49 protein-coding genes (1 of these 49 cut by a window edge) are annotated in these 47639 nt (G+C 52.4%); 15 read left to right on the top strand and 34 right to left on the bottom strand.

What is annotated here, in order from left to right:
• The coding region (locus BQ7364_RS12620; protein ID WP_139248638.1) for a transposase at positions 1 to 220 on the top strand (220 nt) is incomplete at its 5' end.
• A 102-nt stretch (positions 221 to 322) separates the two neighbouring features.
• Here BQ7364_RS12620 and BQ7364_RS12615 read toward each other — a convergent pair.
• Positions 323 to 1291 carry a hypothetical protein gene (locus BQ7364_RS12615; protein WP_072685043.1) on the bottom strand — a complete coding sequence of 323 codons (969 nt, stop codon included), beginning with the start codon at positions 1289 to 1291 and terminating at the stop codon, positions 323 to 325.
• 40 nt (positions 1292 to 1331) lie between these two features.
• A complete protein-coding gene (locus tag BQ7364_RS12610) occupies positions 1332 to 1838 on the bottom strand; it encodes a hypothetical protein (protein WP_072685042.1) in 507 nt (168 codons plus the stop codon).
• A 920-nt stretch (positions 1839 to 2758) separates the two neighbouring features.
• Between BQ7364_RS12610 and BQ7364_RS12605 the strand changes: the two genes are divergently transcribed.
• Entirely contained in the window at positions 2759 to 3238 is a 480-nt protein-coding gene (locus tag BQ7364_RS12605) for a hypothetical protein (protein ID WP_072685041.1), read from the top strand.
• Positions 3239 to 3327: 89 nt separating this feature from the next.
• On the opposite strand, the gene BQ7364_RS12600 is transcribed toward BQ7364_RS12605, so the two are convergent.
• Positions 3328 to 4089: an HAD hydrolase family protein gene (locus BQ7364_RS12600; RefSeq protein WP_072685040.1), complete on the bottom strand. Its 762-nt coding sequence runs from the start codon at positions 4087 to 4089 to the stop codon at positions 3328 to 3330.
• A gap of 206 nt (positions 4090 to 4295) precedes the next feature.
• The gene (locus BQ7364_RS12595) at positions 4296 to 4778 is read right to left on the bottom strand and encodes a PTS sugar transporter subunit IIB (RefSeq protein WP_072685039.1); all 483 of its coding nucleotides are present in this window, start codon (positions 4776 to 4778) and stop codon (positions 4296 to 4298) included.
• Between the two features lie 312 nt (positions 4779 to 5090).
• Between BQ7364_RS12595 and BQ7364_RS12590 the strand changes: the two genes are divergently transcribed.
• The 3 genes from BQ7364_RS12590 to BQ7364_RS12580 are packed head-to-tail and all read left to right on the top strand — an operon-like array spanning position 5091 to position 7023.
• A complete protein-coding gene (locus BQ7364_RS12590) occupies positions 5091 to 5921 on the top strand; it encodes an endonuclease/exonuclease/phosphatase family protein (protein ID WP_083538585.1) in 831 nt (276 codons plus the stop codon).
• On the top strand, positions 5918 to 6460 hold the full coding sequence (locus BQ7364_RS12585; protein ID WP_072685038.1) for a chromate transporter: 543 nt from the start codon (positions 5918 to 5920) through the stop codon (positions 6458 to 6460). The genes BQ7364_RS12590 and BQ7364_RS12585 overlap by 4 nt, the downstream gene beginning before the upstream one ends.
• Positions 6457 to 7023, top strand: coding sequence for a chromate transporter (locus BQ7364_RS12580; RefSeq protein WP_072685037.1), 567 nt, complete (start codon positions 6457 to 6459; stop codon positions 7021 to 7023). The genes BQ7364_RS12585 and BQ7364_RS12580 overlap by 4 nt, the downstream gene beginning before the upstream one ends.
• 135 nt (positions 7024 to 7158) lie before the next feature.
• Here BQ7364_RS12580 and BQ7364_RS12575 read toward each other — a convergent pair whose 3' ends face one another.
• From BQ7364_RS12575 to BQ7364_RS12555, 5 genes are all read right to left on the bottom strand, one after another.
• Positions 7159 to 8781: a flavodoxin family protein gene (locus BQ7364_RS12575; protein WP_072685036.1), complete on the bottom strand. Its 1623-nt coding sequence runs from the start codon at positions 8779 to 8781 to the stop codon at positions 7159 to 7161.
• Positions 8762 to 9331 carry a PadR family transcriptional regulator gene (locus BQ7364_RS12570; protein WP_072685035.1) on the bottom strand — a complete coding sequence of 190 codons (570 nt, stop codon included), beginning with the start codon at positions 9329 to 9331 and terminating at the stop codon, positions 8762 to 8764. The genes BQ7364_RS12575 and BQ7364_RS12570 overlap by 20 nt, the downstream gene beginning before the upstream one ends.
• 464 nt (positions 9332 to 9795) lie before the next feature.
• On the bottom strand, positions 9796 to 11538 hold the full coding sequence (gene aspS / locus BQ7364_RS12565) for an aspartate--tRNA ligase (protein WP_072685034.1): 1743 nt from the start codon (positions 11536 to 11538) through the stop codon (positions 9796 to 9798).
• Entirely contained in the window at positions 11535 to 12827 is a 1293-nt protein-coding gene (gene hisS, locus BQ7364_RS12560) for a histidine--tRNA ligase (protein ID WP_072685033.1), read from the bottom strand. Before hisS ends, aspS begins: the two co-directional genes overlap by 4 nt.
• Before the next feature lie 384 nt (positions 12828 to 13211).
• A complete protein-coding gene (locus tag BQ7364_RS12555; RefSeq protein ID WP_139248636.1) occupies positions 13212 to 13637 on the bottom strand; it encodes a hypothetical protein in 426 nt (141 codons plus the stop codon).
• Between the two features lie 245 nt (positions 13638 to 13882).
• Here BQ7364_RS12555 and BQ7364_RS12550 point away from each other — a divergent pair, with 245 nt between their 5' ends.
• Complete coding sequence (locus BQ7364_RS12550) at positions 13883 to 14353, top strand: LURP-one-related/scramblase family protein (RefSeq protein ID WP_072685031.1); 471 nt, start codon at positions 13883 to 13885, stop codon at positions 14351 to 14353.
• A 304-nt stretch (positions 14354 to 14657) separates the two neighbouring features.
• Here BQ7364_RS12550 and BQ7364_RS12545 read toward each other — a convergent pair whose 3' ends face one another.
• The 4 genes from BQ7364_RS12545 to BQ7364_RS12530 form a co-directional block, all read right to left on the bottom strand.
• Positions 14658 to 16856 carry a DUF2207 domain-containing protein gene (locus tag BQ7364_RS12545; RefSeq protein ID WP_072685030.1) on the bottom strand — a complete coding sequence of 733 codons (2199 nt, stop codon included), beginning with the start codon at positions 16854 to 16856 and terminating at the stop codon, positions 14658 to 14660.
• On the bottom strand, positions 16853 to 17545 hold the full coding sequence (locus BQ7364_RS12540; protein ID WP_072685029.1) for an MBL fold metallo-hydrolase: 693 nt from the start codon (positions 17543 to 17545) through the stop codon (positions 16853 to 16855). The genes BQ7364_RS12545 and BQ7364_RS12540 overlap by 4 nt, the downstream gene beginning before the upstream one ends.
• Positions 17546 to 17627: 82 nt before the next feature.
• Positions 17628 to 18140 carry a Gx transporter family protein gene (locus tag BQ7364_RS12535; RefSeq protein WP_072685028.1) on the bottom strand — a complete coding sequence of 171 codons (513 nt, stop codon included), beginning with the start codon at positions 18138 to 18140 and terminating at the stop codon, positions 17628 to 17630.
• A gap of 1 nt (position 18141) precedes the next feature.
• Positions 18142 to 18483 carry a NusG domain II-containing protein gene (locus tag BQ7364_RS12530; RefSeq protein WP_072685027.1) on the bottom strand — a complete coding sequence of 114 codons (342 nt, stop codon included), beginning with the start codon at positions 18481 to 18483 and terminating at the stop codon, positions 18142 to 18144.
• Between the two features lie 173 nt (positions 18484 to 18656).
• On the opposite strand from BQ7364_RS12530, the gene BQ7364_RS12525 reads away from it, so the two are divergent.
• Positions 18657 to 19268, top strand: coding sequence for a nitroreductase family protein (locus BQ7364_RS12525; protein WP_072685026.1), 612 nt, complete (start codon positions 18657 to 18659; stop codon positions 19266 to 19268).
• A gap of 181 nt (positions 19269 to 19449) precedes the next feature.
• Here BQ7364_RS12525 and BQ7364_RS12520 read toward each other — a convergent pair whose 3' ends face one another.
• From BQ7364_RS12520 to BQ7364_RS12460, 12 genes are all read right to left on the bottom strand, one after another.
• Positions 19450 to 20091, bottom strand: a complete 642-nt coding sequence (locus BQ7364_RS12520; RefSeq protein ID WP_072685025.1) for a GyrI-like domain-containing protein — start codon at positions 20089 to 20091, stop codon at positions 19450 to 19452.
• A gap of 284 nt (positions 20092 to 20375) precedes the next feature.
• A complete protein-coding gene (locus BQ7364_RS12515) occupies positions 20376 to 20834 on the bottom strand; it encodes a VOC family protein (RefSeq protein ID WP_072685024.1) in 459 nt (152 codons plus the stop codon).
• Between the two features lie 20 nt (positions 20835 to 20854).
• The gene (locus tag BQ7364_RS12510) at positions 20855 to 21286 is read right to left on the bottom strand and encodes a VOC family protein (RefSeq protein ID WP_072685023.1); all 432 of its coding nucleotides are present in this window, start codon (positions 21284 to 21286) and stop codon (positions 20855 to 20857) included.
• Complete coding sequence (locus BQ7364_RS12505) at positions 21283 to 22242, bottom strand: hypothetical protein (protein ID WP_072685022.1); 960 nt, start codon at positions 22240 to 22242, stop codon at positions 21283 to 21285. The genes BQ7364_RS12510 and BQ7364_RS12505 overlap by 4 nt, the downstream gene beginning before the upstream one ends.
• A gap of 31 nt (positions 22243 to 22273) precedes the next feature.
• Positions 22274 to 23077, bottom strand: a complete 804-nt coding sequence (locus tag BQ7364_RS12500; protein ID WP_072685021.1) for a helix-turn-helix domain-containing protein — start codon at positions 23075 to 23077, stop codon at positions 22274 to 22276.
• Positions 23078 to 23480: 403 nt separating this feature from the next.
• On the bottom strand, positions 23481 to 24320 hold the full coding sequence (locus tag BQ7364_RS12490) for a PRD domain-containing protein (RefSeq protein WP_072685019.1): 840 nt from the start codon (positions 24318 to 24320) through the stop codon (positions 23481 to 23483).
• Between the two features lie 39 nt (positions 24321 to 24359).
• Positions 24360 to 25832, bottom strand: a complete 1473-nt coding sequence (locus BQ7364_RS12485) for a glycoside hydrolase family 1 protein (protein ID WP_072685018.1) — start codon at positions 25830 to 25832, stop codon at positions 24360 to 24362.
• Position 25833: 1 nt separating this feature from the next.
• Positions 25834 to 27687 carry a beta-glucoside-specific PTS transporter subunit IIABC gene (locus BQ7364_RS12480; protein ID WP_072685017.1) on the bottom strand — a complete coding sequence of 618 codons (1854 nt, stop codon included), beginning with the start codon at positions 27685 to 27687 and terminating at the stop codon, positions 25834 to 25836.
• A 222-nt stretch (positions 27688 to 27909) separates the two neighbouring features.
• A complete protein-coding gene (locus BQ7364_RS18410) occupies positions 27910 to 30159 on the bottom strand; it encodes a sensor histidine kinase (protein ID WP_072685016.1) in 2250 nt (749 codons plus the stop codon).
• A 4-nt stretch (positions 30160 to 30163) separates the two neighbouring features.
• Positions 30164 to 30868, bottom strand: coding sequence for a response regulator transcription factor (locus BQ7364_RS12470; protein WP_072685015.1), 705 nt, complete (start codon positions 30866 to 30868; stop codon positions 30164 to 30166).
• Between the two features lie 76 nt (positions 30869 to 30944).
• Positions 30945 to 31823: a glycosyltransferase family 2 protein gene (locus tag BQ7364_RS12465; RefSeq protein ID WP_072685014.1), complete on the bottom strand. Its 879-nt coding sequence runs from the start codon at positions 31821 to 31823 to the stop codon at positions 30945 to 30947.
• 3 nt (positions 31824 to 31826) lie between these two features.
• The gene (locus BQ7364_RS12460) at positions 31827 to 32585 is read right to left on the bottom strand and encodes a TVP38/TMEM64 family protein (protein WP_072685013.1); all 759 of its coding nucleotides are present in this window, start codon (positions 32583 to 32585) and stop codon (positions 31827 to 31829) included.
• 220 nt (positions 32586 to 32805) lie between these two features.
• Between BQ7364_RS12460 and BQ7364_RS12455 the strand changes: the two genes are divergently transcribed.
• Complete coding sequence (locus BQ7364_RS12455) at positions 32806 to 33411, top strand: histidine phosphatase family protein (RefSeq protein WP_072685012.1); 606 nt, start codon at positions 32806 to 32808, stop codon at positions 33409 to 33411.
• 100 nt (positions 33412 to 33511) lie between these two features.
• Here the strand turns inward: BQ7364_RS12455 and BQ7364_RS12450 are convergent, their stop codons facing one another.
• From BQ7364_RS12450 to BQ7364_RS12440, 3 genes are all read right to left on the bottom strand, one after another.
• Complete coding sequence (locus BQ7364_RS12450) at positions 33512 to 34153, bottom strand: lactate utilization protein (protein ID WP_006058713.1); 642 nt, start codon at positions 34151 to 34153, stop codon at positions 33512 to 33514.
• 63 nt (positions 34154 to 34216) lie between these two features.
• Positions 34217 to 34513: a hypothetical protein gene (locus tag BQ7364_RS12445; protein ID WP_072685011.1), complete on the bottom strand. Its 297-nt coding sequence runs from the start codon at positions 34511 to 34513 to the stop codon at positions 34217 to 34219.
• 94 nt (positions 34514 to 34607) lie between these two features.
• Positions 34608 to 35741 (bottom strand): M20/M25/M40 family metallo-hydrolase, encoded by a 1134-nt coding sequence (locus BQ7364_RS12440; protein WP_083538584.1) that lies wholly within the window; start codon positions 35739 to 35741, stop codon positions 34608 to 34610.
• An 89-nt stretch (positions 35742 to 35830) separates the two neighbouring features.
• On the opposite strand from BQ7364_RS12440, the gene BQ7364_RS12435 reads away from it, so the two are divergent.
• A complete protein-coding gene (locus BQ7364_RS12435) occupies positions 35831 to 37324 on the top strand; it encodes a bifunctional ADP-dependent NAD(P)H-hydrate dehydratase/NAD(P)H-hydrate epimerase (RefSeq protein WP_072685010.1) in 1494 nt (497 codons plus the stop codon).
• Positions 37315 to 37785 carry a GNAT family N-acetyltransferase gene (locus tag BQ7364_RS12430; protein WP_072685009.1) on the top strand — a complete coding sequence of 157 codons (471 nt, stop codon included), beginning with the start codon at positions 37315 to 37317 and terminating at the stop codon, positions 37783 to 37785. Before BQ7364_RS12435 ends, BQ7364_RS12430 begins: the two co-directional genes overlap by 10 nt.
• 114 nt (positions 37786 to 37899) lie before the next feature.
• Here BQ7364_RS12430 and BQ7364_RS12425 read toward each other — a convergent pair whose 3' ends face one another.
• Together BQ7364_RS12425 and BQ7364_RS12420 are read right to left on the bottom strand one after the other, a co-directional pair.
• On the bottom strand, positions 37900 to 39948 hold the full coding sequence (locus tag BQ7364_RS12425) for an alpha/beta hydrolase family protein (RefSeq protein WP_072685008.1): 2049 nt from the start codon (positions 39946 to 39948) through the stop codon (positions 37900 to 37902).
• A gap of 66 nt (positions 39949 to 40014) precedes the next feature.
• On the bottom strand, positions 40015 to 40914 hold the full coding sequence (locus tag BQ7364_RS12420; protein ID WP_072685007.1) for a mechanosensitive ion channel family protein: 900 nt from the start codon (positions 40912 to 40914) through the stop codon (positions 40015 to 40017).
• A gap of 163 nt (positions 40915 to 41077) precedes the next feature.
• Here BQ7364_RS12420 and BQ7364_RS12415 point away from each other — a divergent pair, with 163 nt between their 5' ends.
• The 3 genes from BQ7364_RS12415 to BQ7364_RS12405 all read left to right on the top strand — a co-directional run bounded on the left by BQ7364_RS12415 (position 41078) and on the right by BQ7364_RS12405 (position 42717).
• Positions 41078 to 41398, top strand: coding sequence for a thioredoxin family protein (locus BQ7364_RS12415; RefSeq protein WP_072685006.1), 321 nt, complete (start codon positions 41078 to 41080; stop codon positions 41396 to 41398).
• Positions 41398 to 42315, top strand: a complete 918-nt coding sequence (gene trxB, locus BQ7364_RS12410) for a thioredoxin-disulfide reductase (protein WP_083538582.1) — start codon at positions 41398 to 41400, stop codon at positions 42313 to 42315. Before BQ7364_RS12415 ends, trxB begins: the two co-directional genes overlap by 1 nt.
• A 168-nt stretch (positions 42316 to 42483) precedes the next feature.
• Entirely contained in the window at positions 42484 to 42717 is a 234-nt protein-coding gene (locus BQ7364_RS12405) for a hypothetical protein (RefSeq protein WP_072685004.1), read from the top strand.
• 14 nt (positions 42718 to 42731) lie between these two features.
• Here BQ7364_RS12405 and dhaS read toward each other — a convergent pair whose 3' ends face one another.
• Entirely contained in the window at positions 42732 to 43289 is a 558-nt protein-coding gene (gene dhaS / locus BQ7364_RS12400) for a dihydroxyacetone kinase transcriptional activator DhaS (RefSeq protein ID WP_072685003.1), read from the bottom strand.
• 286 nt (positions 43290 to 43575) lie between these two features.
• On the opposite strand from dhaS, the gene BQ7364_RS12395 reads away from it, so the two are divergent.
• Positions 43576 to 44082 carry a hypothetical protein gene (locus BQ7364_RS12395; RefSeq protein ID WP_072685002.1) on the top strand — a complete coding sequence of 169 codons (507 nt, stop codon included), beginning with the start codon at positions 43576 to 43578 and terminating at the stop codon, positions 44080 to 44082.
• Between the two features lie 31 nt (positions 44083 to 44113).
• Positions 44114 to 44413 carry a hypothetical protein gene (locus tag BQ7364_RS12390; protein WP_139248635.1) on the top strand — a complete coding sequence of 100 codons (300 nt, stop codon included), beginning with the start codon at positions 44114 to 44116 and terminating at the stop codon, positions 44411 to 44413.
• 345 nt (positions 44414 to 44758) lie between these two features.
• Here the strand turns inward: BQ7364_RS12390 and BQ7364_RS12385 are convergent, their stop codons facing one another.
• The 3 genes from BQ7364_RS12385 to uxuA all read right to left on the bottom strand — a co-directional run.
• Positions 44759 to 45526, bottom strand: coding sequence for an SDR family NAD(P)-dependent oxidoreductase (locus BQ7364_RS12385; protein ID WP_200798802.1), 768 nt, complete (start codon positions 45524 to 45526; stop codon positions 44759 to 44761).
• Between the two features lie 80 nt (positions 45527 to 45606).
• On the bottom strand, positions 45607 to 47214 hold the full coding sequence (locus BQ7364_RS12380; protein WP_072684999.1) for a mannitol dehydrogenase family protein: 1608 nt from the start codon (positions 47212 to 47214) through the stop codon (positions 45607 to 45609).
• A protein-coding gene (gene uxuA, locus BQ7364_RS12375) for a mannonate dehydratase (RefSeq protein ID WP_072684998.1) crosses the window boundary here: on the bottom strand, positions 47205 to 47639 show its 3' portion. 645 nt of this gene lie beyond the right edge of the window; the window shows 435 of its 1080 coding nt (coding positions 646-1080); the start codon falls outside the window, past its right edge — the gene reads right to left on this strand; it ends in the stop codon at positions 47205 to 47207. Before uxuA ends, BQ7364_RS12380 begins: the two co-directional genes overlap by 10 nt.

The raw sequence follows: 47639 nt of genomic DNA, 5'->3' as shown, positions 1-47639 counted from the left end.
CTCCAAGCCCATGAATACCGCCATTCAGTCCTTAGTGGAACGGAAAGAGGCAGTGATCAACGCCTTGACTTACTCATTTTCTAATGGCATGATTGAAGGTACGAATAATCTGATTAAGGTCATCAAGCGCCTGGCTTTCGGTTATCGTTCTTTCATTCAATTTAAGACCCGCATTTTACTTATTTCTAACACCTTAGTTCCCTGCCGTTTTCTCAATTAAAAATGAGTCCCATTTCTGGAACTCATCTGCGTCTTTCTTGTTTCGGTTTTTCTCTCACCAACACTATTTTTGAAAGAGCCAAAAAAAACAGGATTGCTCCTGTTATGAAATCTGTTTGGCCAGCTCCGTCAAATCCGCCGCCAGCGCTTCAATTTTTTCCCGTTCGACCTCGTCGTCATGATTGGTCGCGGTGTTCTCAACGATCAGCGAGCCGTTGAGGTTTTTGCCGCGGCAGACGATCATGCCCTTTTCATAGAAGGACAACGACGTATACTTTACATGATCCTCATCGACCAGGCTCGTGTGCAGCTTCGCTTCCGGATCTTTCGCCTTGACGATCGCTTCCAGCTTTTCAGCGTTGGTCTTGCTGGCTTCAAAATAGCCGATACCCAAGCGCGGGCCTTTGCCGACGCAGTCCAGAATGATCACATTGCGGTCCTTAATCGTATTGGGCAGCGCGTCGCGCAGCATATAATCTCCGACATGCGTGCCGTTGCCGCCGTCGGTCAGCACAAAAGCCACTTTATCCCGCAGCTTTTCCGGCAGCTGCTGAGCGATCAGATACGCGGCAATGACTCCGGAAGTATTCCGATTCAGATTGACTTTATTGCCGATCCGAAACGTCATCATAAACGAAACGACGACCAGCGCGATTAAAACGCCGAGAATTAACACGGACATCGCCAGATTATCCTTAAAATTGATCTTCCGTCCCAATCCCAGAAGCAGGATCAGCCCCAGCACCATGCTTAAGATCGCCGGCGTGTTCATCGGCAGAAACGAGGAAGAAAAGCTGGCGTTGCCATCCAGCGGAAAATAGCGGATCGGATTGCCGAAATCGTGATTGAGCGTGTCGTAATGCGCGACGAAGATCGTCTTCGCCTTGCCGACGTTGCCGATCATCAAATTCATCCCCCTGGTTCTTTTTTTCTTTCCGATCGCCCCGCGCACGGAATAGCCCAGCGCCTGGAAATCCTTGCCGATCTCGTTGCAGAAGAAATTCTTCTCCTTGCGGGTAAACCGGCGGCCGATCGTCAGACCATATTTAATAATCAAATCATCAATATTCATAATAACCTCCAGCGAACGCGCTTGCGCGAGCGTCCGTTTATTACTTTCTGCCCCACTTCTTTGGCCACTTGAATGGCGAGTTCTTCATCTTCGCTTGCTGCTGCCGATGCGCTTCCTTATCCGGAATAAACTTATTAAAGCAATGCACCAGTTTCGTACTGCTGTACGCGTTGATGAATACAAATTCTTCTTCACTGACGCGAATCACCAGCATATCCATGCCGGCCTTGCCCTGGCGGAACACCCATTCCTGTACCTCATCCCAGCGCACCATCTGACAAAACTCCTCGTCGCCCCGGGTATAAACCACAAAATAATCAGGATAGGCTTCCAGCACGGTGTAATCCGGCGTTTTCCATAAAACCAGCAGTGCCACAATGATCAGAATGGCGCCTACAATCCAGACAAACTGCGCGGCGATCATCAAAATTCCGACCAGAATGCAGACGATGATCGAAACATACGGCTTGATATTAATCGAAACGACCGGCTTCCCCGACTGCGGCAAATCGGCGATCCGACACAGTTTCGCTCTCATTTCTTCCATGTTCTTCACCTCTTGCGTTTCATTATAACAAAATTCCCTGTATTCGTCATTCAAAATTCGACCAGAATCCAAAAGCGCTGCTGAAACCGCATGCCCCTTCGTAAAAAAACAATGGGACTGTTCAAGACACTTGAACTTGGAAAAGCCGCTGCGGAATCGGGTTCTAAGCAGCGTCACCGATCAGAAACAGCGAGATCAGGCTCTCTGTCAATTCTGATTCAACGTTGCCATTTGTTTATTTTATACGGTTCAGAAACGGAAAAATTCCGGCTCTAACCACCGCTGAACAAGCCGAACTTAATTCGTCTGTCCTTTCCTTTTCATTTCGCTTTATGGAACCCGGCCATGTCCTTCTCCATTATTGAAATCTGTGATGTCCGACCTTTTTCAACATTCAAAAAGAATACACGCAAAATTGAAGCTTATTTCGAAAGAGAACGTTAAGCATCCCATAAACGTTCTTTTCACTTTGCGGATAATGGTTCATCATTTTCCCATGGGGGAGTTATTTCCCCTTTTATACAATATCAATCATGCAGGATTTTGTTGAGCCGCGGATATCCGCTGGGGTAGAATGACTTTTATTTTTTCCAAGTCAGTTCAAGCGGACAATAGAATCAAAGCGATGCGGGTTTGTGAAGCGGAAACCGAGGGAAAACCTGAGAAACTGTTGCTCAACGTATTTCAAGCGGTGACGACACCCAGAACAGCACGTCTTGAAAACCCTCGAGACTATCTCAGATTCATGACAGCCTTCAAATCAGCGGCCAGCCTTCAACTGATCCGGTTTTCTTTCCCTCCCTCTTCCCACGAATCATAACCGATGCGCGACAATTCTGCATTTTTCCTCGTTTTTTCCTGGATTTTTGTTATAATGGAAAGGAAAAACAGAAAGCAATAAATTGAGGAGTGAGAAAAGCATGTGGATTGTAGCGTTTATAACCGTGGTGGCGGTGTTGATCTTCGCCTCGCGAATGAAAGAATTAAAGGACGCGCGCGAAGCGATCGCCGCGGCGGGGGGAATCAGTTCCAAATATCAGTGCATGGATTTTTCCAAAGGGCCGAAAATCGCCTATATCGTCCTGTCGATTCTGGGCGTACTTTCCGGAATTTACGGGTATACCATTCAGGATTACACGACCGTCGCGCTGGGCGTTCTGATCTTCTTTTTGTTTCTGGCGGAATTCTTCATGGCCAACATCCAGTACAAGTTCTATTACAGCAACAGCGCCTTTATCAACCGCGGCAAAGTCGTGCGATATAAAAGCATCAAGGACTTTGAAAAGAAAAAGATGCCGATGGCCTTCGTTACCGTCATCACCTACAGCGGCGATAAGCATTTAGTTCCGCCCAAGGCTTTGACCATCATCAAAGAACAAATGCAGAAAAAAGAGAAATAAACAGAAAATCCGCAGATCCGCGGATTTTTTTATTTGACAGCCTTTCTCTTCCGACGCTTTCTTCCCGGATGATGCGCTGAAATGAGAATTTATTGGCGCATCAAAATCGCAACCGCCTCAGCCAGCGAATTCACTACGATCTGCGCTTCCTGTTTCACTGCGGCGGGGGAGGAATGAAACGTAAAGCTTGGCGACGTCGTCCGCAATAGCGGAATATCATTATAGGAATCGCCGATGCCGGCTATCGTATCCAACGCCAAATGGGACTTCAGGATTTCAATGCCTTTCCCCTTGGAACAACCGCGCGGGGCGACGTCGATCCATTCCTCATTTTGAAATGCAGCAAGCGAGGGAAACTGCGTATTGATCTTCATCGCGATCTGCCGGGCGTAATCGTCGGTTTTGGCATACAAGGATAATCCGTAAATATCACTGGGCAACTCACTTATGCGGGTAAAGATCCGGTAAGGAATCGCGGTTAAAATCGACGCTGACGCCGGAATCTGACCGTCCGGCAGCCGTTGGCAATACGTGCCTTCGCAGGTCTGATAGTAAAAATCCAGCTTTGAGTCAAACATCCGCCCAACCTGAACAGCGGTATCATGATCAATACAGGCTTTATAAATTGTTCTTCCTTTATCGTCCAGAATCAGCGCTCCGCTGCTCAGAATCATGAAATCACAGCGCAAAACGCCGCGAATCGGCTCGGTTACCCCGGGCAGCGGCCGGCCGGTGCACAAACCAAAGCGGTGTCCCTGCCCTTGGAACGCCCGAATCTGCCGCAGATCCTCAGGCTTGAACGTCCCTTTGAAGAATAATGTCCCGTCAAAATCACTCGCCAAAACTTTCATTTCTTCCCACTCCTCTATCCGCCTGAGCGATGCTCAGACGTCCTCTGTTTACATTATACAGATCCAGCCCTGACTGTCAAAGTCCTGCGTTGTATCCTGGAGCCTTCTGAAAATGTCCGAAAAAACAAAAAAAGAACAGCCGCCCCGGCGATCGCTCGCCCGAAACGCGACTGTTCTTCCTGATTTTAATTTACAGTTTCACCTGATTAAAGGTCTTTGATCAGCGGCATGAAGTCGATTTTTTCTTCTGTCGGAACCATCTGCGCTGTAAATTTGACGCCTCTGTCATTCAGCTCTCTGAATGCAGCGACATCTTCCGGCGTAACGCTGACCGAACGCTTGATCTGCGTCGAACCGTGCTTGTTGGACATGTTGCCGACGTTGACAACCGGGAACATATAACCGGCGTCCGCAACCTGCTTAATCGTTTTCGGGCCTTTCAGAACGATGAAGATCCGATCCGTCGGGTAAGCTTCGCTCTTCAGTCTTTCCGCTGCTTTTTCAGCCGGCAGAATCGACAGTTTAACCGTTGAAGGGCAAGCCATCTTCAGGGCGATTTTCTGAATTTCATCCTTCGCTGCCATATCATCGATAACCATGATACGCGTAGCGTTTAACGTATTCGTCCAGACAGCTGCAACCTGACCGTGGATCAATCTTTCGTCAATACGAACATTTACAATTTCCATAAGTGTAATTCCTCCCTTTGTAAGCGTTTAATTTGACTATTCACATTTTAGCGTAATTCCAGAGTCGTGTCAATATTTCCATTTGGACACTCCCCGCGCTTTGTCTAAATGTTATTTCGGTTAAAACCTGAAAAACGCGCTCAACGGAGGTGATAGAAGACATTTTGCGCAGGATTAAGCGCTTACAATTCGATCAGAAATTTTCTTCAGCTATAAATTTTTTTGGTTAGCGCCTGTGAACTTTTTGTGAAACTCTTTCAGAAACAATCTTTCATCCCTTTTGCTTTGTAAATCACGGCAAACTTGAGTATAATGAAAAACGGCGGTGATGAAATGACCTGTTTAAAGGTAATGACCTTCAATTTAAAAAATGACATGTTCTTTACACGGAAGAATCTGCGCTGGGATACCCGCCGGCAGTATGTCCGCAATCTGATCGCTTCCACCTCGCCGGATATCATCGGCGTCCAGGAATTAAGCGACGTGATGCGCGAACAGCTGCAGGCGCTTTTACCGCAATACCAGTTCGTCGGTCAGGCGCGCAATCGCCGGCGGCAGTTCATGAACGAACATTCCGATATTTTGTTTCTGAAAGATCGCTTTGAACTGCTTGGGGAAAAAACGTTCTGGCTGTCAAAACAGCCGGATCAAGCCGGCAGCCGGACCTGGACGAGCGTTTTTCCGCGGATCTGCACGATGGCGCAGCTGAAAGATTTGGAAACTGAACAAGTCTTCCGCGTTTTCAACACCCATCTGGATCATTTGCTGGCCTACACCCGGACCTTTGAAATCCGCACGATTATTGATGAAATGCAGCGGCTTCAAGAGGAAACAGCCTGTCCGTTAATCCTGATGGGCGATCTGAACACCACGATGTCCAGCCGCTCGCTGCAGCTTCTGATCATGCCGGAAAATCGGCTGCGGCTCAAACCGGTCTATGATTCCTCGGCAGCGTTCAACACACTGCATTATGGCAAGGGCCGGTTAAAGGAAGATCGCCTGCCGATCGACTATATTTATGTCAGCGAGGATTTCGACGTTCGCTCAACACGGATCATTACCACCTGTTTCAACGGATTATATCCATCCGATCACTATCCGGTCATTTGTCACCTGGTTAAGAAAGGAAATGCAGAATCATGAGGGATTATTTGGAATTATTCGCAACCTTCAGCAAGCTGGGGCTGTTCACCTTCGGCGGCGGCTATGCGATGCTTCCGCTTTTGGAATCGGAAATCGTCGAGAAGAAAAAATGGGCGACCTACGATGAAATCACCAATTATTACGCGGTCGGTCAATGCACGCCGGGCATCATTGCGGTCAACGTTTCGACCTTTATCGGCTATTATCAAAAAGGCGTGCTGGGAGCGCTGGTATCGACCTTCGGCTTCGTCTTCCCGTCGCTGGTCATCATTATCATCATCGCGGCGTTCATCCAGAACTTTGCGAGCCTGGCGATTGTCCAGCATGCTTTGGCGGGTTTGCGCGTCGGCGTGTGCGTCCTGGTGCTGACTTCCGTCTACAAGCTGATCAAAAACGGCGTCAAGGACGGCTTCGGCGTCGCGATGTTTATCTTCGCGTTTGTGCTGTCGCTGTTTACCAACATTTCAGTCGTCTTCATCACGCTGGGGGCCGGCTTATTTGGATTCTTAAAATATAAGCTGGGAGGGAAAAAGGCATGAGTTTACTGATTCAGTTATTCCTTGAATTTTTCAAGATCGGTCTGTTCGCTGTCGGCGGCGGTTTAGCCACCATCCCGTTTTTACACCAGCTGGCGGAAAAATACACATGGTTTACCGTAGAGACGTTGGTCGACATGATTGCGATCTCGGAATCAACGCCGGGTGCGATGGGCGTCAACATGGCGACCTACACCGGCTTTACCACCGCCGGCATTCCCGGTTCGCTGGTTGCGACGCTGGGACTGGTGCTGCCGAGCATCGTCATTATCATCATCATCGCGCATTTCTTAAAGCAGTTCAGCGACAGTCCGGTCGTCAAGGCGATCTTCACAGGGCTGAAACCAGCGGTCGCCGCGCTGATCCTGTGCGCCGCGCTGAATCTGGTCAACGTTTCCGTCATCAATCTGAGCGCCTTTCAGGCATCCGGCAGTCTGATCGATCTGTTTCCGTTAAAAAATATTATTCTGTTCGCCGTGCTGTTATTCTTAACGACGAAAATCAAAAAGCATCCGATCGTCTGGATTGCCCTGTCGGCAGCGGTCGGCGTCCTGCTTCAGTTCTGATCTGTACGCTCCCCGCTTTGGGGAGTTTTTTATTGGCCGCAGCCACGCCCGGAAGACAAACTTCATATTCATTTTCCCAGCGCAATTTCAGATACTTTTGCGATGCGCAAAAGCGCCCAATCAAAAACCCGCATTCTAACCGCGGGCAATTTTAGCTGGATAGGCTTTCTCAAACCAGAGCGTAAACAAGCCCAGAAGTAGCGGGCAGAGCGTGTTGATCAGCGCCGCCAGTTCTGGAACCGCACTGCGCATGATCACATATGTTCCTCCCGCGCTCGCCGCGTAAAGCAAGCCCCAGGCCAGCGTCAGGATCAGATTGGTCCGCATGAATACAGGATTCTGATACGCCGCATCGCCATGATATTTTTCCTTGGAATAATGCGCGCTTAACGGTATCGGCGTCAGGCAGGAGAGCAGCCATAACAAACCGAACGCCAGATAAGAAAGCGGGATAAGCCAGCGCAGATCAGCGCCCTGCAGCGCCGCCAGAGCGAAGGCCGCGACCAACAGGCCGGTAAATCCGTCATAGATCGTCAGCGTCCATTTTTTGCCAGCCAGCGCCAGTCCCGCCGCCGTCATAATCGCGGCGCTGGCGCCCAGCGAAGCGGAAAATGGCAGAAACATCCACAAGCAGCACCAAGGCAGGATCAACAGAAGCATGTTGGTCCTTTTCTTCCCTTTTTCCAAATCTGAGGGAATGGAATTCCCCGGGCCGCTAAAATAGCGGTCCCAGTCCATCAACAGAGCCAGCTCGCCCCGCGTTTTGTAACGGCCTTCCATCATCGCCTGCTCGCCCCGCAGTTCGCCGCGAGCAATCGCCTGCCAGACCTCTAACGGCGTTTCCACGCGCGTCGTATAGGGCTTCGTTCCCAATGGACAGAGTTCGCAGGTCTTGCCCAGCGTCAGCTGATAGCCGGTCTGCACGTCCGTATAGAAAATCTCAAATACCCGTTCTTTTCCATCAAACGCCGCCGGATTATACAGCGCCGCCATCTGGCGGGTAAACTGCTCAGCCTGGCGGACTTTTGTCTTCTGCGGATCGTTCTGTTCCTTTGGATTCTGGATATTCCAGCTGGCATTCGCCAGACTGATAAACGTTTCTTCCGGCAGCAGCGGCTCGCTTAAGCGCCGCAGCGTGCTGTCGGACAGCGTTTTGGTCCGGGCGTATTCCCGCCCGGCCTGCGTAACCTGAATCAGATACGCCGAGGTCTGCCGGCGCAGCTCGGGATGAGCGAACAGCTCGCCTTGGGGACATAGTATTTTAAGACTGGTACCGAAGGCCAGATCAAACTGCCGGATCAGCGCTTCGTAATTGTTCTCAATCGTCGTAAAGCCGCAGGTAGAGATCAGGATTGATTTCATCGGGGCATTCTGATCACGCCGGGGATGAACCGGGCGTCCGTCCGCATCCCTTTCCATCCAGGGCAGATTCAGCGGCAGACAGCGGTCAAGCAGCGTTTTCACCGGTCCCGGCATGCCGAAATAGTATAATGGGAAACTCCACAGGATCAGATCGGCTGACCGCATTTCTTCCAGCACCTCCGCCATCGCATCCGGGATAACACATGTGCCCGGCGTCGCAGTCCAGCAGCGGAAGCATCCCCGGCACGGGCTTAAGTTCAGCTCATTGATCATCCTTGTTTTAACGATCAGCGGACTTTCCAGCTCCTGCCGCAGCCCCTCAAGAAACGCCTGTGTCAGCTGAAACGTATTGCTGGCAGCGCCGCGGGGACTGCCGTTAAGCGTCAGAATTTTCATTTTCAATCTCCTTCAGCCGCGCGATGCAGCGGTCAATCCAGTCTTGGCACATCTGCGTATAGGCCCGGCCGAAATCAGCGGTCATTTCCCAAACCACCGCGTCCGAAGGCGACTGGGTCAGCACCTGATACTGTTCGATCAAACCGGCGACAGATTCCATCTCTCTCTGGCGAACTTCGTAGACCTGCGCTAACCGCTCAAGCATTTCCCGGTTTTCGTGGGGCGAACGGCGGCCGGAAAAGAAGATCCGCAGCAGTACCTCGCTGCGTGTCGGCATCATTTCCGTACTCAGATCGCTCGCTAACCAGCGGTCCAGTTCAGCTTTGCCCTGAGCCGTGATCGCATACACCCGTTTGTCCGGTTTGCCCGTCTGGACTTCAATCCGGGAATGAAGCAATCCTTCCGCTTCCAGCTGGTTCAGCTCACGGTAGATCTGACTGGTTTGCGCCTGCCAGAAAAACGACAGGGAATCGTTGAACGCTTTCGCCAGCTCATAGCCGGTCATCTCGCCATAATTCAATAATCCAAGCAAGCCTTGTTTCAGCGCCATCCGGTAACCCTCCTCCGTTCATATTCCACAAGTAGAATATCATCCTTTACCTGAAATGTAAAGGAGGAGAACTCCGATCGGCGCAGGCAGAATTCTCTAGGCTTGGAAAGGACAGGCAGCTCTTGAAATCACCCGGCTTCCAAGCGGATGTCCGCCCTCTGAATCCTTCTTATCAGCCACTCCTGCTCTGGCCGGACTCCCAATCAGCACGCAAAAAAAGCCTTCGTCGGAAGGCTTTCTTTGTGACCTAAAGGGTTGATATGATTCCCGGTTATAAGCCAGGTGGGTACCCTGTTCAGATTTTTAGGATCCCCTGATAAATCAGAGTTTTCGACACCAAACTGAAACGTCCGGATTCCCATATATCAAGTGTTGGAAATATATGTGTTCCCTTTAGGCATTAGTATTATAGCACGCATTTTTTTAATTATGAATGCTTGACATTTGGAAACTTATAGAAAGTTTTATTTTTCGAGCGCGATGTGCAGTTCTTTCAGCTGTTTTTCATCCACGGTGTTCGGCGCCTCGCTCATCAGATCCGACGCGCTGGCTGTTTTCGGGAACGCCACGACGTCGCGGATGTTGTCGGTACCGGCCAGAATCATAACCAGACGTTCCAGACCGATGCCTACGCCGCCGTGCGGCGGCGTGCCGTAACGGAAGGCGTCAATGAAGAAACCGAATTTTTCGCGGGCTTCCTCCATCGACATGCCGATCGCCTCGAAGACCTTCTCCTGGACATGTTGATCATGAATCCGGATCGAGCCGCTCAGCAGCTCGTAGCCGTTGAGCACCAGGTCATACGCCCGGGAATAACAGTTTTCCGGATCGCTCATCAGCTTGTCGACATCTTCCAGATTCGGGCTGGTAAACGGATGATGCGCGGCGACATAGCGCTGTTCTTCCTCGCTGTATTCAAACATCGGGAAGTTGGTGACCCACAGGAAATTGTAACGGCTCTCGTCGATCAGATTCAGCTGCCGTCCCAGTTTCACACGCAGCGCACCCAGCGCCGTCTGAGCCACCTTCGCTTTATCCGCGATCATAAAGATCAGATCGTTGTCCTTTAAGCCCAGCGTTTCGATCAAAGCGTTCTTTTCTTCCGGCTTGAGCACCTTGGCGACGGATCCGCTCAATTCACCTTGGCTCATTTTCAGCCAGGCCAGCGCCTTTGCCCCGTAAATTTTGACAAATTCCTGAAGCTTGTCGATATCCTTGCGGGAGAACTGATCCGCGGCCTGAGCAGCGACGATTGCACCGACCATCCCCTTCGGCTGTTCCAGGACATTTTTAAAGACCGTGAACTCCGTATCCTTAAATACCACGTTTAAGTTCTGAATTTCCATGTCAAAGCGGGTGTCCGGTTTATCCGAGCCATACCGCGCCATGCATTCGTTATACGTTAAGCGCGGGAATGCGTCCAGTTCGACGTTTTTCAGATTGCGGAAGATTTCCTTCATCAAACCTTCGACAACCGTCCAGACCTGTTCCTCGTCGACAAAACTCATCTCGATGTCGATCTGCGTGAATTCCGGCTGGCGGTCGGCGCGCAGATCCTCGTCGCGGAAGCAGCGGGCGATCTGGAAATACTTTTCAATTCCTCCGACCATCAGCAGCTGCTTGTAAATCTGCGGCGATTGGGGCAGGGCGAAAAACTTGCCCTTAAAAATCCGCGACGGCACGAGATAATCGCGGGCGCCTTCCGGCGTCGATTTGCACAGGATCGGCGTTTCAACTTCAATAAAACCCTGATCGGACAAATAATTACGCGTCAGCATCGTGACCTTGTGACGCAGGATCAGATTGTTCTGGATCGGCGCACGGCGCAGATCGAGATAACGGTATTTCAGGCGCGTGTCTTCCAGCGCGTCGGTTTCCTCGGCAATGATCATCGGGGTGGTTTCCGCCGTGTTGACGATATTCACGTTTTCGGCATAGATTTCAATCTCTCCGGTCGCCATCTTCGGATTTTTATCCTGGCGTTCGACAACCTTGCCCTCGACCTGCAGGATATATTCGTTGCGGACGTCCTTAACCTGCTCGGCCAGTTTTTCATCCACGGTAATCTGAACGATACCGCTGCGGTCGCGCAGGTCGATAAAGACCAGCGCGCCCAGATTACGCCGGCGGGCAACCCAGCCGACGACCGTAACGTGTTCTCCGGCGTTGGCTAAGCGCAGTTCGCCGTTATTGTGAGTCCGTTTCATGCTTCTTCTTCTCCTTCTGCCTGAAAATAAGCGTCCAGCGTCGCGATCAGCTCATCCTGATCAATCGTAATCTGACGCTGTTGTTCAATAAATTTAACATTGACCTGATGGTTGGCGGCTTCGCTTTCACCGGCGATGACCGCAACCCGGGCCTTGCGCCGGTCCACCGATTTGAATTGAGCTTTCAGCGACCGGGGCTGGATGTTGAATTCCGTGTGATAGCCCGCGGCGCGACATTCGGTTGCCAGCGCCAGCGGCAGCGTTCCGACGTTGCCCAGCGCCATGACGTAGACGTCCAGACTGGCTTCTTCGCCCAGCTCAACCTGTTCCGCCTCCGCCAGGATCATTAAGCGTTCCAGACCCATCGCAAAGCCGACGCCCGACATTTCCGGACCGCCGAAATACTCGACCAGTCCATCGTAGCGGCCGCCCGCGAAGACGGTTGCCTGCGAGCCGGATTCCGGATGCGTGGAAACGACCTCAAACACCGTGTGGGTGTAGTAGTCCAGGCCGCGCACCAGCTTGTCGTCAATTTCATAAGGGATTTCCAACGCGTCCAGCGCGGCGAGCACCTGATCGAAGTATGCCTTCGACTCCGGCGTCAGATACTGCTGCAGCGACGGCACGTTCTGCATACTTGGATGTTCGTTATCGACCTTGCAGTCCAGAAGCCGCAGCGGATTTTGTTCATAGCGGCGCTGGCAGTCTGCGCACAGCTCACCGACGCTGTCCTTGAAGTGCTCGCGCAGCGCGCCCCGGTAGGCTGCCCGGCTTTCATCGTCGCCCAGCGTGTTGATCAACACCTTGACCTGACTTAAGCCCAGCGCTTTGACGATGCTGTAACCCAACGCGATCACCTCGGCGTCGATCAGCGGGCTTTTCATGCCGATGTTTTCGATGCCGAACTGGTTGAACTGGCGGTAACGGCCCTTCTGCGGCCGTTCATAACGGAACATTTCGCCCATGTAGTAGAGCTTGGCCGGCATTTCCAGCCGCCCGTACATCTTGTGCTGCACGAAGCTGCGGACAACCCCGGCCGTGCCTTCCGGTCTGAGCGTCAGCGAATCCTCGCCATGCACAGAGAACGTATACATTTCCTTATTGACCATGTCGGAGCTGTCGTTTTCCCGTTTGAAAACCCGCGTGTCCTCGAAGACCGGCGTGCGGATTTCCTCATACCCGTAAACGTCGCAGAGGTTGCGGATCAAATCTTCAACCTTCTGCCACTTGCGCGTCGCTTCCGGAAGTAAATCCTGCGTGCCGCGCGGAGTCTGGTAATTCTCCATCATCAATTCCTCCTTTTTCTATTTTCAAGTTCCTTGCCTTGGGATGCCGATCCACAAAAAAAGCGCCCTGTCTAAGGACGCTTTGACTGCGTGGTACCACCTTAGTTCACGGATTGCTCCATGCCCTCTTTCCGATAACGCCGGAAATTCGTCGGCAGCTACTGCTGGTTCCCTGCCGCTTCTTGCAAGTGTCAGTCGCCGGGGGGTGATAAAGGAAGCTTTCAGCCACTGTCTTCCCTCTCTGACTTATCCCGTTCCAGGTTCCTCTTGGTCCTTGAATTTATCCCTAGTTTAGCACGATTTCACGCTTTGCACAAGGGTAAAATCCGCTTTCCCGCGGCTTTGTGGAATCGTATTCTTTTCATTCTGAATGCGGCGTTTTGGCGATCAGTCCTGATGCGTTGATTCGCTGTCCTTCTGGCGGCTATCGTTTGTTTCCTTTTGAATGTAAGTTGTTTTTTCCTTGCCTTCTTTTTTACCAAAATATGCGATAACACAAGCGCCGATCAACATACAAATACCATATTTCGTCAACAGATCAAGCTGAAAAAAATAATGATGCATTAAAACAAGACAACTCAAGCTGAGCAAAGACTCAAAACCGGCAATCCAGCAGCATTCATGGATAACTGCTTCCTCGGAGTATTTAGCACTGAAATATATTTCTTCAACAAAACAAATAACGAACATCGGGACGGAAAACGTCAGCGCGTACAACAGAACGCGGATCGGATCCAAAAGCAGAAACAGCTCCCTTTCATTGATACACAGTTGAAGCAGCCCCGGCAGAAATAAACCCAAAATTAATGCCATCAAACTTAAAATACTTTCAGGATTTTTCAAGACCAAATTTTTAATATCCTGATAAATTCCAAACAACATGATCACCCCTTTGTTTCATTGTATCTTATTCCTTATCTAAAACGCAATCATGAATTCATGATCAACGCTGCGCGCTCTACTTACTTCTTTCCTTTTTCTTACAATTTCTTTTCATCTCTGGCGTTTTATTTCAGCCTTTTGTATTATAGGCTTACGAATTGAAGGAGGATCAGTTCATGCGTTTATTTATTCGCCAGCGGTTCTTTTCCTGGACCGACAGCTTTGATATTACTGATGAAGAAGGCTATGCCGTTTACAGTGTGCGCGCAGATTTATTAGCGTTGTCGCATGTCCTGCGGGTGTTTGACGTTGAAGAACAGGAAATCGGTTTAGTCCGTGAAAAACTATTTCACTTCCTGCCGACCTTTGAAGTCGAGCTGGACGGCGATCAAGTCGCGGTCATCCGCAAGGAATTCTCGTTTCTGCATCCAAGCTACCGCATCGACTGCGAAGGCTGGAGCGTGGAAGGCGACTTGTTCGGCTGGGATTATCAGATCTTCCGCGACGGCGAGCTGTGCGGAACAATCAGTAAGGAGGTCATCTCGCTGACCGACACCTACGTCATTGATTTCGACGATCCGCGGGATGAGCTGATGATCGTCATGCTTGTTCTGGCAATCGACGCCGCAAATTGCAGCGAGCATTAAGGAATCCGGCAATGAAAATTGTACTGGGCGCGGGAACAACGCAGTTTGACGGCTGAATCAGCACCCGGCTGATCCAGCCGAACTTATTGAAACCGGAAACGTTTGAAGCCTTTTTCCAAGGTGAACAGGCGGGTCCAGCCCTAAACGTTATTTCTCGGGAAATACAGTCTGACAATGACTGAATCGACAGTATCAGTTGCGTTTCCATAAACAAAATCCCAGTAAAAAAGGTCTGAACAGAAACAGACCGGCATCAGCTTGTGCGGAGAACATCCGAATCAAGTTTTGTCGGTCCGTTTTTAATTTATTCAGTGAAACTGCTTGTCAGCTGTTCAAACAGCCTGTCGAGCACTTCGATCCGCTGCGGCTGTCCTGTCATATCGGTCACCGTGGATAAAGAAGGCAGAATTCGATTGCCGAAACGTTTTTTCCATAGTCCGCCAACCCCCAGCGTCCGCGCATAGCCATAACATTTCAACGCGTAGTCCGGATCACGGTCCAGCCAGTCGTCCAGTTTTGAATCCGGCATCTGCTTCAGATCACTGCGCCATTGCCTGACCTGCTGGAGCAGCCGCGCTCCTTCCGGATTCAGCGGCTTCATCGGCCACAAGATCAGCTGCCCGAGCAGCAGGCTGCTGAAGCTGATTACCGCCGGAAGATCCTGCGGATCAAAATAAGCCAGGACGCGGATTAAAAGAATCAGCCAGCCGAAGCCCAATCCTGCCAACGCCCAGCGTGTCTTTTTCAATCCCTGCCCCAACGCCGCACTCAAGCAGCCTATCGCGATCGTTACCGCAATCAATCCCAGACTGAACAGATATACGACGCTGTCAGATGCTGCCCATGGAAACAGGATATGCGTGATCATTACCGGCGGCAGGACGCTCAGTCCAATCAACAGCCAGCGCAGACCCGCCAGCCCTTTATGCCGCCATTGCGCCTTTTCCTGCCGGGCCTGCCTGCAGGCTTCCTGAATACAGGCGGATGAGCGCAAACCGTTCTTATCCAACGTCACCGTATTTCCATCTCCCAGATTCAACAGCGAACGCATGAATTGCTTTTCCCAGTCCGGCTGATGGATCAGCGAGCGTTTGCGCGTCAGCTGAATACGATGACCCTGCATTTCCACCTGGATATAATCCCGGGCCGCCCAGTTGATCACCACGGCCGCCAGCGTTTCTGCGCCGATCGGTTTATCCGTTAACAACGCAGCCTGCAGCGGGTTAACGCCGTTAGGCAGCTCGCCGAGGGTCCTCCGCTTTGTACTGCGGCTCAAAAAGCGGAACAACCCCGACGCCAGCACCATCCCGACGCCAAACATCGACCAGAACCCGATCAGATCGCTGCCCAGCATTCGCCGTACATGGCGCGGAATGTCAATTTCAACGCTCACCCGATCATCCCCGCTCAAACCTTCCGTCGAATAGAGATGCAGCAGGCGGCCATCCTCTCTGACGTCCAGCGTCACCTTTTCCAGATCCTCATATGTCCGGGAATTATAGAAATCGGTTCTGAATTTGAGCTCTTGCGGCAGCTGAATCACGACATCCAGCTCGTCGATCTGCGCGTCGTTCATCGCGTCGTCGAAATTCAGGTGCCATTGGTCCTCTGACGAGGCCAATTCAATCCGGTAATCCAGTGTCAAGGCCACCGGCTTATCCTTTGGCAGCCGGATGAAGCCGTATTCCGAGGCTTTTAGCGAGGGATCGCTGATCACGACGTCTTTCAACAGGGCGTCGGGATAGCTCGGCCAGCCTAAAAACAAATCAAGCATCGGATCCAGTTCGGAACTCTGGCTCGTCCATTCCAGCTCCTGATGCACCTGCAGATCCATCTGCGGCAGCACTTCGACCTCCACATGCCAGCGCGAATATCGTGAAGGCCAGCGGTAGGACTGCGCTTTGGCGAAGGTTCCTTCGTCGAAATGAACGATCAGATCCAACGTCGGATAATCCAGGACTTCCGTGGAATCAAAAACAAACGTCCGATCCTGCCACTTGCCTGTTCCATAGCGGCACTGACCGCCGCTTTGGCCGCAGTCGAGAAGCCAGTTGTCGCGGATAAGCCCGGAATCAAATTGGATTTCGGCATGCATCTGCTCGACGGGCAAATCCAGCGGCGAACGGCCTAAATCCAGTGAAAAGGTATCGCGGTCTGCTTCGTCATCCTGAAAACAACGCAGCGTATAATTCAGCTGCAGCTGAACGTCTTGATCCCGATTGACTTTGACCTGATTCCATTGCGGATCCAGCACGGCCTGCCTGCTGAGCAAGCTGACATCCTCAGCCCGAGCTACGGCATCGTCCGGCAGTTCCAGAAAGAGATCATAAGTCTCGTGCTCCGGCAGCCGCAGTCTGATTGTTTCCGACACGGTGATCGTCTTATCCGCATGGACGACTGCTTCCACGAGCCGGGATGTGATCGCGGCGGATTCTTCCGCGTGAATGGGCAGAAACGAAAAGCACAATCCCAGCGCAATCAGTATTCCAAGACCTTTTCTCATCGCTGCGGATCCTCCAGTACCTGCGGTCCCTTCCGCAGATCAAGAATCCGGCTTCTCAATTCGGCACAGGCCGGATCCTGAAGCAGGCGGTCGATCACGTCGTTTTCTCCAAAGGTGTGCATCGGAGCGATCCAGCCTAACTGACAGACTTTCGCCCACCCCAACAGACCACGGTTATAGCCGTCCTTTAACCGCGGATCGGTCGGGATCATCGCCAAGTCGAAGGTTCTTCCGGCAACCCGTTCCAGTTCGCGGTCAAAGCGTCGTTTCAGCACTTCGTTTTCCCGTCGGTCCTGATCGTTTTCTTCCTCCCAATGCCAGTCGTTTAAATCGCCCGCGTGCAGAATCCGCCAGCCGTCGACTTCGATCATAAACGCCACGCCCTCGTCGTTGGATTTGAGCGTTTCAATGATCATCCCGTTCAGCTCATAGCGCTGATGCGGCTTCACCTTGATGTGATGTTCGTCCTGCGGGCCGAAAATATCCCGGCTCAGCACATACCAGATCTGATCCGTGCCGTGTTCCAGAATCGCTTTATCGTAATGATCGGCGTGATGATGGCTGGCCAGAAACGTAACCGGTTTGTTCGCCGGCAGCGGCAGCCGACTTTTCCCGAAATAATCCAGCACGAGCACGCGCTCAGGCAGCTCCAGCAGGAAACTGCTGTGTTCGATCCATGTGATTTTCATTCAAGTACCCCCTTCTGATTTCTATTTTACAGGAAATCACAGAAAAAAAACAGAATCCGCAGGACTCTGTTTCCAAATTTGTCTAACGCACGACTAAATTTTTATCAATCCGTTTTAACGCCTGGGTCGCGACGATCCCGGTAAAGATTCCAGTCGGAATCGAGGTCACCAGAAGCAGCGGCACGATCGTCATCATCGCCGCGGTTTTATACAGCACCATGACGATCACAACCTGCCCAACGCTGTGGCCGATCGCGCACAGCATCGAGGTCGAAATCATCGACATCTTCAACCCTTTTTTAATCACGATCAGCACGATCGAGCTGAGGATAACGCCGCCGGCAGAGATCCAGAACGTCGAGCCGAAGATCGTTCCCCGCAGCAGATTGCCGATCACGACGCGCATCGTATTGACGATGATCATTTCCTTAACGCCCAGAATTTCAATCGTGATCAGGGCGATGATGTTGGCCAGCCCCAGACGCATGCCAAACGGCAGCGATACCGTCAGCATCGTTTCCAGCAGATTGATCGCGATCGCCATCGCCGCCAGCATTGTGACATAAACGAAATGCTTTGTCTTACTCAGCTTCATGTCAGTTATCCTTCAGAGTGACAATCACTTCATTCGGGATACAGACGATTGGGAAATAGTCCTTAACGCTGACCCAGCCGATCGAGGAACAGATGTGATTCGGACATTCTTCTTCCGTAATCCGCCATTTGCCGTCCTTGACTTCCAGCTTCATCTTGCCATAGGATCCGTTAAAATAGTAGTCTTCGTCTTTGTTGACGTTGAACGTATGGATCACCTGATTTTTATACGTGACGATCCCATAGGTTTTGACGTTCAGCCGGTTATAGATCTGAACGCCGACATAAATGCCCAGCGCTACAAATAAAATAGCGACTATCAGTTTGATTTCTTTTTTGCTCATCGTTTCACATCCTAATTCAGCTTTTCTATTATAACATGGTTGTTTGTGATTGCAAGTGAAGGTTAGCTGAACATCGCCTCCCGCAGGCTGGAAACGGATGCCGCTTTCCCCGCGTGCATTTTCTCTGACTTTCGCCTATAATAGAAAACGTAATCTTACCAGGGAGAAAACTGATGACAATTTTGGACAATGCATTAACGCAGGCGCAGAAACGCCGTACGATCCGGCACTTTGACAGCACGCCGGTAAAGATGAATGATATTCGGACAGCCTTGAAAATCGCAGCGACCGCTCCCAGCGGCGCGGACATGCAGCCATGGCATTTCTGCGTCATCACCAACAAAGCAAAAAAACGTGCGCTGCGCGAAGCGTGTGAACAGGTGGAACGGGAATTTTATGAGAACCGGATCAGCGAGGTCTGGCGGCAGGATCTGGAAAAACTGAACCTGCAGGTTGAAAAGCCTTTCCTGAGCGAAGCGCCGTGTTTGATCGTGATCTTTAAGCAGATGAAACATGAGGACAGCGCAGGACACTGGGTTCCCAATTATTACGTGAACGAGTCCGTCGGGATCGCGACGGGGTTCCTGATCCAGGCGCTGCACCAGGCCGGCTATGCGATGCTGACGTACACGCCGGCGCCGATTCATTTTCTCACAGAGCTTTGCGGCCGTCCGGAAAATGAAGTCGCCGAAATGATTCTCGTGGTTGGCCACGCGCAAAAAGACGCGCCGCTGCCGCAGCTGAAAAAGAAGACCCTTGAGGAAATCGCCAGTTTTATCGACTGATCAGACAGCCATGACGCAAACCGCCTTGACCTTTCTTTTTCAGGTGAAATTCGCTTATTTAAATTTGTGATTCATTCATTTTCCAAATTTTATAGAAAAACAGCTAAAAAAAGCTGGAAGTTGCGTTTCCAGCTTCAGTTCCTTGATTTCAAAAATTTGTATTTCGTGTTGATCAGACGGTTTAACGACCGTCTTTTTTGCGGATCGGATGCCGGATTACCGTCTTCTGCTTCGCCGGATCGCATTTCCGCGGATCCGACAAATAGATTTCATGATGCCGGCGGACTTCGTTAATCTCATTTTCATATCCCTGCGCTTCGATGTACGCGTCCATCATCGCGACGCTGGCCGGTTCGTCGTCATAGGCACCGATGTGCATCATCTGCACGCACAGTCCCTCCTCGATCGTCAGAAACGCCGCGGATGAACAGTCGATCTGTTTCTTCCGCTGCGCCTCCTGCACGGCCCAGTCGAAATCTTCCTGCTTGATGAAATCGGGAACCCGGATCACGCTGAGCCAATGAAAACCGCACTTCTGCGAATAGTCCATGCCGGCGAGGCCCGGCTGCCACCAGAAGCCTTCCAGCGGCGGCACGACATATTCGTAAAACCCGGCGATCTGACGTGTCCCTTTATAGCTCATTTTGAGCGTATAAGCGAGCGCATACAAGACGCTGACGGCCCGTTGATAAGCGCCGCCTTCCTCGTTGGGATCGCCCTGACCAGACACTACGAGAAAATTCATGGGCGGAACCGTAACAATTTCCGGTTTGTTTTTCGGCATATAGAACATTTTTTCTTCTTTTTTAAAATCATAGGCCATGGTATAGCACCTTCCTTTTGATTTCATTGTACCGCGCCAAACCTGACATCAGGATGTCAGGTTGAAAACAAATACGATGCGGGGATTGAATTTTTTTCAAATATTCGGTCTTCGTTTCTACTTTGTCGCATCGTTTGCGTACGATGCGGGGATTGAATTTTTATTTAGTGAGTGAAGTTAAAAAGGAACAGTTCAATCATATCGTTTGTGTACTGAAGCGCATGACTTCTTTCCTCAGCTGGAAATGGGGAATACCGGCTTCCTGACGCTGCATCTGGCAGACTTCAGCGAAGGTAGGCGTTCACCGCTTTGACCGGCACATCCATCCTCTGGGCGATCGCTTCGATCGTCAACCCCTGGTCCAGAAACCGCTGGCAAACGGCTTTCATCGTCTCTCCGACTTCAATGACATGACCATCCGGATCCCAAAACCGCACGATCCGCTGACCCCAGCGCTGTTCCTCAGCAGGATTGATGACCCGCACCGAGGTGAGCGCCGCAAGCTTTGCGGCAAACGCGTCGAACTCCGCTTCTTCAAAATAAAGCTCGATCGCATTGGCTTGATAAGCGACGTCAAGACCGGTGAACTGCTTCCAGCTTTCTTCTGTCTGCAAGGCCAGACCGCCGCTGAGCACGGCATGAATCTCAAGATCCACCAACGTCCGCAGGCCCAGCACTTCCTTATAAAAGGCCTCCGATCGTTTCAGATCCCGGACGATGAGCATCGTATTTTTTAATTTCATCGCTGATCCTTCACTTTCACTTAAAATTTCAACAAGCCCTGCTCGTCATATTGGAAATTCGGCCCCCAGGCTACTTCCCAGACATAACCGTCAGGATCGCTGAAATACGCATGATAACCACCCCAGAAAACCGGCTGCGATTCTTTCAGGATCGTGGCTCCGGCTTCACGCGCCAGGGCGATCACCTGATCGACGTCTGCTTTCTTTTCGACATTGTATGCCAGCGTGATGCCGGAAAATCCCGGGCTGATCGCCGGCGGATTGTGCGGATTGACGTCCTGCGCCAACAGCGCCAGCGGATAGAGTTCAAATTTGGTTCCCGGCGTATCAAAGAAACAAACAGCCGGATTGTCTTCCTGGCAATCGGTCTTGTAGCCTAAGCCGTCGCGGTAAAAGCAGAGGGACTTCGCCATATCGCGAACGCCCAGGCAGATACAGGTAATTTTATTCATCTCCGTGGTTTCCTTTCTGAACAAGCCGGTTCAATCCGGTCAAACGCCATCAGAAACGCGATATTCTCAATCGCCTTCCAGCCTTTCCATTGTGTGCGCGCCACGCGGAAAGCCTCGGGATACAGCCCCGCCCAATTCCACGGAATTTCCCACACATCACCCTCAGGACAGGTGTCGATCAAATATTCCAGCTCTGCTTCCACCAGGTCTTTCAGCCGGGGATACGCTGCGTCGTTGCGCGAACGAACGAAGTAGGATGGACGTGGTTTATATTCCTGCCACTGGGCAGGATCGCGTTCCACCCGCTTTTCAATCAACGTCAGAATCCGTTCCCGGATTTGATCCTGCGTGTACGCCGTCGCCGGCAGGAAGTCCAGCTGCGGCAGCCACCCGCAGAAGGCATCCACGCCCATCTCACCGAAATTCTCCTGTGTAAACAACTGCTCCAAGGCTTTTACAACAACCGCTTCCGCCTTCGCTCTCAGCGTCTTGTCGTCGCAATCGTGTGTCAGGATCTGCCGCGCCAGGCCCAGATTCAAACCAAAGCTCTCCGCGTCGTTGAGCTTTGGATCATAGCCCATCCACGGGGCATGCGGAGAAGCATCGTTGGATTGGATCGTAAACGGCCAGCCGTCCTGATACGCCGTGCTTTCCTGGCTCAAATACGCAAACGCCCCTCGATATAGCGGATCGTGCGTGTCCAGCTGCAGCGCTTCGGCCAGCGCCAGCGCGGAACCGGTCTGGTAGGGGGAAGATTGGGGATTCATGGAATCCGGCTCCAGCCCCCAGCCGAAACCACCGTCCGCGTTTTGATAACCGCTTAACACTTCCGCAGCCTGATTCCGGCTGCCGCCTTCAAACATTACTTGCCAGCGCGCCCATTCCAGCGGCCGGCCATTGCGCAGAACCCAGCGGCGGATTTGCTGAAACTGAGCCTGCGTCATTCTCTTTTTCATGGGAAACACCTCCGGGGCTATTGTACCGGAATCAGCGTTTGGCTGTCTTGGAAAAAAACGACAACCGTTGGGAATTATGATATTTTTTAAAGAAATTCAACAGATGCGCCTGATCGTAAAAGCCATAGTCCGCAACCGTGTCCTGAACGTTGAAATCATGATCCTGCAGACAGGCCTGCCAGATCAGCTGATACCGGATCAAAAGCGAAAGACGCTTGCCGCTGACGCCGTAAAAGTCCAGAAATTTCCGTTCCATCCAGCGTTTCTCAAGGCCGAGTTCCGCCGCCAGATCCGCGATCGCCAGCACGCCCTTGCGCTGGATAATCAGCTCCGCCGCCCGCATGATGAGCGGCGGTATCGGATCCGCATGCTGATGCGCAAGCAGAAACGCTTCCCACTTCGGCCACAGCGCTTCCAGACTTTCCGCCGCGTCAAACGCCTGCTTCAACCCTTCCGCCCAGCCGGGAAAATAGAAATCCATCTGATCCTTCGTATTCCGCACGGCCTTTAACGAACCGGTGCAGAAGCTGGCGACCGCCCAGAAATAAAACCGGATGCCGATCAATCGCACGCCGGGCCGGGCGCTGTCGTTGAAAGAGGTAAATGTGAAATCGTTGATCCCGCAGAAAAAAATCTCGCTCTTCCCGGTTTCATCGACGCACAAAATAATATCCATGCACGTATCGGGAATCACGATCTGATCGCACTGATCGGTATATACCCAGAAACAGCGGATCCACGGCTTCAGCGCCGGACACGCTTCAATCTCCCGGTAGCCCGCGCCCTGATTGGCGGTCAGCGGAAAATAAGCTTCCGCTAAAGTTTCGGCTGACATGGATTTCCCCCTCTCTGTTCGCTTGACAAACGTTTCGTCGTTCAATATGCCGTTATTATAGCATAGCCGGACCGGGTAGAAAAACAGCGAAACTTTGGGAATCTTCCAGCTGATGTTCCCTTGTGATGATCTGACAGAGACTTTATAACAAACTGAAACCGGCGAAGATGGAGGGAAGATTTTTATGCCCCTATCCGCCTGTTTTGTTATCCGGCTGTTTTGTTATCCGGCTGTTTTGCTATCCGGCTGTTTTGCTATCCGGCTGTTTTGCTATCCGTTTGTTTAAATACCGCAGGAAATCCGTCTGCGGCAACGAAAAAAACAGAGATTCCCGGTTGAATCTGTCCTGCCGGAATTCTCTGTTTTCTTTTTATTCGATTCAATTCTTAATTTTAACCTATGCTCATTGCTGACTGCAGGCGATCCGCGCGATGTGCACGACAAGAAACGTCACTTCTTCATTCGGCAGGATTCGGCCGTATTTATCATACAGGTAACTCTTGATTTTCAGCGCCACGCCCAGCTCTTTCGGATAGCGCGTCTTGATCTGCTCAAATAACAGATCGTCGTCGTTTTGAAGCAGCTTGTCGGTAAAGAAGCGGTCGACAAAGAATTTGATATGCGTGATAAACCGCGCCGTATGGATGCTTTGGGAATCGAGCTCACGGTTGAGCGAATAGCGGACCAGATTGATGAGCTCGCCGATCAGCTTGGCATTGCGCGCAGCGTCGTAATCCGGATCGCTTCCCGCCTGGGCGTTGGCCAGATGAAATGCGATATTCGCCGCTTCCTGTTCCGGCAGCTCCACGCCTAAGCGCTGGCGCACCTGTTCGACCGCGTGCAGCCCGGCCTCAAATTCCTGGGGATAGAAGCTTTTGATTTCCCAGAAGACGCGGTTGGTAATCACCATCCCGGTGCGGATCCGTTCCAAGGCAAAGTTGAGATGATCCGCCAGCACAAACACCAGATTTTCCCCCAGCGGCGTTTTTAAGCGCTGCTGAGCGTCGATCACGATATCCTGCGCCAGCTCCAGAATCGCTACGGGCAGGCTGTTGACCAGCTCGACAATTTGCCGGGAACGGGCGTTGTCGACAGGCAGAAACACCTGGTTTTCCTGACGCTGGGCAATCACATTGCCTGGCTTCTGTCCGTAACCGATGCCTTTCCCCAGCAGGATCGATTCCTGATGCGCATCGTCTTCGACCAGCACGACACTGGAATTCAATACTTTTTTGATCCGCATCCCCGCTCCCCTGCCTTTCTGCTTCGTCCCTGCCGGACGTTATTGTTCTTCAAAATCCAGACTGTTGTTCTGAATGACTTTCTGATACCAGTAAAACGAATCTTTTCTGATTCTATTATACGTGCCGTTGCCCTGATCATCAAGATCGACATAAATGTAGCCGTAGCGCTTGGAGATCTGCTTGGTCGATTCGCTGATCAAATCAATGCACGCCCATGACGTATAGCCCATCAGCTCGACGCCGTCCTCTTCGATTGCGTCCAGCATACACTTGAAATGCTTGCGCAGATAGTCGATCCGATAGGGATCATGCACCTTCCCATCCCCACTCAGCACGTCTTTCGCGCCCAATCCGTTCTCTACGACGAACAGCGGCTTGCGGTAACGATCATACAGATCGACTAAGGAAATCCGCAGTCCGATCGGGTCGATCTGCCAGCCCCATTCGCTGGTTTCCAGATGCGGATTCTTGACCGCCAGAATCGTGTTGCCCGGGGTGACGTCCAGTCCGGTTTCATCCGCCGCCACGCAGCTGGACATATAATAGCTGAACGAAACGAAGTCGACCGGGTACTGCTTCATCACTTCATCATCGCCCGGCTGCTTCACGATATGGATGTTGTGATTCTTATAATAGGACAGCAGCGTCGAGGGATATTCGCCGAACACCTGCGTGTCGCTGTACGCATAAATGCTGCGCATCCGCTTCTGCGTTTCCAGCACGTCCTCCGGCTTGCAGGAATACGGGTAGTAGGTCAGCTTCGTGATCATGCAGCCAACCTGGGAATCCGGAATGATCTCGTGGCAGATCTTGGTTGCCAGCGCCGAGGCGACAAACTGATGATGCATCGCCTGGTAACAGACCTCTTCAAAGTTCTTCCCCGGGAAACGGTCTTCGATCAGACCGCCGGTTGTGTAGGGATGGCGGATGATGCTGTCAACCTCATTGAAGGTCAGCCAGTATTTTACCTTGTGCTTGTAGCGTTCGCAGATCGTCCGGACATACTTTTCAAAGAAGCCGATGACTTCACGGGAATACCAGCCGTCGTAATTGAGCACCAGATTCAGCGGTGGTTCATAGTGCGACATCGTCACCAGCGGTTCAATGTTGTATTTCTTGAGTTCGTCGAACACCTCGTCGTAGAACTGCAGACCGGCCTCGTTAGGCTGTTCGTCATCGCCGTTAGGATAGATGCGGCTCCAGGCGATCGACATGCGGTAGACCTTGAAGCCCATCTCGGCCATCAACGCGATGTCTTCTTTATAATGATGGTAGAAATCGCTGCCGTGCCGTTTCGGATAGTTAACCTCGTCCTCCGGATGGGCCAGCGCTTCCTCAATGTCCCGGGTTGTGATCTGGTTGTGACGGTTATAATCCTTGACGTCGGCATCGAAGTGCGCGCGGGCCGCGTCGGAAACTGACCAGCCCTTGCCGCCTTCCTGCCATCCGCCTTCGATCTGATTGGCTGCGGTCGCCCCGCCCCATAAAAAGCCTTCAGGAAATTTTCGCATGTCAATCTTCCTTTCTCTGCGTCTGCAGAATAACGTCGGTGTTTTCGGCATGGCCCGTCTTCACGACGCTGACGTTCATATCCTGGGAATTGGTGACGACCACCGGAGTGATCGGATCCAGCCCGGCGTCCTTGATCGCCTGAATATCAAATGTCAGAAGCAGATCGCCGGTTTTAACACTGTCGCCGGCCTTGACTCTCGGCGAAAACGGCTTGCCTTGCAGATTGACGGTATCTAAGCCGACATGGAACAGGATTTCTGTGCCATTGGCGGTTGTCATGCCTAAGGAATGCTTCGTTTCAAAGACCATCTGAATCGTGCCGTCGGCCGGAGCGCGCAGCTCGCCGACTTCCGGAATGATCGCGACGCCGTCGCCCAGCGCTTTCTTGGAGAACATTTCATCGCCGACCTGATCCAGCGCGACAACCTGACCGACGATCGGGCACAGCACATTCAGAACGTCATGACTGCCTTCCAGCGGTTTCACCGGAGCGGTCGGAGTTGAAGCCGCCGGGGTTTCTTCTTTCCACAGAATCAGCGTGAAGATAAACGAGGAAACCAACGCCAGCGCGAAGCCCGCGATTGCCCAGACGATATTCATTCCGTTGGTGCTGTCAATGAACATCGACATACTGGCTGCGCCCGGACCGACGACCGCGAATGCCTTGACCGACAGTAAGCCTAAGAACGCGCCGGTGAGGCCGCCGCCCAGCATGACGCTGTAAAGGACTTTTTTATTTTGCAGCGTCACGCCGTAGAGCGCTGGTTCCGTAATGCCCATGAAGGCGGAGATTCCCGCGGAGAAGGCGGTTGATTTCAGCGTTTCATCTTTGGCTTTTAACGCGACCGCGAAGCAGGCGCCGGATTCCCCGATGTTGTGCGCCAGCGACGCCGGCAGATACAACATTTCATAGCCCAGCTCGCCATAAGTCGCCAGAGCGTACGGCAGCAGCGTCTTGTGCATGCCGGTCGCCACCATTAACGGCAGGATCGCCGACAGAACTGTCAACGCCACAAAGCCGAGCTTGTCATATAAGAACAGGATCGCCGCGGTGAAGATCTGGCCGACATTGTAGCCTAATGGACCTAAGAACAGCAACGTGACCGGCACGGTGACGGCCAGTGTGATCATCGGAACAAAGAAGATCCGGATCGGCTTCGGCGAAATCTTGTTCATGAGCCGTTCCATGAACGCCAGGAAGCTGACGCACAGAATCGCCGGGAACACCTGCGCGTTATAGGCGATGCTCTGCAGCTGAATGCCGAACAGCGTCGTGCCTTCGGCGATCATCGTCGTCACCGCCGGCAGCAGCGTCACGCCGACCGCTGCGATCGCGACCAGCCGGTTGCTTTTCAGCTTGTTGGCGGTCGTCACAGCCACCATCATCGGTAAGAAGTAGAACGTTGCGTCAGAAATCGCGGCAAGAATCTTATACAGCGCGTTCGCGTCGTCCATGACATGCAGCGCGACCAACAGAATCAGGATCGATTTCAGCACGCCCGCGCCGGCGATTGCCGGAACTAACGGCTGGAAGATACCGATCAGAAAGTCCAGCGCCATTTTGCCGAGCTTCTGTTTCTCCGCCGGGGCTGCCGGGGTTGTCTGATCATTGAAATCAATCATTTTCAACAAGGCGTCGTACACCTCGACGACGTCGTTGCCGATGATGATCTGGAACTGATTGCTGCGGACGACGCCCATGACGCCCGGGACCGCTTTCAGTTTGTCCTCGTCGACTTTTTTCTGATCGTTGAGCGTGAAGCGCAGACGGGTCGAGCAGTGCTCAAGCTGAGCGACGTTTTTTTCTGTGCCGACATATTTCAGAATCTCGGCGGCAGTATGTTTATAATCCATAGATTTCTTCCTCCATAATCGCCAGATCGCCGGGCTGTTTCCTGTTCGCTTTCCTCCCTCTGGCCCCAAGGCAGGAAAACAAAAAGGCAGGATCCATCATAAAAGCCACGTCCTCCTTGCGGATTCCGTTTGTTTTATGAGATCCTGCCTGCATTACCAGTTACATGTCCCTTTGTCTTTTGCGAGCTTATTATAAGCTGGATGAAAGCGCTTTGTCAATCCCTAAATTTTATTTTCGTTATTTTTTAAAATGTCGATCAGCGGCGCCTGCGGCATATCCAGCTTCACGGTTTCCGCCGGTTTCGGTTTGAGATCTTCCAGCGCGCGGCGGTTAAAGATCACGATGACCTTGAAGAAATCGCCGTCCGTCTGAATCGTAAAGTGCGCGTGCTGGCTCTCCGCGAAGCCCTTGGCAATCGCCAGTCCCAGCCCGGAGCCTTCCGAGTTGCGCGATTTATCCCCGCGCACAAAGCGTTCGACTAAATCGTTCGGATCGAAGTCGATCTCCGTCTGGGAAATGTTGCGGATCGACAGCACCACTTCCTCGCCCCGCTCGATCAGCGTCAGATAGACGCGCGAGCCGCGGAGTGAATATTTCGTCACGTTGGAAACAAGATTTTCCACGATCCGGTACGTCTTCTGCGAATCGAGCGGCAGCACAATCTTATCGTGACTGTACGAGGTCTTAATCGTCAGTCCGGCATTCTCAATCGCCGGAGCCAGCTCGAACAACGTCTGCGAAATCAAAGAAACAAGATCGACATCCACGACGTTCAGCTTCAGATCGCCGCTGTTCGCCTTGCTGACTTCAAACAAATCCTCAATCAGATGCTTCAGACGCATGGAATTGCGTTCCAGCACCGCCAGATATTCCTGCCGCCTGGCTTCGTCCGGCTCCTGCTTCATTAAGTCGATATAGGAGATCAGCGAGGTCAGCGGGGTTTTCAAATCGTGGGAAACGTTGGAAATCAGTTCCGTCTTCATCTTCTGACTCTTGGTTTCTTCCGCGATCGCCGTGTTGAAGCCGTAGCGGATATCATCCAGCTCGCTGTGCAGCGGCTCGAAAATGCCTAAATCCTCATGCACTTCCGTTTCCAGATCGCCCCGCGCCATCCGCCGGGTACAGCCCAGCAGCGTCTCATAGTCGCTGCGCAGCCGCTTCAAAGCCCGCATGATGATGAAATACAGGAAGACCGTGTAGATAACCGCCGCAAAGAAATCGTCCAGAAGCAGACACAGAACACTGATCAGCGCGACGTTGACGACCATTAAACGGATCAGCCGCGAATGCGCTTTCTCTGAGAAATCAACGGTAAAGCATTCCTTGGTCCATTGCTTCAGCGTTGACCAGCCATGCCGCACGCCATGCCAGAGCCGCCGCCACAGCGTGATCGTCGCCATCTTGCTCCACGTTTGACGCCAGCCGTCCCGCAGCGCCGCGCGGATCCAGTAAATCGCGCAGTACAAGCCGAAGCATTCCAACAGGAACGTGAACTCATAACCGAGAATCTGAAAGACGCCATTCATGTCGTCAATCGACTGGGAATAAAGATCAAGCATGATGCCGCCCAGATTATAAGACATTTCCTCTATCATCAGCAGCGCGATCAGGGTAACCAGAATCTGCGCTTCCAGTGGAATCCGGTCGAGCAGCTTCCCAAGCCGGGTATCGCGCATCTTGCCGCGGGTAAAGTACAGCGCGCCTAAAAACAGGATGAAGTACAACACCATGTTGATCCGCGAGGCCAGCTGCCGATAGGAATAATATTCGGCGTTGTGGATCAGGCTGGTAATCGCGTCATCGCTTTCCAGCACGTTGGGAATGCCAAAGATCAGCGTGATGTCCTTCAGCACCGGCTCATGCAGCTCCAGAGAGAAATCCCCATAATACTGCACATAGTTCGTCAGTACGCTCAGCGGATAGAAATCCGAATAGCCATAACCGCTGTTGGACGTGACGCTCAGCACACCGTAGCTGTCGTATTCCGCGCGGATCCAAAACTGATAGTTTTTGGATAATTCGCTGTCGGTCTGAGCCAACACGTTGGTTTTGGGTCTGCGCACGGTCGTCTTAGTGACGTTGTCAATCGCCAGGGCATGCAGATTACCCAGCTGCAGGCTGTTTTCAAGCTCCTGCTGCAGCGACCAGTCGAGCTGCGATTTCTGTTCGTTGATCTCACTCTGCGTCCAGCCGTCTTCTAAAAGAAGCTGCTGCTGATCAGCGCTGATCAACAGATCGGCGTAGCCCAGATCAGTATGGTTGACCTCGTTGATCAGATCGCGGATCATCGTGACCGCATAGTCGTTGATCCATGCACGAACCGCGCGGCTTTGGCCGAACAGCTCGCGGTGAGTTTCCGGCCCGGCGTTCTCGCTGATCGATCCGGCCGATGGGATAAGGATCAGACTCAGGAAACAGATCAGAACCAGAAATCCGGCCAACAGTTTTTCTGAAAATTTGGATTTATTCATTCCTTTATCCCTTCTCTATTTTGTAGCCGACGCCCCACACCACCTTCAAATACCGCGGATTGCGGGGATCGATCTCAATTTTTTCACGGATGTTGCGGATGTGCACCATGACCGTATCGGTCGCGATCGCTTCCTCGTTCCACACTCGTTCGTAGATTTCTTCAGCGCTGTAGACGCGTCCCGGATTTTTCATCAACAGCTGCAGAATCCGGAACTCAATCGGCGTCAGGCGCACCGGATTGCCGTCGAGCGACACTTCCTTGGTATCGTTGTTCAACTCCAGGCCGCCGACCGTATAGACCTGTTCATCCTCGCTCTGATGTTCTTTCAGGCTTAAGAATTTGGCATAGCGGCGCAGCTGGGAATTCACCCGCGCCAACAGCTCCATCGGCGTAAACGGTTTAGTGATATAATCGTCCGCGCCCATGTCCAGGCCGGTGATTTTATCCATGTCCTCGGACTTCGCCGACAGCACGATCACGGGAAAATCATAGCTCTGCCGCAGCGTCATGATCATCGTCAGTCCGTCCATCACCGGCATCATCAGATCGACAATCGCCAGATGAATCGTCTGACGGGCCAGAACCTCCAGCCCTTCCTTCCCGTTATAGGCGCGATGAACGCCGTACCCCTGGTTCTTTAAATAGATTTCGATCGCGTTGCCGATCTCGACTTCGTCTTCGCAGACGAGAATTTGATAGTTTTGCATGGTTTGCTCCCCTCACTGATTCTTCCTTTAGTATAGAATAAACTCATGAAGTTGCAATGGATAAAAAGCTTAAGAATTAGTAAAGATTGCGGTGAACGAGGAATTCTGTGCTGGGCGAGGGTTCGGAAAACGGCAGAATCTGATCCAGAAGCGGATCATCAAAGCGGCCGTGCAGCGCCAGCGCGCCCCCGATCACTAACCGCACCCTGGCCAGCATGACCCGGGCCTGACGCGTCAGCGACGGATCATAGGCGACAATGCAGCGGGCCTGATCCTGGAACGCTTCCAGCATATCCTTAAGAATATCCGGGCGCAGTGAATAGGTCAGACTGTTGGGCCGATGGGTATTGTAATGAACCAGGGTATCCGGAACGATCACGGTCTTCTCCGCTCTCAGCAGTATCTGGGGAATCAGCTGGACGTCCTCAAACACCCGGCCTTCCCAGAACTGCAGACCGTCGAACAGCGACCGCCGGATCAGCTTGCCCCAGGCGTAGTTGCGCACCTGGCGGTCCTTCATCAACATTTTCATCAGCGTCCGCTTGTGCGGAACCTGAACACGGCGGACATGGCGGCGGGTTGTGATCCGGCCTTCATAAACGTTGCCGCAGATCACGACGTCGGCCTGATACCGGGCCTGTGCCGCGACCAGCGTTTCCAGTGTGCGCCGCTTCATCCAGTCGTCGCTGTCCAGAAACAAAATGAATTCGCCCTTCGCGGCCTTTAGCGCCGCGTTGCGGGCCGCTGAGACGCCGCGGTTTTCCTGATGGATGACCGTGATCAGCTCGGGATGGATCTTCGCGTAGAAGTCCAGCCGCGATCCGGTGCGGTCCGTGGAGCCGTCGTCGACGGCGATCACTTCAAAGTCGTGATAGGTTTGTTCCAACAGGGAACGGATGCAGGTATAGATTTCTTTCTCGCTGTTATAAGCGGGGATTAAGACGCTGACTTTCATGATTTATCCCTCGGACGGCACAAAGGCCGTCTTCCCTTTCTTGGTTTTCGCCTGTTCGTTTCGTTGATGCTCCAGCGCTTTCTGCTGGCGTTTTTTCATCACCGTGCGGTAGAGCAGCAGCCCTGCGCCGCTGAAGGCGATCGTAATCGCATAAATCCAGAAGGCCGATGCGAAATCCTGCTGGATCAGCTTGTCCCCGGCAAGCGTCGAGGTGATGACCGACGGAATCCGCGCGACGGTCGTAATGACCAGGAAGTGCGTGAACTTGACCGGCGTTAACCCGGCAAAATAGGTGATGATATCCTTGGGTGTGCCGGGAATTAAGAAGATCAGGAAGATCAATTTGTCCAGCTTCTGTTCATCCTTCATAAACGAAAGCTTATCGAGCTTTTCCTTCGGCACCAGGCATTCGACTAAGCTGGAGCCGTAGCGGCGCACGAGCCAGAAGATCAGCGCCGTGCCGACCGCCGCGCCGATCAGGCACAGGATCAAGCCTTCGATCGGGCCGTAAGCGACGCCCGCGCCGGTTTCAATGATTTCTCCCGGCAATAACGCAACTAACACCTGCAGCGCCATCATGCCTGCTAGCACCGCCCGGCCCAGCCAGCCGAACTGTTCCAGCCAGACTTTAAACTGCGCCGGATCCGAAGCCACGCTTTGAAATAAAACGAACAACACCGCCGTCATGACGAGGGTAAAGGTAAGGATCGCGCCGATTGAGAACCAACGCACACGTTTCTGCCACTTTGTTTTCTGTTCCATCTTGAGGGTCCTCCTGATTACTGGTTTTATTCTACCCGTTAAACATGAAGATCCCCTTCTGGAAATTCAAAAGAAATTCTTAAGCCTTGCTGAAGAAGCGATGAAGGTCAAAAAATTACGTTTTTATCAGCGATTTCTCCTCCTCCGCTGGCGTTTTCCGCCAGGTCTGGCTATAATGGATTTCCTGACATCTCAAAAAGCAGGGAAAGCGAGGTCTTGTATGAAAATCATTTATACGCTGCAGCATCCGCAATCCGAGCACCATCTCAACGGCCGGGTCGGCTCGTGGACGGATTGGGATTTAACCGAACTGGGCATCGCACAGGCCGAACGCATCGCCTTCCGTTTGAAAGAAGAACTGAAGGACAAGCCGGTCCGGCTTCTTTCCTCGGATCTCAAGCGCGCCTGGCACACGGCGCAGATCGTCGGCCAGGCACTGAATGTCATACCGGAAAAAGAAATCCGGCTACGGGAGCGGAACCTGGGCGAAGCTGTCGGCCATTCTGTGGCCTGGCTGAAAGAAAATTTGCTTCAGCCGGAAATCACGATCGACGACCGGCTGTTCCCGTCCGCCCAGACCCGCCGTGAACAATACGTCCAGCTCAAGCCCTTGCTGGAAGAGCTGCTGGCAAAGGAGGAGGAAATCCTGCTTCTTGTTTCGCACGGCGATACGCTGGGCATCCTCCATGCCCTGTGGCTGGGTCTGGAAGCGGAAGCACTGAATTCGATTCAGCTGGCCGGATCAGCCGGCGGCGTTTTGGAACTTTGGCTGCGCGGGGGCAAGCGGATCGTGCGCCGGCTCGGCGATCTGTCTTATCTGTGCTGAACTCTTGAATCAACAAAAAAACATGCGGCTTCCCTTTTCGGGATCGTCCGCATGTCTTTTTTATGCTTTTTTTTATCGTGTCCCATCCATTTTAAATGAATCAGAACCCGATTTCATCGGCGATCATGATGATCGTGAAACGTCCCGGCGTCTTCCGGCCATGGTTGATGATGCCGACCGAATTGCAGACCGACTGCTGGATCTGGCAATCCATGCACTTTCCCGTTTCAACGCACGGCGCTTTGTGATGTACGCGCATCGCATTGAGCGGCGCGATCTGACGCAGCCGCTTCATCGCGTCATCCAGCGTATCGACAACCTTGTTCACTCCGGCGACCACGATGACCTTGCGCGGTCCGTAGCTGATCGCCGCGACACGATTACCGGACGAATCAATATTGACCAGCTGCCCCTGCCGCGTGATCGCGTTGCTGCTGGTCAGAAAGACATCCGCTAACAGAGCCTGACGGTAGATTTCCTCAACCTCGGAAAACGGCAGCCCCTCCTGGTAACGGTCAAAAAAGTGATAATCGCCGTTGCGCAGGATATTGATCATATCCATCGCTTTGAGCGTTTCCGATCCGCCGACGCCGACGCTGGCGCCCTTGGGGATCAGCTCGAGCACTTTGTCGCGGGCTTCCTCCACATTTTCGGCATAATAGGTGATATACCCCTTTTCCGCTAACAGATCGACCATTTCATGGGCGACGGCCACTGCTCTGCGCTTACGATACTTATCCATACGACTCTCCTCTTTTCTATTTTTTTGACAAAAAAGACCGCGGCGAAAGCGCGGCCCTTTTCATTACTGATTGACTTCTGAATACTTCCGGCGTTCCGGACTCAAGTTGTCGCAATAATACCGCACGGTCAGCGCGCCGCCAATCTTGGTTTTGACTTTCGGCAATTCCATAAACCGGTCGCCTTCCAGCATGATTTCGATCATCGCTTTGCAGCAGGCCGTCAGATTGTTCACCTTCGGCTCCACTTCCGTCATCAGCTCTTTGGCGTTGATATCAATATACAGCCACTGGATGTTATGGGCATCCCATTTTTTCTGATTGATAATGTCGATATAATCTTGTACTGTTTTCTTTTCCATTAGAAAGGTACCCCCTAATCGATTTTATTATAGCATTGAACATCAATGAAATAAAGTCGAATCGCGGAATCAAGCCGTTTTTTCAGAATTCAAATCAAAGAAAATAATCTAAAACAAATTCCATCATGACGCCCAGCCCCGGAAGCAGCGACGCCTTTTCGATTTTTTCTTCGCGGGTATGCGCGCCCTCGCCCAGATAGCCGCCGAAGCATAACGAGTTAATGCCCAGCGAGAACGGAATGTTGCAGTCGGTCGATCCAGAGTGCCCCTCCGGCCGCACGCCGATCCGCCGTTCGATCAAATCCTCGACCTTTTTCTCAATCGCGCGCTGTTTCTCCTGGTCGATTTCGCCCATGCACGGCCGTTCGCCTAAAATCTCGACATTGACCTCCACGCCCATCTTCCGGTAAGCGTCGATCAGGCTGTCGAACATGCCGCGCAGCTGATCCAGGTGCTCACGCACATCGGAGCGGAATTCAAACAACATCGAAGCCTGCTGGGCGATCGTGTTGACGGAAGTGCCGCCTTCAATCGTGCCGACATTATAGGTGGTCTTGCCGCCCTGCGGCACTTTGACAGAGTACAGCGCGTCGATCAGGGAAGCCAGCACGCGGATCGCGTTGCGGTTGCCGAAAGCGCCGTAGGAATGGCCGCCCTCCGTCTTCACTTCGACGCGGTAGCGGACGGAACCGACCGCCTTGTTGACATAGCCTTTATAGGAGCCGTCAAACGAGTAAACCTCGCTCAGCTTATCCGCGTAATCCTGCATCAGCCGGCGGCAGCCCTTAAGGTTGCCCAGACCTTCCTCACCGGCGTTCAGCACGATCAAAACGCCTTGCTTCGGCGGACACTTCTGCTCGAGCAGATACCGGGTGATGACCATCAAAAGCGCGACGTTCGCCGTGTCGTCCCCGACCCCCGGCGCTTTCAGCCAGCCGTCTTCCTCCACCAGCTCAAAGCCGGTTTCATCCGGGAACACCGTGTCCAGGTGCGCCATAAACGCGACGGCCTTGCCGGCCTGAACGTCGCCGAGTGTAACGATGACATTGCTTGCCTCGTCGATTTTCACATCTTCCGCGCCGACATCGCGAAACCACTTCGCGCAGAACTCAGCGCGGGCCTGTTCATGATTACTGAAGGCCGGGATCGCCACCAGCGTGCGGATCAGTTCCACAACCTCATCCTGATGATCGCTGACATACTGTTCAAAAGCTTCATTCCAAATCAAAGAAATACCCCCTTTTTTCAGGTTTCATTATACCATTCTTTTCGGCGTCGGAACAATTTATGTTAGAATAGTGCCAGGAGGTGATCCCTGTGATCCTCGAGAAGAATCAAATCGCCGCTGCGGAAGCAGCCAGCGGCAAAACTGAAACACAGCTGATGGAGCTGGCGGGCAAACGCTGCGCCGATACGCTGCTGCACGAATATCCGGAAAACGACTCGTTTCTGATCCTGTGCGGAAGCGGCAACAACGGCGGCGACGGGTTTGTGATCGCACGGCATTGCCTGGCGGCCAACCGGCAGGTGGCGATCATTCTGATGCTGGACGACATCCGTACCCCGGCGGCGATTGAAGCCCGGCAGAAGCTGCCGGATTCCTGCCTGATCTATGGTTATGAGGAATTAAGCGAAACCCAGTTTCAGACGATGGCGCAGCGCTACGACGTGATTGTCGACTGCGTGTTCGGATTTAATTTTCATGCCCCGCTGCCGGATTTTTTGCGCAGCGCTTTCCGCTGGATCAACCAGCAGCGCCTGTCCGTTGTCAGCATCGACCTCAACAGCGGCCTGGAAGCAGATCACAGTCTTGGGGATCCCGACGCCCTGCACAGCGAGCTGACGCTGGCGTTAGGGGCGTTGAAGCCGGTTCACTTATTCAGCCGGGAACATCAGAAGCTGGACCGGCTGATTCCGATCGGACTGGGGTTTGCGGAGCCGGAGGCATCGCGCTGGATCCAGATGGATGCGCTGCAGGTCACGCGCCTGCTGCCGCGGCTGCATGACAACGATTATAAAAACACGACAGGCCGGTTAACCGTGATCGCCGGCAGTCCCTGGATGGCCGGCGCAGCTCAGTTCAATCTGGAAGCGGCCCAGACGATGGGCTGCGGCATGCTTCACGCGCTTGTCGATCCCGCCGTTTATCCGATCCTGCAGGCCGCCTGTCCGCACATCGTCTATCATCCCAACACGCTTTCGGAAGCGGATCTGACCGCTCTGCTTAATCAATCCGACGCCGTGGCGATCGGCAGCGGCTGCGATCATCTGGCAAATCTGGAAACGTTATTGGAAAGAGTGCTGCACTGCAGTTCCGTGCCGGTAATTCTGGACGCCGCCGCACTGCGCTGTCTGGCACGTCATCCAGAGTGGCTCAACACCCCTCACGGCGATTGGATTCTCACGCCGCATGTCGGGGAGTTCAGCGCGCTGTGCGGACGCAGCGTCGAGGAAATCCAGGCGGACCGGATCCGCTGCGCCGAGGAATACGCGCTCGCTCATCAGGTGACGCTGGTTTTAAAAGGCGCGGACACGCTGATCGTTTCGCCGAAAGGTCTGCGCTGCGTCAACAAGACCGGCAACCCAAGCCTGGCCAAAGCCGGCAGCGGCGATCTGTTGACCGGCATGATCGCCGCCCTCGCTGCACGCGGATTGACACCGATGGAAGCCGCCTGCTGCGGCGTCTGGCTGCATGGCAAAGCCGCGGATAAAGCGATTGAAAAGACCTCGCTGTACGGCGTTCATCACAAGGAAATCCTGGCTGGTCTGGACGCTTTCTTATTCGATCATCAGAAGGAGTTATGGCGGTAATGGAAATCCGCCCGGTCACCCGCGCTGATTTACCGGCGATCCGCGACTTGTTTCTCCGCAGCGTCCAGGAAATCGCCATCTGGGATTACACTCCCAGCCAATGCTCCGCGTGGACCGCAAGCGCTGAAAAACCCGGCTGGGCCGAGCGGTTTTTAGCCACCTGGACGATCGGCGCATTCTGTGAAGATCAGCTGGCAGGCTTTGCGAATCTGGAAAGTCCGACTCAGCTGGATTGTTTCTACGTCCACCCCGACTTTCAGCGGCAGGGCGTCGGTACCGCTTTGTTGAACGCTGTCGTAGCTCAGGCCCGCAGCCAGGGCGCGGTCTTCCTGGAAAGTGATATTTCGCTGACCGCCGAACCATTTTTCCGCAGACAGGGCTGGAAAGCTGTGCGCCGCAATCAGGTCTGCCGGGGTGATCAGGTGCTGATCAACACGACGATGCGGAAGACATGGGGTTAAAGCCAGACGGACCGTCCGTATTTTATCCCTGTCGATTTCGCTGCATATTTACCTTTAATTTAGCCTAAACAAACGGACGGCTGTGATAAGCCGTCCGTTTTTGATCTTTCTGTTTTATGATTCTGTTTCGTTTTCCGTTTCTTCTTCCGGCTCCAGCACGCTGAGATGATCGGTGTACTGATCGAACCACTGCGTGATTTCCTTTAACCGGCGGATCCGGCGAATCGGCTTCCCAGAACGGCTCAGCTCATGATTTTCGCCATGGAACAGGCAGATCCGGGCGTCGACATTATGCAGCTTCAGCGCCTGGAACATCTGTAAGCCTTCCGCCATCCAGCAGCGGTAATCCTGATCGGAATGGATGAACAACGTTGGCGTCATCGCCTTGTCCGCGTATTTTAACGGTGAGAAGCCCCACATTTTTTCCGGATTTTCCCATGGCGTCGAATCCATCTGGCTCATGTTGTGATAATAGCCGATATCGGTTGTCAGCGATTTGGAGAACCAGTTGGAAATGGAGCGCTGGCTGGCAGCACACGCGAAACGATCAGTATGGCCGATAATCCAGTTGGTCATAAATCCGCCGTAGCTGCCGCCGGTGACCGCAACGCGTCGTTCATCAATCATCGGATAGGTCTTCAGCACGAGATCCGTAAACGTCATGATATCGGAATAGTCGACTGTTCCATACTTGCCGCGCAGATCCATAAACGCGTTGCCGCGGCCGTCGGAACCGCGCGGGTTGCAGAAGAACACAAAGTAGCCCTGAGAAGCCCAATATTGCATCTCATGCATGAAGACTTCGCCATACGCCGCTTTCGGTCCGCCGTGGATATCCAGCACCGCCGGATAGGTCTTCGCCGGGTCAAAATCGATTGGTTTCAGCACCCAGCCGTCAATCCGCACGCCGTCGTTGGTAAAGCTGATCTTCTCCGGCTGAGCAACATAGGACTCCGCGAGCACGGCGTCGTTGACATGCGTCAGTTGGATTTCTGCGCCGTCTTTCAATTCGTACAGCTCCTGCAGCCGCATTTTGCGCATCGCGCTCAACACGATCCGGCCGTTCTGCACGTCGAAGAAATCGACGGAGCCTTCCGCCGTCGTTAACGCCCGGCGCTGCCCCTGACGATCAAACACCGTCAGTTCGGAATGGTTATCCCACGTCAATAACGTCCAGATCTCGCCGTTGACGATCTTCCAGCCGCGGCCGCCATACAGCTTGGCATCGCTGCCGACAGAGCTGCCCCACGACAGATCCTCGCCGTTGAGCAGTGTCATCGCACCGCTGGCAACATCAATCGTATACAGCTTGGCGTTCTCGCTGGATCCCCAGGTTTGATAGTCGGTCGCGGTCACGGCCAGCTGGTTATCGTTAAGCCAGCCGAGATGACCGAAGCTCCATTTGCCCGACGGCACCAACGTCGTCCGCTCGCCGCTGGCCCGGTCAATTAAATACAAGACTGAGGTCTGGCTGTTGACGGAATCGAATTCAGGACCGGCGATCGCGATCTTTGTGTGATCCGGGCTGATTTCCAGATGCCGCACATCCATATATTTCGGCGATAAGATCTGAGCCTCGTCTGTGCCCGGTTTCACCAGCACCGCCCAGGTTCTTTTTTTATTGATGAAGCCGCGGCCGTTAAACCAATACGGCAGTTCGTCTAAAACCTCGTAATCCTTTTCTTCTTCCCGCTGTGCCAGCACCTTGTCGAGTGCCTTGCCTTCCAGCCCCTCTGCCGGCAGCTCGTTGAGATCCTTCAAGACCAGCGCGGCCATCGTTTCCTCGTCGACCGGCTTTAACGCCGTGACCTTCCATGGCAGCGTAAACGCCTTCCGCGCTTCCCCACCGTTAAGATCCAGACGGTAATAGGTCGTCTGCGTCTTCCCCTGCTTCGCCGCTTTTTCATCCTCGCCGGTCCGATCGGCTGGAAACAGGATATGTTCCGCGTCTTCAAACAGGAAATTACGTTCTTTATGACCTGACGTCAACGGAATACTGCGTTTCTGATCAAAGTCCCAGCACCTCAGATCGTGCTCATACCCGGTGCCTTCCGCGTTGCTTTGGCTCTGCACATAAACGCATCGCCGGCCATCCGGCGATAACGTCGCTTCCGACAGATACTGATAGGCTTTAAACGTATCAATTTGAATTGGTTTTGCCATTTTATTCTCCCCCTGCCCCGCTAATGGAGCTCATTGTCCTTATTTTACCGCTGCCTGAACGCAACGTCAATTTGGTTGTGACGAATCTTCCGCTTCCATTTTCAAATGCACGTCCTGCTGCGGATACGGAATGCCGATCCCGGCCTCATCCAGCGCTTCCTTGATCGCCAGACGCAGGCCACGTTCGACCTCCCAATGCCGTAAGGGCAGCGTGCGGCAGATGACCGTGATGTTGACGGAGGAATCCGCCAGCTCCGTAATTCCCTGAACCTTCGGTTCCTCGACGATGATTTCCTTGACCTGCCGGGCATACGCCTTGGCCGCCTGATCGAGAATCTCCATCACCTGGCGGCTGTCCGCTTCATACGGCGTGCCGACCGTGACCTTCGCCAGCGAATCCATCCGGGAATAATTGATCACCCGGCCGATCGTGCCGTTGGGAATGATGATCTGCTGCCCGGCGAAGTTTTTCAAATACGTCACGCGCATCGCCGTCGCCGTCACAGTGCCTTCAATATCGTCCAGCTTGACATAATCGCCGACCGAAAACTGCTTTTCAAACATCATGAAAAAACCAGTGACCACGTCCTTGATTAAGCTTTGCGCGCCGATGCCTAAAGCCAGCGAGCCGATCCCGGCGGATAACAACAAATTGTTGATCGCATTGCCGAAGCCCAGCTGCGCCAGGATCATCAAGGCGCAGATGCCGTAGACGATATAACGGAAGGTGCTGCGCGTCATCGTCATCATTGTCTGCACGCGGCGCGCCTGCATTTCCGGCATTTCCTCGGATTTTTTGATCTGCCGGGCAGTTAATTTGGAAATCAGATTCAATACCAGCTTGCCGCCCAGAACGATCAACAGTATGCCGACGCCTTTCCAGAACAACAGCCCGCTGTTTTCAGCGAGCGTGCTCAGAAAACCGTTGAAATAATCCGTGATTGTTTTTCCCAGAATTCCTGTCATGAACATCCCCCTGTCTTGTGCTTAAGTTTAACGAAAATCGGCGGCTTATTCAATCCTTCTTCATGGAATTGAAAGATTTCCCGGGGTTTGCAGGCAAATTCCTTGTTTTCCCGCGTTTTTCACGGCTATAATGAAACCAGAATAACATAAAGGAGGATTCGTAATGGCAACGGTAATTACAAAGGATAATTTTGATCAGGAGGTCGTTCATTCCGACCTGCCGGTCATGCTCGATTTCCAGGCGCCCTGGTGCATGTACTGCCGGCGTTTAGCCCCGGTTATCGCCAAGCTGGAAAAAGAATTGGAAGGCCGGGTGCGGATCGGGACAGTCGATATTGATCAACAGCCGGAGCTGGAAGAAAAATTCGACGTCAACACGATTCCGTCGCTGATCCTGTTCAAGCAGGGCGTGCAGGGTTCAACGCTGGTCAATCCGCCGTCCCGCGGCGCAATCATGAGCTGGCTGGAAGAACAGGGGATCTGATGATGGAACACGTACAAGTCGTTGTTTTAGGCGGCGGCCCCGCCGGATACACGGCGGCGCTGTATTGCGCCCGGGCTGGTTTCCGCACTGTAATCCTGGAAAAATTGTCGGCCGGCGGCCAGATGGCGACCACCGCGCAGATCGACAATTACCCGGGGTTTGACGAAGGCGTCGATGGTTTTGAGCTGGGCATGAAAATGCAGGCGCAGGCGGAACGGTTCGGTGCTGAAACTTATTTGGAAGAAGTGCTTTCCGTGGATTTAACCGCAGTCCCCAAGAAGATTGTCACCGACAGCCGCGAGCTGACGGCGGACGCCGTGATTCTGGCAACCGGCGCGTCGGCGCGGAAATTGGGCGTGCCGGAAGAAGATTCGCTGGTCGGGCGCGGCGTAGCGTACTGCGCGACGTGCGACGGCATGTTTTATAAGGGCAAGACGGTCGCAGTCATCGGCGGCGGCAACACCGCGGCGGCGGATGCTTTGTTTCTCTCGCGGATTTGCGAAAAGGTGATTCTGATTCACCGGCGCGACACGCTGCGGGCCGACCGGGTTTACCTCAATCCGCTGCAAAGCTGCGATAATCTGGAATTCATCTGGAACAGCACGGTCGATGCCATTCTGCATGATCAAAAGGTCACCGGTCTGCGGCTGCGCGACAAGTTCAGCGGCGAGCTGCAGGAAATCGCATGCGACGGCGTCTTCGTCGCAGTTGGCCAGCTGCCCAACACCGCTTTGTTTGAAGGACAGCTGAAACTGGATCATGGATACATCGCCGCGGATGAAACGACGAGAACCTCGCTGCCGGGTGTCTTCGCGATCGGCGACGTGCGCACCAAAGCGCTGCGGCAGGTCATCACCGCCGCCAGTGACGGCGCAGTCGCCAGCCACTTTGTTGAGGAATACCTCGCTTCCCTGTAAGCTTCCGTTCCTCATTTCATAATTTCATAACATATTTGACGGCCGCGGTTTTCCGCGGCCTTTTCTGCCCGCCGAAATTTGTCTGAAATTACGACACAACGCGCAAACTGCTTATAGGCAAATCCTGTCTGTTCACGTATGATAATTTCAGAAAGCAAGGGATAGGAAATGTCATTGGACGCAAAGCTGAAGCAATCACTTTTGGAAACCGCCGCCCGCCATCGGCTGCGCCGCGGCAAATCCGGAAGGCAGACCGCCCGCAATCTCGTCGATCTGACCTGCACGCTGAAAAAAAAGGATCTGCCGGAATATGACAGATCGCTGATCAGTGAAGAATGCTTCAATCTATTAAAAAAGACGAGTATCGAAGACACGACAGCCTGGCTGATCCATCGGATCTAGCCTTTTTCATTGGCTTAGAACTGCCCCTGCAGACGCAAATTCGCCATTTTCTCGCTGTCATTGGCCAATTTCCGAATCCGCAGCGACAGGGATTTGGGGCTTTCCTTCATTCCGTTCCGGACCCAGTCACAGATAATCCCGCACATTCCATAGCTGTAAAAGCGGGAATACAGCCGCACATCCGCCTCCTGCAGCCGCAGGCTCCCATCCAGACGGCGGATCGCTTCTTCAAACAGCGTGCAGGTGATCTGAAACAGATAATCCTCAAAACACTGCGGCGAAGCGCTGATCGTATTCTCATAGAAGATCTGATTTTCGCGCATCATGGTCAGCAGCTTTTCCATGTGCTGATGCCAGTTGTCAAAGGTCACGTCGCTGGCCAGATAAACAAACCCTTCCTGATAATAAATCCAGTCCAGCAATTCGTATTTATCCTGAAAATGGTAATAAAACGTCTGACGATTCAGTCCGCATTGTTCCGTGATGTCCCGCACTGAAATCTTGTTAAAGTCCTTGTGATGACATAATTCTTTCAAGCCTTCCGCGATCGCTTTTTTCGTCAGATCCGCCATGTCCTGCCTCCCGGATCTGCACTTGCCCGACTCCCGGCCGCAAATCCTGTTTCTACGATAGCTTTATTGTAAGCTATTTTGATCAAAAGGGAAAGAATGAAGCATACCCGCTTCTGATAAATGGGATTTGGATCCAAGCTCGGTCATTTTACGGAGTGCTGCAGCCTCTGATCTCTGTAAAAGAGCGTAAGGATTTTAAAACACTGAATACTTTCTATTTAAAATTAATATTGGTATTAATTATCACATCCACTATAATTAAATAGGTATTAGGAAGAAGGGCGAAATGGATAAAAGTAATTTCCAGCAATATAAGCAAGCCAAAACTATTTCCGAGCAATTACAATATTTAAATGAACATAAAAGAGTTCAATTTAATGAGATGAATAAAGAAAACGCAGGAAACAAGCTGCTAGAATATAACTACATTAATGTAATTACTCCGTTTAAACATAGATTCGCTAAATTAAATAACAAGAAAGAAGTTGAAAAATCAAACGGAAGACATGTATACGAGAGAGATATAGAATTTCAGGAGTACTATAATTTCTTTATCCGTGAAAGAAAGTCTTATCCTATTATCATTACAAACATATTAGATTTTATACTACATTTTAAAACCAGCGTCGCTTATAATATTCTTACAACCTGTAAAATCCAAGATTCAAACCAGTTGAAATTATTTCTTGATAAATTAAACTTAAAATTTGCTTTTTTAACGTCGAAATATAAGGAAAACAGAATTGAACACATGAGCAATCGCATAAACGCTCTAAAAAAAAGATATTTTTAAATATGCTGATGTTTATTGCTTTTTTGATAGAATGAGTTTAGGAGATATGCTAACCGTCTTTACCTGTCTTGACAATTCAATGCAAAACAGAATTTTTCAGGATTTAAAAAAGTTTCAAATGACATTTAATGTTGATAAAGTCCCTGATTTTATTGATAAAGTGTTTTGTCTAGTATCCATTAGAAACTGTGTAATGCATTGCAATAGCCTGGAAATATTAATCAGATTCTATAATCCTAAAACACATGAGCTAAGAAAAAAATCAGATAGGAAAAAATATTTAAACATGATAAAAAATCTAAGTATAGAAAAAACTCACGATAAATCGTGAGTTTTCTTCCGCACCGAGTGCCATTTACAATGTTATTATATGCTATAGGTCGGTGAATATCAATTAAAAGTTTATATCAAAATCCTGAAGTTTGCTTTCACCGCAATCGGAAAGAGATCTTTAGTAAAACTCACCCCAGTGCCGCTAAGGAATTTTGTTTTCGAAGCCAAACCGTTCCGAGATCTTTTTCCTGATGTTGACAATCCCTGTCTTCGGCATAAAGCCGAATGTCCTTCCAATTTCGGACTCATGAAGTTCTAATGGCAAGAGCTTGTGAAATGAAAAAGACCGGCTTCCCGCATGGAAAAACCGGCCTTGGATTCGATCTTCGATTCGATAACTTCTTTAGCGCGCCAGCCAGCCGCCGTCGACAGGAATCGTCGCGCCGCAGATATAGTCGGAAGCTTCGCTCGCCAAAAAGACCACCGGTCCCTGCAGCACGGACGGATCGCCCCAGTAGCCGATCGGCAGCCGGTCGAGCACTTCTTTATTGCGGACCGGATCGTCCTGCATCGCCTGCGTCAGCGGCGTCTTCATGTAGCCCGGCGCGATGGCGTTGACGTTGATATCCTTGCTTGACAGCTCGTTGGCCATTTCCTTCGTCAGCCCCATGATCGCCGATTTGCTGGCGGTGTAGGCCGGTACGAGGATGCCGCCGGTAAAGGAAAGCATGCTTGCGATGTTGATGATTTTACCGCGGGTTCCCTGCTTTACCATCTGGTTGGCTGCACTTTGTGAAAGCAAAAAGACCTGCTTCAGATTCAAATTCAGCGTGTAATCCCAATCCGCTTCGGCGTATTCCAGAAACGGTGCGCGGCGGTTGACGCCGGCGTTGTTCAGCAGAATATCCAGATGACCATAAACGTTGACGACTTCCGCGACGATCGCATCGGTCAGCGCTTTGGTCGGCTTCGATAAATCTGCCTTCATGTAATGATAACCGCGGCCGATCTTTTCAATCGCTTCCCGGATATTCGCATCGTCGCCATGGCCGATGTTGAAAATATCCGCGCCGTTTTCCGCCAGACCAACGCACATCGCATAGCCTAAGCCTCGATTTGCCCCGGTCACTAATGCGACCTTGCCCTTTAGCAATCCTTCTTTATAAATCATATTCATCCTCCTCACTCGTTACCCTAACAATAGCACAAATTCCGTGTTTTGTATCCTTCATTTATTTTTTCACAAGTTGCTCAATCCAACTGTTCATGCAAAGTCCGCCGCACAGCGCCCGGACCTAGCAGCATTGCGGTCAACAAATCTTCCACCCGTTCAATAAGACCTGCATCTTCCAGATCCAGTCCGAAAATCGCCGGATTCTTTAAAATAGCGCGCACGCCGGTAAGCGGCGGGCAGGTCTGACCCAGCGTAATGCCTTCCAGCAGCGGCCGCAGCGTGTCCAGCAATGGGTCCGGGCTTAACGGCATCGGCTGCCCCTGATCATCAATCCCCAACAGGTAGCGCAGCCATCCGGCATAGACCAACGGGATCGCCTTTAAATCGGAAAGCGGGCGGCCTTCCTTCATATACGCCTTGACGGTTTCGCCAAACCGCACCCCCAGCTTCTGTGAGGTATCGGTCGCGATCCGCTGCGGCGTATCCGGCATAAAGGGATTCGGGATGCGCAGCGTCAGCACTTCGTCAAGAAATTGTTCCGGCGCCAGAATTTTCGGGTTTGTCACAACCGGCAACCCTTCCACCCGGCCGATCCGTTCCGCCAGCCGCTTTAAATCCGGATCCTGCATTTCCGCACTGATCTTGGTGAAGCCGAGCAGACAGCCGAACACCGCCAGACCGGTATGCACCGGATTCAGACAGGTCGAAACCTTCATCCGCTCCACCTGCTCTACCGTCTGCCGGTCCGCGAACATCACGCCGGCTTTTTCCAGCGGCGGACGACCGTTGGGAAAACGGTCCTCAACGACGAGATACTCACATTCCTCGGCGTTGACAAACGGCGCGATGTAGGTATGCCTGGCCGTTATGATCGGGCTGACATCCTCCACTCCGTCCTGCTTCAATAACGCTTCAATCGCCGGATCCGGCCGCGGCGTAATCTTGTCGATCATCGTCCATGGGAAACTGACCTGGCCTTCATCCTGCACATAGTCCAGAAAGCCCACTTCCATCTTGCCCGCGCGCGTCCAGCCTTCAGCCATTGTCACAATCGCCTGTTTCAGCTTTTCGCCGTTGTGCGAACAGTTGTCCATACTGACCAGCGCGATCGGCAGCGCCCCGTTTTGATACCGCGCGGAAAGCAGCGCGGCGACTTTGCCAATATAGCTGAGCGCCGCCTGCGGCCCCCGTTCAAACTCAGCGGCGATCTCCGGCAGAATCTGCCCTTTTTCATCGCGGACACGATATCCTTTTTCCGTGATCGTAAAGCTGGCCAGCTGCAGGCTCGGCTGGATGAACAACTTTCTTAACGTCGTGAAATCCGCGCTGGCCGGATCGAGCTTCAAGGCGGCGGCCAGACTGCCGATCACCGTTTTTTCCACGCTGCCTGAGGCTTTCAGCGTGACCAGAATATTCAGATCATCGTGCGGATTGAGCATTCCGTCGACGATTTCATCATCATATCCTTCCGCCGCGATCAGACCTTCCGAAACTTCCCCGGCTTCAATCAGCTGCTGCATCAGCCGCGTCTGATACGCGCGGAAGATATTCCCGGCGCCAAAGTGAATCCAGCGCGGCGTTGCCAGCGTTGCCTGACGCATCCGCTCGCGGTCGTATTGCGGCAGCGTGTAGCCATGATCCAGCCAGCCTTGCCGGTCTTTCAGTCCTTCATCAGTTAATCGCATACGCGGCCCTCGCTTTTGACAATCGCTTCCCACAAACCGTTAAGATAAGCCGCGCCCAGCGCCCGGTCATACAGACCATAGCCCGGCATCGCTTTCTCGCCCCAGATCATCCGGCCATGGTCCGGACGGATCGGGCCGTCAAAACCGATATCGAACAGCGCTTTCATAATTTCATACATATCAAAGCTGCCGTCACTGGACAGATGCGCACTTTCCTCAAAATCATCCGGCGTATTAAACTTCAGGTTGCGGACATGCGCGAAGTGAATCCGGCCTTTTAACGAGCGGATCATGTGCGGCAGATCATTTTCCAGATTTGTTCCATAAGAACCGGAACAAAACGTCACGCCGTTGTGCGGATTGTCGACCATCTTCATCATCCGCAGAATGTTGCCCTCGTTAATAATAATCCGCGGCAGACCGAA

Origin of the sequence: Holdemania sp. Marseille-P2844 (assembly GCF_900120005.1) — a bacterium.
GTDB lineage: Bacteria > Bacillota_I > Bacilli_A > Erysipelotrichales > Erysipelotrichaceae > Holdemania.
This window is presented reverse-complemented; position numbering and strand designations above follow the sequence as displayed.

What these genes read in the sequence shown, in the direction of transcription:
- BQ7364_RS12580 (WP_072685037.1), top strand. Translation starts at nt 6,457, where the DNA reads ATGAGTTTACTGATTCAGTTATTCCTTGAATTTTTCAAGATCGGTCTG.
- hisS (WP_072685033.1), bottom strand. Translation starts at nt 12,827, where the DNA reads ATGATGGAGAATTACCAGACTCCGCGCGGCACGCAGGATTTACTTCCG.
- BQ7364_RS12460 (WP_072685013.1), bottom strand. Translation starts at nt 32,585, where the DNA reads ATGGAACAGAAAACAAAGTGGCAGAAACGTGTGCGTTGGTTCTCAATC.
- BQ7364_RS12595 (WP_072685039.1), bottom strand. Translation starts at nt 4,778, where the DNA reads ATGGAAATTGTAAATGTTCGTATTGACGAAAGATTGATCCACGGTCAG.
- BQ7364_RS12415 (WP_072685006.1), top strand. Translation starts at nt 41,078, where the DNA reads ATGGCAACGGTAATTACAAAGGATAATTTTGATCAGGAGGTCGTTCAT.
- BQ7364_RS12500 (WP_072685021.1), bottom strand. Translation starts at nt 23,077, where the DNA reads ATGTCAGCCGAAACTTTAGCGGAAGCTTATTTTCCGCTGACCGCCAAT.
- BQ7364_RS12385 (WP_200798802.1), bottom strand. Translation starts at nt 45,526, where the DNA reads ATGATTTATAAAGAAGGATTGCTAAAGGGCAAGGTCGCATTAGTGACC.
- BQ7364_RS12485 (WP_072685018.1), bottom strand. Translation starts at nt 25,832, where the DNA reads ATGCGAAAATTTCCTGAAGGCTTTTTATGGGGCGGGGCGACCGCAGCC.
- BQ7364_RS12555 (WP_139248636.1), bottom strand. Translation starts at nt 13,637, where the DNA reads ATGGCATTAATTTTGGGTTTATTTCTGCCGGGGCTGCTTCAACTGTGT.
- BQ7364_RS12470 (WP_072685015.1), bottom strand. Translation starts at nt 30,868, where the DNA reads ATGCAAAACTATCAAATTCTCGTCTGCGAAGACGAAGTCGAGATCGGC.
- BQ7364_RS12390 (WP_139248635.1), top strand. Translation starts at nt 44,114, where the DNA reads ATGAGTTTAGGAGATATGCTAACCGTCTTTACCTGTCTTGACAATTCA.
- BQ7364_RS12405 (WP_072685004.1), top strand. Translation starts at nt 42,484, where the DNA reads ATGTCATTGGACGCAAAGCTGAAGCAATCACTTTTGGAAACCGCCGCC.
- BQ7364_RS12395 (WP_072685002.1), top strand. Translation starts at nt 43,576, where the DNA reads ATGGATAAAAGTAATTTCCAGCAATATAAGCAAGCCAAAACTATTTCC.
- BQ7364_RS12540 (WP_072685029.1), bottom strand. Translation starts at nt 17,545, where the DNA reads ATGAAAATCACATGGATCGAACACAGCAGTTTCCTGCTGGAGCTGCCT.
- BQ7364_RS12550 (WP_072685031.1), top strand. Translation starts at nt 13,883, where the DNA reads ATGCGTTTATTTATTCGCCAGCGGTTCTTTTCCTGGACCGACAGCTTT.
- BQ7364_RS12515 (WP_072685024.1), bottom strand. Translation starts at nt 20,834, where the DNA reads ATGAAATTAAAAAATACGATGCTCATCGTCCGGGATCTGAAACGATCG.
- BQ7364_RS18410 (WP_072685016.1), bottom strand. Translation starts at nt 30,159, where the DNA reads ATGAATAAATCCAAATTTTCAGAAAAACTGTTGGCCGGATTTCTGGTT.
- BQ7364_RS12490 (WP_072685019.1), bottom strand. Translation starts at nt 24,320, where the DNA reads ATGCGGATCAAAAAAGTATTGAATTCCAGTGTCGTGCTGGTCGAAGAC.
- BQ7364_RS12505 (WP_072685022.1), bottom strand. Translation starts at nt 22,242, where the DNA reads ATGAAAAAGAGAATGACGCAGGCTCAGTTTCAGCAAATCCGCCGCTGG.
- BQ7364_RS12590 (WP_083538585.1), top strand. Translation starts at nt 5,091, where the DNA reads ATGAAAAACGGCGGTGATGAAATGACCTGTTTAAAGGTAATGACCTTC.
- BQ7364_RS12600 (WP_072685040.1), bottom strand. Translation starts at nt 4,089, where the DNA reads ATGAAAGTTTTGGCGAGTGATTTTGACGGGACATTATTCTTCAAAGGG.
- BQ7364_RS12380 (WP_072684999.1), bottom strand. Translation starts at nt 47,214, where the DNA reads ATGCGATTAACTGATGAAGGACTGAAAGACCGGCAAGGCTGGCTGGAT.
- trxB (WP_083538582.1), top strand. Translation starts at nt 41,398, where the DNA reads ATGATGGAACACGTACAAGTCGTTGTTTTAGGCGGCGGCCCCGCCGGA.
- BQ7364_RS12430 (WP_072685009.1), top strand. Translation starts at nt 37,315, where the DNA reads ATGGCGGTAATGGAAATCCGCCCGGTCACCCGCGCTGATTTACCGGCG.
- BQ7364_RS12450 (WP_006058713.1), bottom strand. Translation starts at nt 34,153, where the DNA reads ATGGATAAGTATCGTAAGCGCAGAGCAGTGGCCGTCGCCCATGAAATG.
- BQ7364_RS12510 (WP_072685023.1), bottom strand. Translation starts at nt 21,286, where the DNA reads ATGAATAAAATTACCTGTATCTGCCTGGGCGTTCGCGATATGGCGAAG.
- BQ7364_RS12610 (WP_072685042.1), bottom strand. Translation starts at nt 1,838, where the DNA reads ATGGAAGAAATGAGAGCGAAACTGTGTCGGATCGCCGATTTGCCGCAG.
- BQ7364_RS12545 (WP_072685030.1), bottom strand. Translation starts at nt 16,856, where the DNA reads ATGAGAAAAGGTCTTGGAATACTGATTGCGCTGGGATTGTGCTTTTCG.
- BQ7364_RS12465 (WP_072685014.1), bottom strand. Translation starts at nt 31,823, where the DNA reads ATGAAAGTCAGCGTCTTAATCCCCGCTTATAACAGCGAGAAAGAAATC.
- BQ7364_RS12535 (WP_072685028.1), bottom strand. Translation starts at nt 18,140, where the DNA reads ATGAAGCTGAGTAAGACAAAGCATTTCGTTTATGTCACAATGCTGGCG.
- BQ7364_RS12585 (WP_072685038.1), top strand. Translation starts at nt 5,918, where the DNA reads ATGAGGGATTATTTGGAATTATTCGCAACCTTCAGCAAGCTGGGGCTG.
- BQ7364_RS12455 (WP_072685012.1), top strand. Translation starts at nt 32,806, where the DNA reads ATGAAAATCATTTATACGCTGCAGCATCCGCAATCCGAGCACCATCTC.
- BQ7364_RS12615 (WP_072685043.1), bottom strand. Translation starts at nt 1,291, where the DNA reads ATGAATATTGATGATTTGATTATTAAATATGGTCTGACGATCGGCCGC.
- dhaS (WP_072685003.1), bottom strand. Translation starts at nt 43,289, where the DNA reads ATGGCGGATCTGACGAAAAAAGCGATCGCGGAAGGCTTGAAAGAATTA.
- BQ7364_RS12480 (WP_072685017.1), bottom strand. Translation starts at nt 27,687, where the DNA reads ATGGATTATAAACATACTGCCGCCGAGATTCTGAAATATGTCGGCACA.
- BQ7364_RS12525 (WP_072685026.1), top strand. Translation starts at nt 18,657, where the DNA reads ATGACAATTTTGGACAATGCATTAACGCAGGCGCAGAAACGCCGTACG.
- BQ7364_RS12520 (WP_072685025.1), bottom strand. Translation starts at nt 20,091, where the DNA reads ATGGCCTATGATTTTAAAAAAGAAGAAAAAATGTTCTATATGCCGAAA.
- BQ7364_RS12445 (WP_072685011.1), bottom strand. Translation starts at nt 34,513, where the DNA reads ATGGAAAAGAAAACAGTACAAGATTATATCGACATTATCAATCAGAAA.
- BQ7364_RS12420 (WP_072685007.1), bottom strand. Translation starts at nt 40,914, where the DNA reads ATGACAGGAATTCTGGGAAAAACAATCACGGATTATTTCAACGGTTTT.
- BQ7364_RS12530 (WP_072685027.1), bottom strand. Translation starts at nt 18,483, where the DNA reads ATGAGCAAAAAAGAAATCAAACTGATAGTCGCTATTTTATTTGTAGCG.
- aspS (WP_072685034.1), bottom strand. Translation starts at nt 11,538, where the DNA reads ATGAAACGGACTCACAATAACGGCGAACTGCGCTTAGCCAACGCCGGA.
- BQ7364_RS12575 (WP_072685036.1), bottom strand. Translation starts at nt 8,781, where the DNA reads ATGAAAATTCTGACGCTTAACGGCAGTCCCCGCGGCGCTGCCAGCAAT.
- BQ7364_RS12425 (WP_072685008.1), bottom strand. Translation starts at nt 39,948, where the DNA reads ATGGCAAAACCAATTCAAATTGATACGTTTAAAGCCTATCAGTATCTG.
- BQ7364_RS12570 (WP_072685035.1), bottom strand. Translation starts at nt 9,331, where the DNA reads ATGGCGCTGAAACAAGGCTTGCTTGGATTATTGAATTATGGCGAGATG.
- BQ7364_RS12605 (WP_072685041.1), top strand. Translation starts at nt 2,759, where the DNA reads ATGTGGATTGTAGCGTTTATAACCGTGGTGGCGGTGTTGATCTTCGCC.